Source organism: Streptomyces curacoi (genome assembly GCF_001513975.1).
GTDB lineage: Bacteria > Actinomycetota > Actinomycetes > Streptomycetales > Streptomycetaceae > Streptomyces > Streptomyces curacoi.
Window position 1 is genome coordinate 244799 of sequence record NZ_KQ947991.1, and the last position, 56863, is coordinate 301661.

Sequence of the window (56863 nt, forward strand, 5' to 3'; positions counted from 1 at the left end):
ACCGGGGTGTGCGTGGCGTCCAGCTCGTCGGTGCGGTACACGCGGCCGGGGCAGATCACGTAGACCGGCAGCTCGCGGTCGAACAGAGAGCGGATCTGCACGGGCGAGGTGTGGGTGCGCAGCACGACGCCGGAGTCGCCGGAGCCGTCCGGGCCCTCGACGAAGAAGGTGTCCGCCTCGCCGCGGGCCGGGTGGTCCGGGCCGATGTTGAGGGCGTCGAAGTTGAACCACTCGGCCTCGACCTGCGGGCCCTCGGCGACCTCGTAGCCCATGGCCACGAAGATGTCCTCGATGCGCTCGGACAGGGTGGTAAGCGGGTGGCGGGCGCCGGACGGTACGCGGTCGTAGGGCAGCGTGACGTCCACGGCCTCCTCGACCAGCACCCGCTGGTCGCGCTCCGCCTCCAGCTCGGCCTGGCGGGCGGCGAGGGCCTTGTTCACCGCGCCGCGGGCCTGGCCGACGCGCTTGCCGGCCTCGGCCTTGGCGTGCGGGGGCAGGGCGCCGATCTCGCGGTTGGCGAGGGCCAGCGGGGAGGTGCCGCCGGTGTGGGCGACCTTGGCCTCCTGGAGCGCGTCGAGGGAGTCCGCGGCGGCGAAGGCGGCGAGCGCCTCGTCCCGCATGCGCTCGATCTCTTCTGGTTTCAGTGCCTCGACCTCGACAGGGTCGTACGACTTATTCGGTGCCGACATCTCTTCCCGTGCTTCCGGTTGGCTGGCGGATGGTCCCCGTACCGACTCGTGGACAGTGCGTCAGCGTTTTTGGGACACAGCGTCCTGGTTTTTGGGACACAAAGGTGCCAAAGGCCGAGTCTAACGGGGTTGAGGTAAGCGAATGCGCCCGCGGGGCTCGGTCCGGTTCTCAGGTGAGATACGCCGGTGCCGCCACGGGCAACGTAAATCGGAACTGCGCGCCGCCGCCGGGGGCGCGGCCGACCTCGATGGCGCCGCCGTGCGCCTCGACGATGCCCTTGACGATGTAGAGCCCGAGGCCCGTGCCGCCGCGCTTGCTGCCCCGCCAGAAGCGGGTGAAGACGCGGTCCATGGACTCCTCCGGGATGCCGGGCCCCTCGTCGCTCACGGTGACCGACGTGCCGGTGTCCTCGCCCTCGCGGGGGGACGCCGTGGCCGTGATGTCAATGGTGACCGTTCCGTCGCCGTGCCGCACGGCATTTTCGATGAGGTTGCTGAGCACCTGGTCGATCTTGTCGGGGTCGGCCCACAGGTCGGGCAGCGGCTGCTCGACGCGCAGCAGGAACCGGTCGGCGAGCTGCCCGGCGGCGACGTACGCCTGGATGTGCCGCCCCACGGCCGCGCCGATGTCGACCGGCTGGCGCCGCACCTCCAGTCGCCCGCTGTCGATCCGCGAGATGTCGAGCAGCTCGGCGATGAGCCGGGTGACGCGGTCGGCGTCGGCGTCGACGGTTTCCAGCATGAGCCGCTTCTGGTCGTCGGTGAAGCGTTCCCACTTGGCGAGGAGGGTGGCGGTGAAGCCCTTGACGGAGGTGAGCGGCGAGCGCAGCTCGTGCGCGACGGTGGCGATCAGCTCGGCGTGAGAGCGCTCGGTGCGGCGGCGGGCCTCGGTGTCGCGCAGCGAGACGACGACACGGCATACGGGCCCGGTGGGCTCGCCGCGGACGTAGCGCACCGAGACGAGCACCTCCCGCCCGCCGGGGAGGAGGAGATTGCGCTCGGGCTGCCGACGGCGAATGGCGAGGCCGCCGTACGGGTCGGTCAGCTGCCACCAGCGCCGCCCCTCCAGGTCCTCTAATGGCAGGGCCTTCTCCAGGCGCTGTCCGAGGGCGTCCTCGGCCCGGACGGCGGTGATGCGCTCGGCGGCGGCGTTGAAGCAGATCACGTGCCCGTGCTCGTCGGCGACGACGAGGCCGTCGGGCAGGTCGTCGGGATCGATGCCGAGCTCGGCGAGATCACCGGGACAGGGCGCGGACGGTGGCCGCACATCCCGTGCTCCCGATGCGCTGCTCGTGCCGACACTCATCCCCGTACCCCACCTCTCACGACGGCTTTGGGGCCCCCGAGCTGGTCACACTACTAGCTCTCGGTGACGGTGCGGCACCCACCGGAGGCGCGCTGTGCACGGGCCGACGCATAGAGACATACGGCGGCGGCGGTGGCGAGGTTCAGGCTCTCGGCCTTCCCGTGGATCGGTACGCGCACGACGGCGTCGGCCAGCGCGCGGGTCTCCTCCGGAAGCCCCCAGGCCTCGTTCCCGAACACCCAGGCGGTCGGCCCGCCCATGGTCCCCTTGTCGAGTTCGTCGTCGAGGTCGTCCGTCCCGGCCCCGTCGGCGGCGAGGATCCGTACACCGGCGTCCTTGAGCCTCGCGACGGCCCGCTCGACGGGCACGCCGACGGCGACGGGGAGGTGGAACAGGGAGCCCACGGAGGCCCGTACGGCCTTGGGGTTGTAGAGGTCCACGGACGCGTCGGTCAGGACGACGGCCTCGGCCCCGGCGGCATCGGCGCACCGCAGCACGGTCCCGGCGTTCCCGGGGTCGCGCACATGCGCCAGGACGGCGACGAGCTTCGGCCGGGCGGCGAGGATCTCCTCAAACGGGGTGTCGATGAACCGGCAGACGCCGACGAGCCCCTGCGGGGTGACGGTGGTGGAGATGTCGGCGATGACCTGCTCCGCGGCGAGGTGCAGCCGGGCACCGGCCGCCCGGGCCTCGCCGATGATGTCGGCGTACCGCTCCGCCGCCTCGACGGTCGTGAACAGCTCGACGAGCGTGGACCCGTACGCCGCCGCCTCCCGCACGGCCTGCGGCCCCTCCGCGAGGAACAGCCGCTCCTTGCCCCGGAAGTTCCGCTTGGCGAGCCGCCGGGCGGCGGAGACGCGGGGGGAACGGGGGGAGATCAGCTCGGGGCTGGTGGGGGCCATGGAGGTTCACCTTGGGGTTCTGAAGTTCACGGACACAGCAGGACCCGCAGGCCTCCTCGGCCTGCGGGTCCCTTCAGTCACGTCGGCCTGGAGCCGCGGAGCGTCACGCAGCCTTCGGCGCGTTGACGTCGCTCGGCAGCGCCTTCTGCGCCACCTCGACCAGCGCCGCGAAGGCGCCCGCGTCGTTGACGGCCAGCTCGGCCAGGATCTTGCGGTCCACCTCGACGTTGGCGGCCTTCAGACCCTGGATGAAGCGGTTGTACGTGATGCCGTTGGCGCGGGCAGCGGCGTTGATGCGCTGGATCCACAGCTGGCGGAAGTCACCCTTGCGCTTCTTGCGGTCGTTGTAGTTGTAGACCAGCGAGTGGGTGACCTGCTCCTTGGCCTTGCGGTACAGACGCGAACGCTGACCGCGGTAGCCGGAGGCCTGCTCGAGGATCGCCCGGCGCTTCTTGTGGGCGTTGACTGCCCGCTTGACGCGTGCCACTTTTTAACTCCTTGTAGCGGGGCCGTGGTTGCACTCACACGGCCCGGAAACGATTGGGTCCCGGTCCAGACGTACGGCGCTCAAGCAAGCGCCGCGTACATCACTTGCCGAGAAGCTTCTTGATCTTCTTGGCGTCGCCCGGGGCCATCTCGGCGTTGCCGGTGAGGCGACGCGTCAGACGGGACGACTTGTGCTCGAGCAGGTGGCGCTTGCCGGCGCGCTCACGGAGCACCTTGCCGGAGCCGGTGACCTTGAAGCGCTTGCTGGCACCGCTGTGCGACTTGTTCTTCGGCATAGCGCCGTTCTCTCCTCGTCGGTGGCGCTCCGGTGCCCGGTCACAAAAACCGGGCACGTGGGAGCGTCGCTCTTGTTTCGGTTACGTCCTGGGGACTTGCGTCCCCCGGGATCACGCCTCGGCGGAAGCCTCGGCAGGCGCCTCGGCGTTCACAGCGTCCGCGTCCGCGGCGTTCTGCGACTTGCCGGGGTTGGCCTTCGCTTCTGCCTTGCGGGCTTCCTGCGCCTGGCGGGCCTCGGCCATCGCCTCGGTCTTCTTCTTGTGCGGACCGAGAACCATGATCATGTTTCGGCCGTCCTGCTTCGGGTTCGACTCGACGAAACCGAGGTCCTGGACGTCCTCCGCGAGGCGCTGCAGCAGTCGGTAGCCCAGTTCGGGACGGGACTGCTCGCGACCACGGAACATGATCGTGATCTTGACCTTGTCGCCCTGCTTGAGGAACCGGACGACGTGACCCTTCTTGGTGTCATAGTCGTGCGGGTCGATCTTCGGCCGGAGCTTCATCTCCTTGATGACCGTGTGCGCCTGGTTCTTGCGCGCCTCACGGGCCTTCATGGCCGACTCGTACTTGAACTTCCCGTAGTCCATGAGCTTGCACACGGGCGGACGGGCGTTCGCCGCGACCTCGACCAGGTCCAGGTCGTACTCCTGCGCAAGCTCCAGGGCCTTGGCCAGCGGGACAATGCCCACCTGCTCGCCACTGGGACCGACAAGTCGCACCTCGGGAACGCGAATCCGGTCGTTGATGCGGGGCTCGGCGCTGATGGATCCTCCTCGGTTAGCACCACGCGGCGGTCTGGCGGACAGCCGCGTACGTCTGTTTCGTAAGACCTAACCGCGCCGAAGCAGAAAAAATGCCCCGGACGATCACCAGCGGGGCTCCAAAACACTACCGGAGCACCGCCGCGATGATCGCGGGGCGCGATTTCGGGCGACTCCATCGTCCGTACGGAACGATGGTGGCCGCCTGACCGGGTGACCCGCCATCCCGGAGGACGGTCAGGTGGGAGATCGGAGCCTCCACTTGTGGGCTGGATACATGGGTGTCCAGCCGGTCGTTACACAAGGTTAGCAGCAAGCCGGGGGTGGCGCTAACCGGCGTGGTCCGGGGCCTATCGTGTGAGGCATGACTGACACCTCCGCCTCGGACGGCCCCGAGAACCCCGACTTCGACGAGATGACCCGCGACATCGCCGAGGTCCCCGCCGTCGAGGTGATCGTGACGGTCGCCGTCAACCTGATGAGCGCCGCCGCCGTGAAACTCGGTCTGACCGAGGAGGGCGACAAGTACAAGGACCTGGACGAGGCCCGCAAGCTGGTGCACGCCCTCGCCGGTCTGCTGGACGCGAGCGCGACCGAGATCAGCTCGTTCCACGCGGCGCCGCTGCGCGACGGCCTGAAGTCGCTGCAGCTGGCCTTCCGCGAGGCGTCGATCGTCCCGGACGAGCCGGGTCAGGGGCCGGGCGAGAAGTACACCGGCCCCGTCTACGGCTAGGTCACCCGCGTACGTACAGGGGCTCGCCCGGTGGCGTCGCCTCGGTCGGCAGCAGTGCCAGGTCGAGGCCGCGCACCAGGCGGGCCCTCAGCGTTTCGTCGGCGGCGAGGCGCTCCGCCACCGCGCGCGCGGCCCGGGCCGGGGGCACGGCCGGGTCCAGTACGAGGGCCAGGGTGCCGTCGGCCTGCCCGGGCCCGAGGTGGGCGCGCAGGACGGCGGGCTCGACGGCGACGGCGCCGCGTACGGCCGCCACGACGGCCGGGTCGGCGAGCGGGTCGGTCGTCGTACGGCCCTCGGCGAGGGCGAGGAGCGCGCGGCCCGTCAGCTCGTACGGGACCGGACCGGCCAGGTCCAGCACGATCGTGTCCGCCTTCTCGTGCGCCGCGGCCTGCAGGGCCTGGTGCAGGGGTACGGCGACGGGGCGGGCCGCCGGGTCCCAGCGGGCGAGTGCGTCGGTGGACGTGAAGGCGGGCAGGGCGGTGCGGGCGCCGGCCTTCAGGGTGGGTACGGCCATGTCGCTGGTCTTCTCGCGGCGCAGCCCGTTCTCGTCCTCCTCGACCTCGCCGAGCACGGCCACGACGGGGACGAGCAGCCGGGCGTCCTTGAGCGCCGCCAGGACGGGGCCCTCGGCGGTGCGGTCCTCCGCCCAGGCGGCGAGCGCCGCGCTCAGCCGGGGATCGGCGGAGCCGTCGTCCTCGGAGAAGGGAGAGTCGGGAATGTTCTTGTTCGCCACGGTCACCGACCCTATCGGGGGGCTGCTGCCGCGCCGGTACGGCCCCGGAAACCCGCCTGTGACGCGCTTCACCGGACGTGTCGGCGCTGTGGCGGTGTTCGCCGGGGAGGGGGCTTCCGGCTCCCCGGGCATGTCCACGTCCACGTCGTCGGCCGCTCAGAAGTCGTAGCGTTCGCGGCGTCCGCGCAGCACCACGACCGCCGAGATCAGCAGGATGCCGCCCGCGCCGCCCGCGAGCACGGCGGTCCAACTGGTCGTGTCGTCATCCGACTTGGCGGCATCAGGTCCCGAGCCGAAGTACTGCTCGTCGTACGCCGCCGGCTGTAGGCCCTTCGGCTTGATGGTCTCGGCCTTCTTGATGGCGGCCGCCGGGTCGATGAAGCCGTAGCCGCGGGAGTCGTCGCGGCCGTCGGCGGGGGCGTCGCGGGCCGTGTCCTCCAGGAGCTTCTTGATCTGGGCCGGGGTCAGGCCGGGGTGGGCGGCCTTGATCAGGGCCACGGCTCCGGAGACGAAGGCGGCGGCGGCGCTGGTGCCCCAGCCCTCGTAGTACTTGTGGTCGGGGTCGGCGATGACGACATCGACGCCGGGGGCGCTGACCGTGGCGTACCAGCGGCGGGTGGAGAAGGAGGCGCGGGTGCCGTAGCGGTCGACGGCGGTCGCGGCGATGACGCCCGGGTAGGCGGCCGGGTAGGAGATGCGGTCGCCCTTCTCGCCGCCGTTGCCGGCCGAGGCGACGACCACGGCGCCCTTCTTCAGGGCGTACTGGACGGCCTCGTCCTCGCCCGCTTCGGGGTGGGCTGACTTGGAGTCGTCGCCGAGGGAGAGGTTGATGACGTCGGCGCCGTGGTCGGCGGCCCAGCGGATGCCTTCGGCGAGGGCGTTGCCGCGGGTGCTGCGGGCCTTGGCGCGGGCGCGGTCGCCGTCCTCCAGGATGACGCGGACGGGGAGGATCTTGGCCTCCGGGGCGATGCCCATGACGCCGTCGCCATTGCCGGCGCCGTGTCCGTGCCCGGCGATGATGCCGGCCATCGCGGTGCCGTGCCGGGCCCAGGCGCGGTCGCCGGGCTCGGCGCCGAAGCCGACCATGTCCTGGCCCTCCAGGACGTTGCCGACCAGGTCGGGGTGGTCGGCCTCGACGCCGGTGTCGAGGACGGCGACGGTGACGCCCTTGCCCTTGGTGGTCTGCCAGGCCTCCTGGGTGCGCATGGCGTCCAGGGCCCACTGGCGGGCGCGTATCGCGTCGGCGTGCGCGGTGGTGGGCGGGACGAGGGCGATGGAGGCGGCGAGGAGGCCGCCGAGCAGCCCGGTGCGCCGGGTCACGAGGGGCCGCCTCCTGTTCTCGTCCCTGTTTCCGACGGTGCTCATGACGGCTGCTCCGAGGCCGAGCTGACGTTCTTGCGGAGGGCTCGTTCGATGCGGTCGGCGAGGCCCTGTGCCTCATGGCCGAGGCCGGCCTGGGCGACGGCTGAGGTGGCGCCGGACCGCATGGCCTCCTCGGCGGGCTCGGGTTCGTCGACGGTGCGGGCGTCGGCCCAGCCGGAGACGGCGAAGACGACGACGGGTGCGTCGGTGAGGACCGAGATGGTCCAGGAGGCGCGTTGTTCCTGGCCGAATCCGGCGGCGACCGTGCCCTTGGCGGCGTAGGGGCGGGGCATCAGGTCGGTGCGGCGGTCGAGGCCCTCCTTGGTGAACCGGGTGCCGAGCGAGCCCATGGCGGCGGTGTCGGCCTTGGTGAACAGCAGGCCCACGGTGGTGACGTAGCTCTGGGTGGCGTCGGTGTAGGTGGCGCGCAGGAGGCGCTCGCAGCCGACGGGGGCGAGGACCTTGCGCAGCAGCGGGTCGAAGGCGTTCGTACAGCCGCTGTCCGGGGCGACGGCGATCCGCGTCCAGGTGCGGTCGGCGCCGCCGGGTCCCGCGCCCTGCCCGGCGACGGTGGGCGGGAAGAGCCGGTCGACGGGAACGCTGTGCCACAGGCCGCCCGCCTCGGCGAAGCTGTCCCGGGCATCGCCGTCGCCCGGTTCGCCGACCAGCCAACTCCCGGTCGCGGCCCCGCCGATGAGTCCGAGCCCGAGCACCACACAGGCGGCGGCCGCGGCGGTACGGGACCGGATCCTGGCGCCGAGGGGCCGGGGCCGCACGTTCTCGCCGTACCCCTCGGGCTCCCCGAACGACACGATGGGCCGCCCGGCGCCCGGGGCCCCGCCGGGGGTCATCGGGGCGCTCCAGGAGAGGGAAGGGTCCGGGGACGACGGAGCGGCGCCCGGGTGCCCGGCGGACTGCGCCGGCATCGCAACGCCGCCCACACGGCCGGCGGGGGCGGCACCCGGGCGGGTGGCCGGTCTCGCGGGGATGGGGGCGGAACGCCGGGCGTGACCGGGGTCCGGCTGGGGAGGCGCGTCGGCGGAACCCCGCGGGGAGGACGGGCGGTTGGCGGATTCGGGCGACGGGTCCCCGGGGATGGGGCGGAGCCGGAAGGTCGTCTCCGCCGCGGTCTCGGCGGGGGCGCCCGTACGGCGCTGCCGCGAGGGCCGCTCCGCCGGGCGGGGCGGTGTACCGCCGGGCGTGGCCTGGCCGGCGCCCTGGGGATACGACGCCGCGTCCCCCTCCGGACGCCCGGCCGGCGGCGGCGCGTCCGGGAAGCGCGCCGAGGCACGGGGCGGTGGCGGGGACATGGGCTCGCTGGTCCCGGAGTCCGGGACGCGCGGGTTCGGGAAGCGCTGCGGGGTGGCGGGGGCGGCGGACGTGGCGCGGGCGGGGTCGGTGTCGCCGGTGCGCCGGGGCGACGGCGCCGCGGCCGAGCCGTCACCACCCCTCGCGGACCCCGGTGTCGCGGCGGCCTGGCCGCGTGCGGGCAGGTCAGCGGCCGAGGCCGGCCGCACGCCGACACCGCCGCCCACCGGCCCCTCTGGCCCCGAACCCGCTCCACCGCGGAAACCACCGGGCGCCGAGCCCGGTCCACCGCCGACACCGCCAGGCACCGAGCCCTCCGTTCGCGCAATCCCGCCGGTCACGCGTGAGGTCGCGGCGCCCGGGCCATCCGTCTGCTCACCCCGCGTGTCACCGGCCGTCGGCGGCTGCGCGGGTCTCGGCGGTGTCGTGGGGCGGGGCGGGACGGCAGGCGGTGGGGGTGTCGTCGGGCGCGGGGGAACGGGGGCGCGGCGCGCTTCCGTGCTCATGCACCCCCCGTTTCCTTGTGCCCGGGCCCGCCCTCGACGCGGGCCGTGGTTCAGTGGTCCGTCTGCCCGGCCCGGCGCGGACTCGTCCGACCAGGCACGCATACCCGCACGCGCGGAGCGTCATCCCGGCGCGGCCGACCGGTCGGGAGCGTCCCCACATACGTTCGCGTCACTCTACGGCTTGATCCCGGGCGAACGGGAACCAGTCCGCGACCCCGTGCACATCTGCCCGGAACATCCCCCTACCCTGCGGTAATCCTGCATGGCAGGCTTCGTTCATGACTGCGCGCGCCGCCGACCGGGCCCGTTACGACCGGGCCACCGCCCATCTCGACGCCCCCCTCGCGATCGTGGACCTGGACGCCTTCGACGCCAACGCGGACGACCTCGTCCGCCGCGCCGGCGGGAAGCCGATCCGCGTCGCCAGCAAGTCCGTACGCTGCCGGGCCCTGCTGGAACGGGTGCTCGCCAAGGACGGGTTCGCGGGTGTCATGTCCTTCACGCTCGCCGAGTCCCTGTGGCTGGCACGGTCCGGGTTCGACGACGTCCTGCTCGCCTATCCGTCCGCCGACCGGGCCGCGTTCGCCGAGCTCACCGGTGATCCCAAGCTCGCCTCCGCCGTCACCGTGATGATCGACGACCCGGCACAGCTCCGGCTCATCGACGACGCCCGGGAGGGCGGGCGGGAAGTGGTGCGGGTCTGCCTGGAGTTGGACACCTCGCTGAAGCTGCTCGGGGGGCGGGTGCGCGTCGGCGCCCGGCGTTCGCCGCTGCACTCCCCCGCCCAGGTCGCCGACATGGCCAGGGCCGTCGCCCGGCGGCCGGGGTTCGAGGTCGTCGGCATCATGGCGTACGAGGGGCACATCGCCGGGGTCGGGGACGCCGTGGCGGGGCGGCCGTTGCGGTCGCGTGCCGTGCGGCTGATGCAGGCAGCCGCCCGCCGGGAGCTCGCGGAGCGGCGGGCCGAGGTGGTGCGGGCGGTGCGGGCCGTGGCGCCGGGGCTGGAGTTCGTCAACGGCGGTGGGACCGGCAGTGTGCAGTTCACCGCCGCCGAGGACTGTGTCACCGAGATCGGGGCCGGGTCGGGGCTGTACGTCCCGCGGCTGTTCGACAACTACACGTCCTTCAGCGGGCGTCCGGCCGCGCTGTTCGCCCAGCCCGTGGTGCGCCGGCCGGGGGTCGGGGTGGTGACCGTGCTCGGTGGCGGGTATCCGGCCTCCGGTGCGGCGGGGCACGACCGGCTGCCGGTGCCGTATCTGCCCGAGGGGCTGCGCTACGACCCCCAGGAGGGGCCCGGCGAGGTGCAGACGCCGCTGCTCGGCTCCCCCGCCGACGATCTGCTGATCGGCGACAAGGTGTGGTTCCGGCACGCCAAGGCCGGTGAGCTGTGCGAGCGGTTCGACTCGCTGCACCTCGTCGAGGGCGACTCGGTGACGGCGACCGTGCCGACGTATCGGGGCGAGGGCCACACGTTCTTGTAGCGCGTTCCTGCGGCTCAGCCCTGCAGCTCGGTCCTGCGGCTCGGTCAGCGCACGACCTTGATGCCGAAGTGGCCGCCGAACTGATGGCCCAGGCCGAAGCCGATGGCAGAGTGCATATGGGCGTACATCTCCATGCCGCGGGCGCACACGAGCGGGCCGAGGTCGAGGACGTCGGTCCAGCCGTAGGAGTTCAGCAGTTCGGTGGTCTGCTGCTTGGCGTCCGCGTGGTCACCGGCGACGAACATGGTGTGGTCGCCGCCGCCGATGATCTTGGGGTCGACGACGGTGGTCTGCTCCTGGGTGACGAAGGACTTGACGACCTTCGCTTCCGGCAGGGCGCGCTGGATCTGCTCGGCGAGGCTGTCGGTGTCGCACGGGTCCAGCTTCGGCATGATCCCCCACGGCGTGGGCCACGGGTGCTCCGGCTGGTGCCGGTAGATGTACGGCACCGCGTAGTCGATGAGCGTCTTGCCGGCCAGCTGTGCGGCGAGCGGGGCCAGGGCCGCGACGGCGTTGTGGCCGTCGATGCCGTTGATGACGGGCTCGCCGCGGGCGGCGGCGTCACCGAAGGTGTGCAGTTCGATGCCGGGGTGCTCGGAGAGGAACTGCTTGAAAGGCGGGGTGCCCATCATGTCCGGCTCGGTACGAGCCAGCGTGGCCTGCGGGTCGCGGGTGCCGACGTGGATCTCGTGACCGAGGTCGGCGAGCTTGGCGATGTGGGCGCGGACACCGCCACCGGTACCGAGAACAGCGATCTTCATGGGGAAACCTCCCGTTTTGCTCCGTGTGGACGGCACCCACGGTAGGGGGGTTTCAGGACAGGTTCTGTCCTTTGACACAGGCATCATGGAATTCATGACGAGCGACATGACCGCCCGCATGCTGCGACTGCTGTCCCTGCTGCAGACGCGGCGGGAATGGTCCGGCGCCGACCTCGCCGAACGGCTCTCGGTGACCGTCCGTACCGTCCGCCGCGACATCGACCGGCTGCGCGATCTGGGCTACCCCGTCGACAGCGCCCGCGGACACGCCGGCGGCTACCGCCTCGTCCCGGGTGCCGACCTGCCGCCGCTGCTCCTCGACGACGACGAGGCCGTCGCCATCGCCGTCGCCCTGCGCACCGCCGCCGGCGGTCCGACCGGTATCGAGGAAACCGCCCTGCGCGCCCTGGCCAAGCTCGAACAGGTCCTCCCCCGCCGTCTGCGCGGCCGGATCACCGCCCTGCAGAGCGCAGCCTCCGGCATCACCTGGGAGACCCGCGGCCCGCGCGTCGACCCCGCGCTCCTGTCGACGCTCGCGATCGCCTGCCGCGACCACGAGATCCTCACCTTCGACTACGCCTCCCGCCACGGCACCACCGGCCGGCGCCGTGCGGAACCCTGTCACCTGGTCGACTCCGGTGGCCTGTGGTACCTCCTCGCCCACGACACCGACAAGGACGACTGGCGCCTGTTCCGCCTCGACCGCGTCAGCGATGCCCTGCCCACCGGCCGGCGCGTTCCCTCCCGCCCGGTGCCCGGCGGTGACCCCGCCGCCTTCGTCGCCGCCCGTCTCTCCGCGGCCCCCACCCGGTACCGCGCCGTCGCCACCGTCCGCGCCCCCGCCGACCGCGTCCGCGCGCTCGTCCCGGGCCTGGCCACCCGTCTGAAGCCCATCGACGACAGCACCTGCCGTCTCGACGCCTCCGACGACCACCTGCCCCGTATCACCCGGACCCTCGCCGGCCTCGACGCCGGCTACACCCTCGACGCCGACCCCGACGTCCTCGACGACCTTCGCCGCGCCGCGCACCGCATCCTGCGCGCCACCGGATAACCCCGGCACCGGCGGCCCCCGAATGGTCGGGACCGCCGGTGCCGGGGACTACAGGGCCGGGGACTACAGGGCCGGGGACTACAGGGCCGGGGACTACAGGGCTGGTGACTACAGCGGAGTGACGTACGCCCCCGAGATGCCGCCGTCGACCAGGAAGTCGGTGGCGTTCACGAAGGAGGAGTCGTCGCTGGCCAGGAAGGCGACGGCGGCGGCGATCTCCTCGGCCTCGGCGAACCGGCCGACCGGGATGTGGACGAGCCGGCGGGCGGCGCGCTCCGGGTCCTTGGCGAACAGCTCCTGGAGGAGCGGGGTGTTGACCGGGCCGGGGCACAGGGCGTTGACCCGGATGCCGTCGCGGGCGAACTGCACGCCCAGTTCGCGGGACATGGCCAGGACGCCGCCCTTGGAGGCCGTGTAGGAGATCTGCGAGGTCGCCGCGCCCATCCGGGCCACGAAGGACGCCGTGTTGATGATGGAGCCCTTGCCCTGCTGCCGCATGTACGGGATGGCGGCCTTGCAGCACAGGTAGACGGAGGTGAGGTTGACCTCCTGGACGCGCTTCCAGGCCTCCAGGCCGGTCTCCAGGATGGAGTCGTCGTCGGGCGGCGAGATACCGGCGTTGTTGAAGGCGATGTCGACGCTGCCGTAGGTGTCGTAGGCGGTCCTGAACAGCGCCTCGACCTGCTCGGGGTCGGTGACGTCGACCTTCACGAAGATCCCGCCGACCTCCTCGGCGGCCGCCTTGCCGCGCTGCTCGTCGACGTCGCCGCAGACGACGTGGGCACCCTCGGAGGCGAGCCGGCGGGCGGTGGCGAGGCCGATGCCGCTGCCTGCTCCGGTGACGACGGCCGTACGGCCGACCAGGCGACGGCAGATGTTTTCCGCGGTGGAAGAGGTCACTGTGCGGGGCCTTCCGTGCTGATGAAGACGTTCTTGGTTTCGGTGAAGGCGGCCAGGGCGTCCGGGCCCAGCTCGCGGCCGATGCCGGACTGCTTGAAGCCGCCGAAGGGGGTCCAGTAGCGGACGCTGGAGTGGGAGTTGACGGACAGGTTGCCCGCCCGGACCGCCTGGGAGACGCGCAGGGCGCGGCCGACGTCACGGGTCCAGATGGAGCCGGAGAGGCCGTAGTCGGTGGCGTTGGCGAGGGCCACGGCCGCCGCCTCGTCCTCGAAGGGGAGGACGACGGCCACGGGTCCGAAGACCTCCTCCACGGCCACGCGCGCGTGCGGGTCGACGCCGGTGAGGACGGTGGGCGGGAACCAGAAGCCGGGGCCCTCGGGGGCCTTGCCGCGGATGCCGTCGGCGCCCGGGTCGACGTAGGAACGCACTCGCTCCAGCTGGGCCTTGGAGATCAGCGGGCCCATCTGGGTCTGCTCGTCGGCCGGGTCGCCGACCGTCACCGCCTCGATCGCGGGGCTCAGCAGCTCCAGGAAACGGTCGTAGACGGAGCGCTGGACGAGGATGCGGGTGCGGGCGCAGCAGTCCTGGCCGGAGTTGTCGAGGAAGGACATCGGCGCGGCGGCCGCGGCGGCTTCGAGGTCGGCGTCGGCGAAGACGATGTTGGGGCTCTTGCCGCCGAGTTCGAGGGTGACGCGCTTGAGAAGGGCGGAACCCTTTGCCAACACCTGTTTGCCCACGACTGTTGACCCGGTGAAGACGATCTTCGCTACGCCCGGGTGCTCGACGAGGGCGTTGCCCGTGACGGGGCCGTGGCCGGGCAGGACCTGGAACAGGCCCTCGGGAAGCCCGGCCTCCAGGGCGAGTTCGGCCAGCCGGAGGGCGGTGAGGGGGGTGGTCTCGGCGGGCTTGAGGACAACCGCGTTGCCCGCCGCGAGCGCCGGGGCCGTCCCCCACGCCGCGATCGGCATCGGGAAGTTCCAGGGGGCGATCACCCCCACGACGCCGAGCGGTTCGAGGATGGTGACGTCCAGGCCGCCGGGAACCGGGATCTGCCGTCCGGTCAGCCGCTCCACTCCGCCGGCCGCGTAGTCGAGCAGATCGCGGACGTTGCCCGCCTCCCAGCGGGCGTTGCCGATGGTGTGACCGGCCTCGCGGACCTCCAGCCGGGCGAGTTCTTCGAGGTGTTCGTCCACCTTGACCGCGAAGCGGCGCAGCAGCCGGGCGCGTTCGCCTGGCGCGAGGGCGGCCCACCGGGTCTGGGCCCCCGTCGCGCGCACGACCGCCGCGTCCACGTCGGCCGCGGTGGCGGCGGGAACGGTGGCGACGACCTCTTCGGTGGCCGGATTGAGTACCTGGAGCTGGTCGGACAAGAAGGGCCTCACATGCGTTCGAAGGAGCGGCGGAGCTCCCAGTCGGTCACCGCGGCGTCGAAGGCGTCCAGCTCGACGCGCGCCATGTTGCGGTAGTGGGCGACGACCTCGTCGCCGAAGGCGGCCTTGGCGATGGGGCTGTTCTCCCAGAGTTCGGCGGCCTCGCGCAGGGTCGTGGGCACGTGCTCGAAGTCGGCGGCGTAGGCGTTGCCGGGGCAGGGCTCGGGCAGCTCCAGCTTCTGCTCGATGCCGTACAGACCGGCCGCGACCAGTCCGGCCACGGCCAGGTGCGGGTTGACGTCACCGCCGGGCAGCCGGTTCTCGAAGCGCAGGGAGCGGCCGTGGCCGACGACGCGCAGGGCGCAGGTGCGGTTGTCGTAGCCCCAGGCGACTGCGGTCGGGGCGAAGGAGCCCGGCTGGAACCGCTTGTAGGAGTTGATGTTGGGGGCGTAGAGGAGGGAGAAGTCCCGCAGCGCGGCGAGCTGGCCGGCGAGGAAGTGCCGCATGACGTCCGACATGCCGCCCGGCCCCTCTCCGGGCATCACGTTGTTGCCGTCGGCGTCCGCGAGGGAGAGGTGGATGTGGCAGGAGTTGCCCTCGCGCTCGTTGTACTTGGCCATGAAGGTGATCGAGACGCCCTCCTGGGCGGCGATCTCCTTGGCACCGGTCTTGTAGATGGCGTGCTGGTCGCAGGTGACGAGAGCGTCGTCGTACTTGAAGGCGATCTCGTGCTGGCCGGGGTTGCACTCGCCCTTGGCGGACTCGACGGTGAGGCCCGCGCCCGCCATCTCGTTGCGGATACGGCGCAGCAGGGGCTCGATCCGGCCGGTGCCGAGCACCGAGTAGTCGATGTTGTACTGGTTGGCCGGGGTCAGGCCCCGGTAGTTGGCGTCCCAGGCCTGCTCGTAGGTGTCCTTGAAGACGATGAACTCCAGCTCGGTGCCGACCTTGGCGGTGTACCCGAGCTCGGCGAGGCGCTCCAGCTGGCGGCGCAGGATCTGGCGGGGTGCGGCGACCACGGGCGAGCCGTCGTTCCAGGCGAGGTCGGCGACGAGCATGGCCGTACCGGCGTTCCAGGGGACGCGGCGGAGGGTGGCCAGGTCGGGGTGCATGGCGAAGTCGCCGTAGCCGCGGTCCCAGGAGGACATGGCGTAGCCGTCGACGGTGTTCATCTCGGTGTCGACGGCGAGGAGGTAGTTGCAGCCCTCGGTGCCGTGGTGCAGGACCTCGTCGAGGAAGAACCGGGCGGCGAACCGCTTGCCCTGGAGCCGCCCTTGCATATCGGGAAAGGCCAGGACGACAGTGTCGATCTCACCGCCCGCGACGAGGGCGTGCAGCTCCTCGACGCTCAGCGGGGGTGTGCGGTCTGCCACGGGAGAGCCTCCTTCGGCACCTTCGGTCAGCCGGAAGCCATAAGGTATTGCCAAGGACCATTAATTGGGAAGGGGGTTCCGCCACATGCCGCAGGCGGACACGGAGCACGGGGCGCCCGGGGCCGACGACCGGCTGACGTCGGTGCTGCGGCCGGTGCGGGCCGGCAACGGCTTCGAGGAGGCCCTGGAGCAGATCCTCCAGGTCGTACGGCTGGGCCTGGTGCCGGGCGGCGAGCGGCTCCCGGCCGAGCGGGAGCTGGCCGACCGGCTCGGGATCAGCCGGGTGACCCTGCGCGAGGTCCTGAAGGTGCTCCAGGACCAGGGCCTGGTCGAGTCACGGCGCGGACGCTACGGCGGCACCTTCGTGCTGCCCCGCCCCCACACCCCCGGCGAGGAGGAGCTGCGCCGCCGCCTGAAGGACGTCGACGTCGAGGACACGCTGCGCTTCCGCGAGGTGCTGGAGGTGGGCGCGGCCGGGCTGTGCGCGGCGCACGGGCTCGACGAGGAGCAGGCGGACCGGCTCCGCGGGGCCCTGGCGCGCACGCACGACGCCCCGCTCGCCGAGTACCGCCGCCTGGACACCCTGCTGCACCTGACGCTCGCCGAGCTGTCCGGCTCCCCCACACTCACCGCCCAGTACGCGGCCGTACGCGCGATCGTCAACGACCTGCTCGACTGCATCCCGCTCCTCGTACGCAACCTGGAGCACTCCCAGCGGCAGCACACCGCGCTGGTGGAGGCCGTGATCGAGGGCAACGCCGAGTGCGCGCGGGAGATCATGCGCGAGCACTGCGGGGGCACGGCGGCACTGCTGCGCGGCTTCCTCGGCTGAGCCTTGGCCCGCTCCCGGCGGGCCGAGGATTTACCGGCGATTAACGCACGGGTATTGCCATCCCCCGACCGACACCGCAAAGGTATGGATCCATTCCTTTGAGCCGGAGCTCGGTCGACCCCACCGTGCCCGGAACTGCCCGGTGTCCGTCACCCCGTGGGGAGTCCAACCCATGTCCCAGGAATCCACAAGCCAAAGCGCCGCCGAGGCGGACGACTATCTTCAGCGCAGGACACTGCGCCGCGGCAGCGCCGGCTGGGTGCTGCTGACCGGTCTCGGCGTCGCCTACGTCGTCTCCGGCGACTACTCCGGCTGGAACTTCGGCCTGGCCGAAGGCGGCTTCGGGGGCCTGGCGATCGCCATGGTGCTCATGGGCGCGATGTACGCCTGCATGGTCTTCGCCCTCGCCGAGCTGTCCTCGATCCTGCCCACGGCGGGCGGCGGCTACGGCTTCGCCCGCCGGGCCCTCGGCCCGTGGGGCGGCTTCCTCACCGGTACGGCGATCCTCATCGAGTACGTCCTCGCGCCCGCCGCCATCGTCATCTTCATCGGCGACTACGTCGAGTCGCTGGGCCTGTTCGGCCTGGAGTCCGGCTGGCCGATGTACCTGGTCTGCTTCGCGATCTTCCTCGGCATCCACCTCTGGGGCGTCGGCGAGGCACTGCGCTTCAGCTTCGTCGTCACCGGCATCGCGGTCGTCGCCCTGATCGTGTTCGCGCTGGCGGCACTGCCCGACTTCTCCTTCTCCTCGCTGGACGACATCCCGGTCGACTCCTCGGCCGCCGGGTCGAGCTCCTGGCTCCCCTTCGGGCTGCTCGGCATCTGGGCGGCGTTCCCCTTCGGCATGTGGTTCTTCCTGGGCGTCGAGGGCGTGCCGCTGGCCGCCGAGGAGACCAAGGAGCCGGCCCGTACGCTCCCGAAGGCGATCCGCTGGTCGATGGGCATCCTGGTGGTGCTGGCGGTGGTGACGTTCTTCGCCGCGGCCGGCGCGCGCGGCTCCGCGGCCATCCAGGAGGCCGGCAACCCGCTGGTGGAGGCGCTCCAGCCGGACGGCGAGGCGACGACGCTGAGCCGGATCGTGAACTATGCGGGCCTGGCCGGCCTGGTCGCGTCGTTCTTCTCGCTGATCTACGCCGGCTCGCGCCAGCTGTTCGCCCTGTCCCGGGCGGGCTATCTGCCCCGCTTCCTCTCCCTCACCAGCCGCCGCAAGGCGCCGTATCTGGGCCTGCTGGTGCCCGGCACGATCGGCTTCCTGCTGGCGGCGGTCTCGGGGGACGGCGCCCGGATGCTGAACATCGCGGTCTTCGGCGCGACCATCTCCTACGCGCTGATGTCCCTGTCGCACATCGTGCTGCGCCGCCGCGAGCCGGAGCTCGCGCGGCCGTACCGTACGCCGGGCGGGGTGCTGACCTCCTCGGTCGCCCTCGTGCTGGCCTGTGCGGCGCTGGTGGCGACGTTCCTGGTGGACGTGACGGCGGCGCTGATCGCGCTCGCGGTGTACGCCGTGGCCGTCGCCTACTTCGGTCTGTACAGCCGTAAGCGTCTGGTGGCGAAGGCTCCGGAGGAGGAGTTCGCGGCGCTGGCGGCGGCCGAGGCAGAGTTGGCACGGGACTGAACTCTTCGCTGCGAAGGAGCATGGAGCATCGTGGTCAGGCCGTTGATCGGTGTCAGCACCTATCTGGAGTCGGGTGCGCGCTGGGGCGTGTGGGAGCTGGACGCGGCGCTGCTGCCGGCCGGTTATCCGCGGCTGGTGCAGCGGGCGGGCGGCCTCGCCGCGATGCTCCCGCCGGACGACCCGGCGCACGCGGCCGCGGCCGTCGCCCGGCTGGACGGGCTGGTGATCGCGGGCGGTCCGGACGTGGAGCCCGTACGGTACGGCGCGCAGCGCGAGCCGCGGACGGGGCCGCCGGCCCGGGAACGGGACGCGTGGGAGCTGGCCCTGATCGACGCGGCGTTGGCCGCTGGGGTGCCGCTGCTGGGGATCTGCCGGGGGATGCAGTTGCTGAACGTCGCGCTCGGCGGCACGCTCGTGCAGCACATCGACGGGCATGCGGAGGTGGTGGGCGTTTTCGGCGGCCACACGGTCAAGCCGGTGCCGGGGAGCCTGTACGCCGATGTCGTGCCGGAGGAGACGTCGGTGCCGACGTATCACCACCAGGCCGTGGACCGTCTGGGTACGGGTCTGGTGGCGTCGGCGTATGCGGCGGACGGGACGGTCGAGGCCGTTGAACTGCCGTCCGCGGACTGGGTGTTGGGGGTGCAGTGGCATCCGGAGATGGGGGACGATCTGCGGGTGATGCGGGGGTTGGTGCGGGCCGCGGGTGGCTGACGGGAGGATCCTCGCCCGCGCCGCCCCTACCTGCCCCTCCCGTCCCGGCGGAGGGAAAACTACGCCCGCGTCAGCGACAGCAGGTCGCGGGCCGGGCCCACCGGGCGATGGCCCGTCGGCCACACCGCCCGCAGATCCCGCGCCAGGGACACACCCGCCACCGGCACACTCACCAGCCGCCGCATCGACAGCTCCTCACCCACGGCGAGCTCGCTCAGCACCGCCGGCCCCGCCCCGCTCACCACGGCCGCCTTCACCGCCGTCGTCGAGGACAGCTCGATCAACGGGCGCGCCAAGCCCCCCAGCGCGGCATCGAGGACCTGCCGGGTGCCCGAGCCCTTCTCCCGCAGGATCAGCGGGGTCGCCGCGAGCTCGGACGCCTCCAGCGGGCTTCGGCGGCGGGACCACACGTGGCCCGGCGCGGTCACCACGATCAGGTTGTCGTGGGCGATGACCACCGAGTCCAGCCCCGTCGGAACCGTCAGCCCCTCCACGAACCCCAGGTCCGCCTCGTCCGCCAGCAGCCGCTCCGCCACCACCGTGGAGTTCCCGGCGAGCAACGACACCGCCGTGTCCGGGCGCTGGGCGCGCAGCGCGAGGAGCCAGCCCGGCAGCAGGTACTCCGCGATCGTCATGCTCGCCGCCACCCGCAGCCGCGAGTCACGGCGGTCCCGCAACGCCTGCGCACCCGCGTCGAAGGCCTCCGCGGCCTCCACGACCCGCCGGGCCCAGTCCGTCACCAGCGCCCCGGCGTCCGTGAGCCGGGAACCCCTCGGTGACCGGTCCACCAACGCCACTCCCAGCTGGCGTTCCATCGACCGGATCCGGCTGCTAGCCGCCGGCTGAGTGATCCCCAGTTCCCGCGCCGCCCCGCCCAGACTGCCGAGCCGCGCCACCGCCAGCAACAGCTCCAGAGCCCCGAGGTCGGGGACTCGATGTGATAGGGATCCCGCGCGAAACTGCCCCTCCGCCGCCTGTGTCATAAGCCCAGTTTATGTGGCCATAGAGGCAAAGTCCCTGGTGGCAGGTGCGGGGGCAGGCGACGCTGGGTTGCATGGTCACCGCCGTCCGTCATCTCGGGCCCAACTGGTACGCCTCCGTCATGGGCACCGCCGCCGTCGCCACCGCTGGAGCCGCGCTGCCGCTGCACCTCCCCGGCCTGCGCACCGTCTGCACGGCCGTCTGGGCCCTTTCCCTCGCCCAGCTCGTCACCCTGCTCGGCGCCCGCGCCCTGCACTGGGCCCGCCACGGCGACCAGGCCCGCGCCCACCTCCTCGACCCGGCCACCGCGCCGTTCTACGGCTGCCTGGCCATGGCCCTGTCGGCCGTCGGCGGTGGTGCCCTGACCGTCGGCCGGGACTGGATCGGCACGGGGGCGGCGGTCGCGCTCGACGCCGTGCTGTTCACCGCCGGTACGGTCGTCGGGCTGGCGGCCGCCGTCGCCGTGCCGTACCTCATGGCCGTACGCCATCGCATCGAGCCGTCGCAGGCCACACCCGTGTGGCTGTTGCCGCTCGTCGCACCCATGGTGTCCGCCGCGCTCGGGCCGCTCCTGGTGCCGCATCTGCCGCCCGGGCAGGCCCGCGAGACGCTGCTGCTCGCCTGCTTCACGATGTTCGGGCTGAGTCTGCTCGCCACCCTGCTGATGCTGCCGCTGGTGTTCGCCCGGCTGATCACCGGCGGTCCCCTGCCGCTCGCCCTCACCCCGGCCCTGTTCCTGGTGCTGGGTCCGCTCGGGCAGTCCACCACCGCCGTCGGCCTGTTCGCGGACGTCGCGCCGGGCGTGGTTCCGGACCCGTACAGCGCGGGCTTCGGCGTGCTCGCCGTGCTCTACGGGGTGCCGGTCATGGGCTTCGCGCTCCTGTGGTTCGGCCTCGCCACCGCCCATGTGCTGCGCGCCCGGCGGCACGGCATGGGCTTCACGATGAGCTGGTGGGCGTTCACCTTCCCGGTCGGCACCTGTGTCACCGGCGCCGGGGCGCTGGCCCGGCACACCGGGCTCGTCGTGTACGACGGGCTGGCGATCGGGCTGTACGCCGTCCTCGTCGCCGCGTGGGCCGTCGTCGCCGCGTGCACCGTGCGGGGTGTGCTCAGCGGAGCGCTGCTCGCAGGGCCTCGGACAGCACCCGCGGTGCCTCGGCGAGTGACGGGCCGTACCACGTCAGGTGTCGTCCGCTGACCAGCGCGCACGGCAGTCCGGGGAACGCCTCCGGGCCGTCGTCGGCCGTGAAGCGGTACGGCTCGTCGGGGAGGACGACGACGTCCGGGGCCGCCGCCCGCAGTGCGTCCAGCGGGATGCGCGGGTAGCGGTCCTCGTGCGTCGCGTACAGGTGGTCCACGCCGAGGCGGGCCAGTACGTCGCCCGCGAAGGTGTCGCGGCCCAGCACCATCCAGGGGCGCCGCCAGACGGGGACCACGGCCGTCGTACGGCGTTCCGGGGCCGGCAGCGAGGACCAGGTCCGCTCCGCCTCGTCCAGCCACCGCGGGCGTCCCCGCGCCCCGCAGGCCTCCAGCACGCGCGCCAGCTCCCGGAAGGCCTGCGGCACGTCCCGTACCTCGGTCAGCAGGACCTCGGTCCCGGCCGCGCGCAGGGCTGCGAGGTCGGGCTCGCGGTTCTCCTCCTCGTTGGCGATCACCAGGTCGGGGGCGAGGGCGACGATCTTCTCGACCGCGGGGTTCTTGGTGCCGCCGACACGGACGACGTCCAGGCCCGCGGGATGGCTGCACCAGTCCGTGGCGCCGACCAGGGCACCGGGGGCCGTGACGGCCACGGCCTCCGTCAGGGACGGCACCAGGGAGACGACACGCATCAGCGCCCCGGCCGGTCCCGGACCGCCTCGATGTGCTCGGCCACCGCGACGACGATCACGCGGGTGTCCGGCACGGTCGCCCGCCAGCGGTGGCGGACCCCGCCGGTGAGGTACAGGGTGTCGCCGCGGCCGAGGCGGTAGGCGCGGCCCTCCGCCTCGATCTCCACGGCGCCGTCGGCGACGTACATCAACTGGTCGTTGCGGTACTGGAATTCACGGCCCGCGTCATGGTCGCCGGTGAACTCCGAGGCGTGCATCTGATGGTGACCGCGCACCAGGGAACGCGCCCGTGGCTCCGGCGCCAGCTCTATGGTGTCGGCGCGTACGACGTCGACGCTGCACGCCGGGTCGGCGGCGGCGAGGAGTTCCACGGCGGTCGTACGCAAGGCGTCGGCGACCTTTTCGAGGGAGCTTCTGCTGGGGCGTGCCCGGTCGTTCTCGACCTGGCTCAGGAAGGGCACCGACAGGCCGCTGCGCTCGGCCACGACGGCGAGGGTGAGCTCCAGCGCACGGCGCCGCCGCCGCACGGCCGCGCCCACTCGAAGGGGCTGTTCTTTGTGGTCGCCCATCGCTCCGGCTCCCTCCTTCGCTCGTCGGTCCGCTGTTCTCACGCCCGCCGCCCGGCGCGCACCTTCTTTTGGCTTCTCTGCACCCTACGCATGTTCGGCAAACCGTTTCATGCGCCCGTCACATCGACGACACGTCAGGGGGAGCACGACCTCACACTTCGCGCCAGGGACACGGCCTGCCGGGAACCGCCGAGCGGCCCCGGGCCGCACCGCCTCCCGATCAGTACGAGCCGCGCGCCTCTCGGTTCAATGCGCCGGCGCTCCCCGGTGTTCCCTCCCTCCGCCAGGGCGGGGCGCCTGGTCAGGCGGGTGATCGGGGGTTTGGTGCCGGGTCGTGGAAGGGGAGCTCGTGACCTCGGGTCGGCGAGGCCGGGCTCGGGTGGTGGCGTAGCGCTCTGTGGTTGGCCTGATCCTTTTCGTAGCCGAGGCCCGCCTTCGTCTCCGGCTGTCAGCCGCGCGTCGTCGCGGGTGTCCCGGACCGGAGACATACGGAAATGGCAGCCGGAACACACCGGCTGCCATTCCGCACGGGCGCCCTGTCGAACGGCGCCCTTTTGAACGGGCGTCATTTCGAACGGGCGTGATCTCCGGCTCTCAGGACACCGGAGCCATCTTGTCCTCGATACCGGGATGGGCGTCCAGCCAGGTGCGCGCCGACTCCTTCTCGTTCCCGGCGCCGCCCTTCTGGATCGCCACCTCCAGCGAGGCCAGCTGCTCCTCGGTGAGCTTGAAGTCCTTCAGCCAGCCGGCCAGCTCAGGGAATTCGTCACTGAATCCCTTCCTGGCCACCGTGTGAATCTGTTCGCCCTTGCCCCAGGCACCCTCGGGGTCCTTGAGTTTCTTCAGGTCGTACTTCCCGTACGCCCAGTGCGGCGACCACAGCGTGACCACGACCGGTTCCTTCTTCTTGATGGCCCGGTCCAGTTCGGCGAGCATCGACGAGGTGCTCGACGACACCACCTTGTACTCGCCCTGCAGCCCGTACGCCTTCAGCACCCGGCTGTTCAGCGTCCCCATCATCCCGGCGCTGGCCTCGATACCGATGATCTTCCCGCCGAACTTCGCCGACTGCCCCTTGAGGTCCGCCAGGGAGTCGACCCCCTTCACATACGACGGAACCGTCAGCTCCAGGGAGGTCGGGCCGTACCAGGAACCGAGGTCCTCCAGCCGGGAGCCGTACTTGTCCCAGTACGCCTTGTGCGTCGTCGGCAGCCACGCGTCCAGCTGGACGTCCATCTGTCCGCCGGCGAGGGAGCTGTAGAGCGGGCCGGGGTCGAGCTGCCTGACCTTGGGCCGGTAGCCGCGGTCTTCGAGGACGTTCTGCCAGAGATAGGTGGCGGCGATGGCCTCGTCCCAGGGGAAGTAGCCCAGATCGACGGTCTTGCCCGCGTCCCTGCCCTGACGGCCGTTCGCGGTCGCCTCGGCGTCGCCCGAGCCGGCCCAGTTCAGGCCGCCCGCGACCAGGGCGAGCACGACGACGCCGACGACGGCCACGGCGCCCGCGGGGCGGTAGTGGACGAGCGCGGAGCGCCGCGCGGCGGCGGCCTTGGCGAGCGCGCGCCGGCCGAGCGGGGACACCCGCTCGTTGAGGGCGCCCGTCATACGGTCGAGGTACATCGCCAGGATCACCACGGCGACGCCGCTCTCGGCCGCCAGCCCCACCTTGAGCTGGGTGATCGCGGAGTAGACCTGTTCGCCGAGGCCACCCGCCCCCGCCATGCCGCCGATGACGACCATGGACAGAGCCAGCATGATCACCTGGTTGACGCCGGCCATGATCGTCGGCAGGGCCAGGGGCAGCTGCACACGGGTGAGCCGGTCGCGCGGGGAGGTGCCGAACGCCGTGGCCGCCTCGACCAGTTCGGGGTCGACCTGACGGATGCCGAGCTCCGTCATGCGCACACCCGGCGGCATGGCGAAGATGATCGTCGCGAGCAGGCCCGGGGTGGAGCCGACGCCGAAGAACATGACGCCGGGGATGAGGTAGATGAAGGCCGGCATGGTCTGCATGACATCGAGCACCGGCCTCAGCAGGGAGCTGACCCGTTTGCTCCCCGCGGCCCAGATGCCGAGCGGCACGGCGATCACCACGGTGATGACCGCGGCCACGAGCACGAGCGACAGCGTGTCCATCGCGTCCTGCCACAGCCCGAGCGCGTCGATGAGCGCGAGCCCGACGAAGGCAAGGACGCCGGGCAGGAGACCGCGCAGCCAGGCGGCGATCACGGCGAGGATGGCGGCCATCAGCAGCGGCTCGGCGCCGCCGAGCACGGCCACGGCACCGTCGTACATGCCGTCGAGCACCACATTGACGAGATCGAAGAGCCAGCCCAGGTGCGACTGCAGCCAGTCGACCGCGCTCTCCACCCAGTCGCCGAAGTGGATCCTAGGCACGGGCGATCACCTTCTCCCCGCGGTCGCAGGCCGGGGCTTCGCCCCGCTCGTCGCCGAGCAGGCCGACGAGACGCTGCCGCGGTACGACACCTACGAGCTCGCGACCGGCGTCGAGGACGGCGACCGGGTGGCTGAGCCGCGCGCTGATCGCGCACAGCTCGGTGAACGGCGTCTCGGGCGTGGCCGTCTCGCAGCCGCAGTCCGCCTCGTCGCCGCGTATGTCGGTGTCCATGACGGCGCCCGCAGTCAGTACGCGGGAGCGGTCGACGTCCTGGATGAAGGAGGCGACATAGTCGCCCGCCGGACGCAGCAGGATGTCCTCCGCCGTGCCGGTCTGGACGATACGGCCGTCGCGCATGACGGCGATCCGGTCGCCGAGGCGCATGGCCTCGTTGAGGTCGTGGGTGATGAAGACGATGGTCTTCTTCAGGGTGCGCTGGAGTTCGAGCAGCTGGTCCTGCATGTCACGGCGGATCAGCGGGTCGAGCGCGCTGAAGGACTCGTCCATGAGCAGCAGGTCGGCGTCGGTGGCGAGGGCGCGGGCGAGGCCCACGCGCTGCTGCATGCCGCCGGACAGCTCGTCGGGCCAGGACTTCTCCCAGCCCGCCAGGCCGCACAGCTCCAGGGCCTCGGCGGCGCGCTTCTCGCGCTCGACGCGGGGCACGCCCTGGACACTGAGGCCGTAGGCGGCGTTCTCCAGGACGCTGCGGTGCGGGAAGAGCGCGAAGTGCTGGAAGACCATGCTGATCTTCTTGGCGCGGACCTCGCGCAGCTCGCGGTCACTGATCGCGGTCAGGTCCTGGCCGTCGAAGCGGACATGACCCGCGGTCGGCTCCAGGAGCCCGTTGAGCATCCGCAGCAGGGTGGACTTGCCGGATCCGGACAGGCCCATGACGACGAAGATCTGGCCCGGTTCCACGGTGAAGGAGGCGTCGATCACGGCGGCGGTGGTGCCGTCGGCGCGCAGCTCCTCCCGGTCGGCTCCCTGGCGGAGCCGCTCGACGGCCTCGTCCGGTCGTCTGCCGAACACCTTGTAGAGATGTTCGGCCTCAAGCCTGGCTGACACGGGTACCTCTGTTCTCGACGGCAGATGAAAGAAGCGACAGGCGCAACAGTTGCGCCAGTGGCGTCACTCCGGAGGCGCGCCTGCCCTGGTTCCCGGAACACAAACGCACAAGTGGTCCAGCCCACAGCTCAGCCGCGTCCGCCGGGGCGTCGCGGGGCTGAGGGCCGCTGTCAGTGCCGTGCGGCATGATGCGTGACGTGACCGGACGACTGATGCTCCTCGACACCGCCTCCCTGTACTTCCGCGCCTATTTCGGCGTCCCGGACTCCGTGAAGGCCCCGGACGGCACGCCGGTGAACGCCGTGCGCGGGCTTCTCGACTTCATCGACCGCCTGGTCAAGGACCACCGCCCGGACGCGCTGGTGGCCTGCATGGACGCCGACTGGCGGCCGCAGTGGCGGGTCGAGCTGATCCCCTCCTACAAGGCGCACCGCGTCGCCGAGGAGCACGAGGTCGGACCGGACGAGGAGGAGGTGCCCGACACGCTCTCGCCGCAGGTGCCGGTCATCGAGGACGTCCTCGACGCGCTGGGGATCGCCCGTGTGGGGGTCGAGGGGTACGAGGCGGACGACGTGATCGGCACCTTCACCGCGCGGGCGAAGGGCCCGGTCGACATCGTCACCGGCGACCGGGACCTGTACCAACTGGTGGACGACGAGCGTCAGGTGCGGGTGCTGTATCCACTCAAGGGAGTCGGCACCCTCCAGCTCACCGACGAGGCCTGGCTGCGCGAGAAGTACGGCGTGGACGGCCGCGGGTACGCCGATCTGGCACTGCTGCGCGGCGACCCGAGCGACGGCCTGCCGGGCGTGCCCGGGATCGGCGAGAAGACGGCCGCGAAGCTGCTGGCCGAGTTCGGCGACCTCGCCGGGATCATGGCGGCGGTCGACGACCCGAAGGCGAAGCTCACGCCCGCGCAGCGCAAGCGGCTGGACGAGGCGCGGCCGTATGTCGCCGTGGCGCCGACGGTGGTGCGGGTCGCGGACGACGTGCCGCTGCCGGACGTCGACACGGCACTGCCGCGTACGCCCCGGGATTCGGCACGCCTGGACGAGCTGGCGGTGCGATGGGGGCTGGGCGGGTCGCTGCAGCGGCTGCTTGTGACACTGGGGGCGTGACGAGGCCGGGGCGCGGCGATGTCGGGGCGCGAAGGGCGTGGAGTCGAGTGAATGGCGTTCTTCGCGCGGGGAATTCGTTTCTTGTGTGTGCGACATGCGCCGTTTCATGAACGAGCCATAGCGGCATTCGCCGGGCGGAGGTGCTAACTTAGGTAAACCTAAGCTTGGAACGAGGGAGGCCAGTGATGGCACTACGCCCTGCCCGCAAGCCGCGGAAGCCCCACTCCGCGCAGGTCGTCCGCACCGAGCGGCTGACCCCGCACATGCAGCGTGTGGTGCTGGGTGGTGAGGGGCTCGCCGACTTCGCGGCGGACACCTGCACGGACCACTACGTCAAGATCCTGTTCTCTCCCGAGGGCGTGAGCTACCCCGAGCCCTTCGACATGGAGCGCATCCGTGCGGAGTTTCCGCGCGAGCACTGGCCGGTGACCCGGACCTACACGGTGCGGGCCTGGGACCCCGAGCACCGTGAACTGACGCTGGACTTCGTGCTCCACGGCGACGAGGGCCTGGCCGGCCCGTGGGCGATGCGCGCCCAGCCCGGCGAGACCGTGCGCTTCATGGGCCCGGGCGGCGCCTACGCCCCCGACCCGGACGCCGACTGGCATCTGCTGGTCGGTGACGAGAGCGCGCTGCCCGCGATCGCCCGTTCCCTGGAGTCGCTGCCCGACGGCGCCACGGCCCACGCCTTCGTGGAGATCGCCGGCCCCGAGGAGGAGCAGAAGATCGACTCCGATGTGGACGTCGTCTGGCTGCACCGCGGCTCCCGTCCCCTCGGCGAGGCGCTGGTCGAGGCCGTGCGCGCGCTGGAGTTCCCCGAGGGCCGGGTGCACGCGTTCGTGCACGGCGAGGCCCATTTCGTGAAGGAGCTGCGCCACCTGCTGCGGGTCGAGCGCGGTGTGCCCCGCGAGGACCTGTCGATCTCCGGCTACTGGCGGCTCGGTCACAACGAGGACGGCTGGCAGGCCTCCAAGCGGGACTGGAACGCGCGGATCGAGGCGGAGCAGGAGGGGGCGGCGCCGGCCGCATAGCCTGCCGGCGCACTCCCACGTCACCCCGGGCCACCTGCGCAACCGCCCGGATTCCGCGGCGCCGTACGCTTGCTCCTGATGAGACGCCGTACCCCGCCCCCGCCCTCTCCCCTGCCACAGCGCGAGGGAGTCGACGCGGTGCGTGTGCGGCTGCCCTTCGACGGGGCGTGGCGCACGGTGCGGGAGCATCTGGTGGAACGGCTCGCGGGGGCGGGGCCCGGTGTCGTCGCGGGCATGTTCGACGCGGGGCTGGTCGTCGGGGCGGACGGGCGGGCGGTGGCGCCGGACGCGGCGTATGTGCCGGGGATGTTCGTGTGGTTCCACCGGGAGCTGCCCGCCGAGGTGCGGGTGCCGTTCGCGGTGGACGTCGTGTATCGCGACGAGCACATCGTCGTCGCCGACAAGCCGCACTTCCTGGCCACCACCCCGCGCGGCGGCCATGTCGCGGAGACCGCGCTGGCGCGGCTGCGCCGGGAGCTGGACATTCCTACGCTGAGCGCCGCGCACCGGCTGGACCGGCTCACCGCCGGGCTGGTGCTGTTCACGGTGCGGCCCGACGAGCGCGGTGCGTATCAGTCGCTGTTCCGCGACCGGCGGGTGGGCAAGGAATACGAGGCCGTGGCGCCGTACGATCCCGCACTCGCCCTGCCCCGGACCGTGCGCAGCCGGATCGTGAAGGAGCGCGGGGTGCTCACCGCGCGGGAGGTCGAGGGCGCTCCGAACGCCGTGACGCACGTCGAGATCGCCGAGCACCGCGACGGGCTCGCCCGGTACCGGCTGGTACCCGCCACCGGGCAGACCCATCAGCTGCGCGTCCATATGAACGCCCTCGGTGTGCCGATCCTCGGCGATCCGCTCTACCCGGAGGTGACCGACCCCGCACCGGCCGGCGACTTCCGGCGTCCCCTCCAACTGCTGGCGCGGACGCTGGAGTTCACCGATCCGGTCACCGGGACGGCACACCGGTTCCTGAGCACCAGGACCCTCCAGGCCTGGTCCTCGTACACCGAGTGGGCGACCGGCCGGCCCTCCGCCGCGGCGGCGACCGGCACACCGTGACCCTGTGACCCGCGGGCGCGACACGGGCCACGAGTGCACCCCGGACAAACGCCCGGCCGCCGCCTTCCGCTCAGTAGCCCCGCCCCCTTCGGGCGGACCGGTTCCGGGGTCGGCTCGGGCTGCTGCCGCACCGATCCAGTCACCGGGACGGCACACCGGTTCCTGAGCGCCAGGACCCTCCAGGCCTGGCCCTCGTACGCCCAGTGGGCGGTCGGCCGACCCTCCGCCGCGGCGGCGACCGACACACCGTGAACCCGTGACCCGCGGGCGCGACACGGGCCACGAATGCACGCCGGACAAGCACCCGGCCGCCGCCTGCCGCTCAGTAGCCCCGCCACCACCGCAGCAAGCGCCGCCAAGCCCCCTTCGGTCGGACCGGTTCCGGGGTCGGCTCGGGCTGCTGTGGCGCGGTCGGCTGGGGGGCCGGGGCGGGCGTCGGCTGGGGGGTGCCCACCTGCCAGGTGGCCCGCTGGGGCGGGACCGGGGCGAGGCCCGGCTTCTGCATCACGTCCTGCGGCGGCTTCGGCGCGAAGCGGACCGGCAGTTCCACCAGGTGGCGGGAGGCGATCGACGCCCGCCACTCCAACTCGTCCTCGTCGCAGTCGAGTTCGACGTCGGGCAACCGCATCAGGAGCGCGTCGACGCCGACTTCGGCGATCGCACGGCCGATGTCCGCGCCGGGGCACTCGTGCGGGCCGCCGCCGAAGGCAAGATGGGATCGGTTGCCCATCATGTTGGCCGACAGGTCGGGACGTACGCGCGGGTCGACATTGCCGGGGGCGGGGGCGAAGAGCAGCCCGTCGCCCTTGCGGATGCGCTGTCCGCCGAGCTCCGTGTCCTGCTTGGCGAAGTAGGCGAAGACGGTGCTGAACGGCGGCTCGTCCCACAGGGACTGCTCGACCGCCTGGGGGACGGTCATCTGGCCGCCGCTGAGCTGGGCGCGGAAGCGCGGGTCGGTGAGGACCACTCGGATCACGTTGGCGAGGAGGTTGGCGGTGGCCTCGTAGGCGGCGAAGAGCACGACCCGCAGGTGCTCCCTGACCTCGTCGTCGGTCAGCCGGGCCGGGTGCATGATGAGGTGGCTGGTGAAGTCCTCCTCGGGCTGGGCGCGGCGGCGGCTGGTGAGCCGGCTCAGCGCGTCCATGACGTAGGCGTGGCTGGCGATCGCGGTCTCGGTGCCCTTGAGCGCGTCGCGGGCGGACTCGACGAGGCGGTCGTTGTACTCGTCCGGCATGCCGAGGATCTCGCACATCACGGCCATCGGCAGGTGCTCGGCGAACTGGCCGACCAGGTCGGCGCTGCCCTCCTCGCAGAACCGGTTGACGAGGCGCTGCGTGGAGCGGTTGATGTGGCGGCGCATACCGCGGTGGTCGATGGTGGACATGGCGCCGGTGACCGCGCCGCGCAGCCGCAGGTGTTCGTCGCCCTCCGCATGGGAGCAGATCGGCTGCCAGGCGATGTGCGGCATCAGCGGATGGTCGGGCTTGACCATGCCCTCCAGCAGCGGGGTCCAGATGCGGCTGTCCCGGCAGAACTGCGAGGGCGTGCGCACCATGTGCAGGTTCTCGGTGTGGCCGAGGACCACCCACATCGGCACGTCGTCGTGGAGCAGTACGGGCGCCACCGGGCCGTGCTGCTCGCGCAGTTGCTCGTACAGCTCGCTCAGGTCCTCCGCCTCGTCGAGCCGGTGCAGTCCGCCGGGGCCGAGGCCATGGGCGGGGCAGCCCGGCGGTGGGGTGAGAAAGGGGTCGTGCATACCGGTCGTGGAAGGGAATTCAGGCGTCACAGGGGTCGCTCCGAAGTGGATCCGGTTCTGGGGAGTCTGGGACTAATGGGTTGCCAGGACAGGCAAGGGGGCGCCGGAGGCGGGTGCGGCCGCTCCGGCGGACGGGCCTACCTGAGCGCGCCCGACACGGCGAGCGAGTGCAGGAAGCTCATCAGGGTCATCAGGACGTCACGGCTGGAGGCCCGGCGGCGTACGTCGCACTCGACGATCGGGATCTCCTCGTCCAGGTCGAGCGCCGCACGGAGGTCGGAGAAGGGGTAACGGGGCGCGTCGGGGAAGGAGTTGACGGCCACGATGAACGGCACGCCACGCTCCTCCAGCCGCCCTATCACGTCGAAGCTGACTTCGAGCCGACGCGTGTCGACCAGCACCACCGCGCCCAGCGCACCCTCGAACAGCCCGTTCCACAGGAACCAGAAACGCTCCTGGCCGGGGGTGCCGAAGAGGTACAGCACAAGCTGGTCCGTGATGCTGATGCGGCCGAAGTCCATCGCCACGGTGGTGGCCGTCTTGGAGTCCGAACCGAAGTTGTCGTCGACACCGATGCCGGCCTGCGTCATGGTCTCCTCGGTGGTCAGCGGCCTGATTTCGCTGACCGAGCCGACCATGGTCGTCTTGCCGACCCCGAAGCCGCCGACGATCACGATCTTGACCGCGGCCTCGGCCGTGTGCGGCAGCTGATCCTCGGTCCGTGGACCGGGGATGGTGTCAGAGCCTTTGAAGTCCATGCATCACCGCTTCGAGAAGGGACCGGTCGGCGACGGACTGGCGCACGATCGGCGCGCGCGCCGTCACCAGTTCGGCCGTCAGCATGTCGGTGAGCAGGACCGTCATCGCGCTGAACGGCAGATTGAGATAGGCCGAGAGCTCGGCCACGGACAGGGGGGTCGTGCAGAGCCGGAGCAGCGCCGCCTGCTCTGGCGCGGCGGAGGGCGGTGGGGCGGCGCTCGCCACGATTAAGGTGACCAGGTCGAGCTCGGCGCGCTCACCGCCGTCCTTTCCGGCCACCACGAAGAGCCGTTCGGGCTTCCCGTTCCCCTGCTGAGGTGGTGCCGGGAGCGGTAGGGGCGGTGGGGGCGGTTGTTCCGTGGGATATCGCCGCTGGCGCCTCGGAGGAGTCATACGGTCTGCCCGTTGCGCCTCGGCGGACTGGTGAGATGGGCGCCGATGCGGCTGACGAGGTCGGACATGCGGTTGCTCATCAGGCCGGGTTCGGCGAACGTGTCGGAGAGCACGGCGAGATAGGCGTTGGCGCCGGCGGCCATGAGATAGAAGTAGCCGCCGTTGATCTCGATGAGGACCATCTTCATCGTGCCGTCGCTGTTGGGGATCTCCGAGGCGACGGCGGCCGCCAGGCTCTGCAGGCCGGCGCAGGCCGCGGCGACGCGGTCGGCGGTGTCGGGGTCGCCGCCATAGCGGGCGATGCGCAGTCCGTCGGCGGAGAGCACCACGATCATCTCGATGCCGGGTACGCCGTCGTGGAGCTCCTTGAGCATCCAGTCGAAGTTGGCGCGCTGCTGGATCACTTGAGGTCCCCCTCGTCGTCGGCCTCGCGGCGGGCCGGTTGGGTTCGCGGTTTGAGTGTGAACGGGTCGGGCTTGTCCTTGAGTCCGTTCCAGAACGCCTCGACCCACGCACCGGGAGCGGGCTCGTCCTTCTGCGGCTCGGGCTCGGGTTCGGGCTTGGCCGTCGACCAGATGGTCGGCCTGCCCTCCCGTTCGGCCTGCTCGATGGCGGCCTGCTCGGCGATCCGCTTGCTGAGCGGCGTCTTGACCCGGCTGCGGCGCTGGGGCAGCCCGTTGGCCGTCCATTCGGTGACCACGGGGACGTCGTCCTCCATGGAGACCGTGGTGGGGATCTTCGGGCTGGTGGGGCGCCGCTTCTTGGGCGTGCGCTTGGGGCCTTCGAGGGCGCCGGGTCCGAGCTTGGGCGCCGCGGCGGCACCGATTCCGTGGGCGTATCCGGGCGCGGGCTCGCTGGTGAGCATCTCGCGCGGGATGATGAGGACCGCGCGGACACCGCCGTACGCGGAGGTGCGCAGGGAGACCTGCATGTCGAACGCCGTGCACAGGCGGCCCACGACGGCCAGGCCCAGGCGCGGGGACTCACCGAGTTCCTGGAGGTCGGCGCCCACCTTGGCGCGCTCCAGCATGCCCTCGACCCGGGCCCGGGCCTCCTCGCTGAGGCTGACGCCCGCGTCCTCGATCTCGATGGCGATGCCGGTCTGCACCTCGGTGGCGGTGACGTGCACCTCGGTCTGCGGCGGCGAGTAGCGGGTGGCGTTGTCGAGGAGCTCGGCCGCGGCGTGGATGACCGGCTCGACGGAGATGCCCCGGACATTGACCTGGGCGATGGAGTCCAGCTTGATGCGGCGGTACTCCAGGATCCGGGACATGGCGCCGCGCAGCACGCTGTACAGCGGGACGGGGTTGGGCCACTGCCGGCCGGGGCGGCCGCCGCCGAGCACGGAGATGGAGTCGGCGAGGCGGCCGATCAGCATGGTGCCGTGGTCGATGCGCAGCAGGTCGTCGAAGACCTCGGGGTTGCGGCCGTGGTCCTCCTCCATCTCCCTGAGCTCCGCGGCCTGCTGATGGACGATCGACTGGACGCGGCGGGCGATGTTGACGAAGGAGCGCTGGGCGGAGTCGCGCAGGGCTTCCTCGTGGTCGACGATGTCGAGCATCGACTTCACCAACGCGACCTGCGCCGGGGGAAGTCGGCCGTAGGACGGGTCGATCTCCGCGAGATCGCGAATCACCTCATAGGGTGAATTGCCACAGCGCAGCCGGTAGATGGCGGCGGGCGTGATCTCCGTGGCGAGGCGGGCCATCTCCTCGTCGTGCGCGGCGATACGCCGTTCCAGATACGCGGTGTGACGGGCGTGCTCGGCCCGCAGGTCCCGCAGGGCGCGACCGCGGCGCACCGCTTCGGCCGCGGACGCCAGCACCAGCAGCATGGCCACGGCACCGCATACGCCGACGGCCGTCCGGGCCGGTTCCGCCACTACGGCGACGGCGGCTCCGGTCGCCGCGGCCATCACTATGGCCGGCAGCAACAGCACGCGCGCATACGGGAGTTCACGCCGACTGGGCGGGGATTGAACGCTCACCATGTGGGCCCTCTGAAACGAATCGGGTGGGTGTAGGGGGAGCTTGCAGCTGGGTACGTCATGGGTATGTCGGAATCTTCTGCACGTTTGGGAACAAGCGCACGATTACACCTCAACTCGGTGCGCTGCGGGCGAGCTTAGTCCGACCGGATCATCGCCGAGTCATATTCAGCAAGCACCTGAAATGGGGTGCGCGATGGGAGTACGCTCGGCTCCATTTATACGCTCAGATTGCTTTCGTACACGCTGCGTTATAGCGGACGGATGTGCGAAAGATACTCACCGTGACGGTGGAGGATCGGATTCCGGCGAGCGGACGGCAGCCGTCGCCGGGCGGCGGCGTGGGCCGGCGGTGCGGTCGCTACCGCCGTATGCGGCGCGGAAGGCGAAGCGACTGGGCGGCCAAAAAACAAAGGCAAGGAGTCACCCACTCCTTGCCACTCTCAACGTATAGCGCACCGGGGGGCTTGCGGCAAGGCCCCCGTCGTCCCGCAAAATCTCCGGCCTAGGCCAGAACCTGCCGGAACGGGAGCCGCCAAGTGCGTGTGTTGTTGTCGACGTATGGGTCGCGCGGGGACGTCGAGCCCCTGGTGGGACTCGCGCTGCGGCTGCGGGAACTCGGCGCGGAGGTCCGGGTGTGTGCCCCGCCGGACGAGGAGTTCGCGGAACGGCTCGCCGGTGTCGGGGTACCGCTGGTGCCGGTCGGCCCGTCGGCGCGCGCGCTGACGAAGGCGGCGCCACCGCCGTCGTCCCTGCCCCAGCGCGCCGCCCAGCTGGTCGCCGCCCAGCTGGACGTGGTCACCGCGGCGGCCGAGGGATGTGACGTACTGGTGGCGACCGGCTTGATATCGGCCGCGGCCGGCGCCCTGTCGGTGGCCGAGAAACTGGGCATCCGCTCCGTGTCCGTGACCTTCCAGCAGCTCACCCTGCCGTCGCCGCGGCGCCCGCCGCTGGCGTACCCGGGCCGGCCGCTCCCACCGGAGGTGACCGACAACCGGGCGCTGTGGGACCTGGACGCCCAGAACGTCAACGCGCTGTTCGGTGAGGCGCTCAACACCAGCCGGGCCTCGATCGGCCTGCCCCCGCTGGACGACGTTCGCGGCTACGTCATCGGCGACCGGCCGTGGCTGGCGACGGACCCGGCCCTGGACCCGTGGCAGCGCACGCCGGAGTTCGACGTCGTGCAGACCGGCGCGTGGCTCGCCCCGGACGAACGCCCGCTTCCGGCCGAGCTGGTGGCGTTCCTGGACGCCGGCGCACCGCCGGTGTACGTCGGCTTCGGCAGCATGCCCATGCACACGGCGAGCGACGTCGCCCAGGTGGCCATCGAGGCGGTCCGCGCGCACGGCCGCCGCGCACTCGTCCGGCGGGGCTGGGCCGACCTGGCCCCGATCGACGACCAGGACGACTGCTTCGCCGTCGGCGAGGTCAACCACCAGGCACTTTTCCGCCGGGTCGCCGCCGTCGTACACCACGGCGGTGCGGGCACCACGACGGCGGCCGCCCGGGCCGGCCTGCCCCAGGTGGTCGTACCGCAGTTCGCGGACCAGCCGTACTGGGCCGGCCGCGTGGCCGAGCTGGGCATCGGCGCGGCGCATCACGGCCCGGTCCCGACCTTCGAGTCCCTGTCGGCCGCGCTCAGCACGGCCCTGGCTCCGCGGACCGCGGCCCGAGCCACCGCCGTGGCCGGCACGATCCGCGCCGACGGAGCGACGGTGGCCGCGAGGCTCCTGCTCGACGAGGCCGCCTGAGCAAGGCCGCCCCTGTCCGTCCGCGTGCACCACGCGGCCCCGTTCGGCACGCCGGCCCGGACCTTTCCGCGCGCCATGGCCGCCGACGCCCCCACATCGGAGCTGATCACATGAACCCCCTGACCACCAGCGCCTTCGACCTTCCCGACCACCTCTCCCCCAAGACCGACCCCCATCTGATCTCCGGCGACGAGAAGCACTTCGCGGCCCTCGCGGAGTGCCTCGAACAGTCGATCGCCGAGGTGTCCGACCGGCTGGAGGCCGAACGCAGGGCGCCCGGCGGCATGGGCCGGCAGGCGATGGACCGGGACGCGGAGATCCACCGGCTGACGGCTCGCCTGCGCGCGCTGCGCCGCTTCGGGCTGGACCTGTGCCTCGGGCGCATGGTCGGCGCGGACGGCTCCGAGCCCGTGTACATCGGGCGACTCGGGCTGACGGACAGCTCGGGCCGCCGACTGCTGGTCGACTGGCGCTCCCCCGCGGCCGAGCCGTTCTTCGGAGCCACCCACGCCAACCCCATGGGCCTGGCGAGCCGCCGCCGGTACCGCTGGACCGGCGGCCGGATCAGCGACTACTGGGACGAGGTGTTCAACCCGGAGGGGTTCGCCGGACATGCCGCGCTCGACGACCAGTCCGCCTTCATCGCCGGCCTGGGCGGCACCCGGTCGCCACGGATGCGAGACGTGCTCGGCACCATCCAGGCCGACCAGGACGCCATCATCCGGGCGGGATCCCGCGGCGCTCTCGTCGTCGACGGCGGTCCGGGTACCGGAAAGACCGTGGTCGCCCTGCACCGCTCCGCCTATCTCCTCTACTCCGACCCCCGCCTCGGTCAGCAGCGCGGCGGCGTGCTGTTCGTCGGCCCGCACCGGCCGTATCTGGCGTACGTCTCCGATGTCCTGCCCAGCCTCGGCGAGGAGGGAGTGCGGAGCTGCACCCTGCGGGACCTCGTCGCCGAGGGCGCCACGGCAGCGGTCGAAGCCGATCCGGAGGTGGCCCGGCTGAAGTCGTCCGCGGACCTGGTGAGGGCGATCGAGAGGGCCGTCGCGTTCTACGAGGAGCCGCCCGCCAAGGGGATGACGGTCAGCACCCACTGGTCCGACATCTGGCTGAGCGCCGACGACTGGGCCGTGGCGTTCGCAGCGGCGGAACCCGGCACCCCGCACAACGAGGCGCGCGACCAGGTGTGGGAGGAGCTGCTGACGATCCTGGTGGACAAGCACGACGGCGACGACGTGTCGCCCGGACTGCTCCGCACGTCGCTGTCGCAGGACCGGGACCTGCGCACGGCCTTCCACCGCGCCTGGCCGCTGCTGGAGGCGGCCGACCTGGTCGGAGACCTGTGGTCGGTCCCCGCCTACCTGCGGATCTGCGCGCCCTGGCTCAGCCGCGACGACGTGCACAAGCTGCAGCGCGCGGACGCCCAGGCCTGGACGGTGTCCGACCTGCCGCTCCTGGACGCGGCCCGGCAGCGGCTCGGCGACCCGGAGGCGGCCCGGGCGAAGCGCAGGCAGGAGGCCGTCCTGGCCGCCCAGCGCGAGCGCATGGCCCAGGTCGTCGACAACCTGATCGAGGCCGCGGCCGACTCCGGCGCCGACGGCGACGACGGCGAAGGCCTGGTGAGGATGCTGCGTGGTCAGGACGCCCGGGTCAGCCTGGTCGACGAGTCCGAACTGCCCACCGCCGAACCGGACCTGCTCCTCGGCCCCTTCGCGCACATAGTGGTGGACGAGGCTCAGGAACTGACCGACGCGGAGTGGCAGATGCTGCTGCTCCGCTGCCCCTCCCGGAGCTTCACCATCGTCGGGGACCGGGCCCAGGCCAGGCACGGCTTCACCGAGTCCTGGCAGGAACGGCTCGAACGGATCGGGCTCGACCGGATCACCCTGGCCTCCCTGACGGTCAACTACCGGACGCCGGAGGAGATCATGGCGGAGGCCGAGCCGGTCATCCGGGCCGCGCTCCCGGACGCCAATGTGCCGACGTCCATCCGCAGCGGCGGCATCCCCGTCACCCACGGCTCCGTGTCGGACCGCGATCCGATCCTGGACAGGTGGCTCGCCACACATGCCGAGGGGACGGCCTGTGTCATCGGCGACCCCGGCTTCCAGCCCACGGACCGAGTCCGGTCACTGACCCCGGAGCTGTCGAAGGGGCTGGAGTTCGACCTGGTGGTGCTCATCGCGCCGGAGGAGTTCGGCGAGGGGATCGAGGGAGCGGTGGACCGCTATGTGGCAATGACGCGCGCGACTCAGCAACTGGCCATCCTCACGCGCCCGTCTTGAGAGACGACGAGTACCACGCCGGGAAGGGCCGCGGGGAACCGCGCGATCAACCGCAGCGACCCCGCACCCGACCCTGAACAGTCACCCGACCGACGAGTAGGCGACAACCCCCCGCAGCAACGCGTCCACTGCCTTCCGCGCATTCTTCGCCACCGTGGAGCCCTCCACCGGAGAAGCCGCCGAGATCTGCCCCAGCACGTCGATCACCTGCTTGCACCACCGCACGAAGTCACCCGCCGGCATCTCCGCTTCACGCAGTACCTCGTCGAGCCCCTTACCGCTGGCCCACATGTACGCGGCCCAGGCGAACCCGAGATCCGGCTCACGCTGCCCGACTCCCTCGGTCTGCGTGATCCGGAAGTCCTCCTCAAGGGCATCCAGCCGCCCCCAGATCCGCACCATCTCACCGAGCGCGGCCTTGGCCTTGCCCGACGGCAGCTTCGGCGCCATCGCATCGTCCCCGACCCGCGCCTCGTACACCAACGCCGAGACGCACGCGGCCAGTTCGGCCGGGCCGAGGCCCTCCCACACGCGCTCGCGCAGGCACTCGCTGGCCAGCAGGTCGAGTTCGCCGTACAGCCGGGCGAGCCGCTTGCCGTGTTCGGTCACCTCGTCGCCGCGCAGATAGTCCAGCTCGGTCAGCAGCGCCACGATCCGGTCAAACGTACGGGCGATGGTGTTGGTACGGCCCTCGATACGGCGCTCCAGCTGCGAGGTGTCCCGCAGCAGCCGGTGGTAGCGCTCGGCCCACCGGGCGTGGTCCTCACGGTCGCTGCACCCGTGGCAGGGGTGCGCGCGGAGCGCCTTGCGCAGCCGGTCGATCTCCCGGTCGTCCGCCGCCTGCGAGCGCCGCTTGCGGTGCCGCTCCGGCGGAATGTGCCCGGCCTTGGTCCGCAGCGCGGAGGCGAGGTCCCGGCGGGACTGCGGGGAGCGCGGGTTGAAGGACTTCGGGATCCGCATCCGCTCCAACGCCTCGACGGGCACCGGGAAGTCGATGGACGCCAGCCGCTTGACCTGCCGCTCGGCGGTCAGGACCAGCGGGCGCGGGCCGTCGTGGTGCTCGAAGCCGCGGTGGCCGTTGGACCGTCCGGCCGGCAGCCCCGGGTCGAGGACCAGCGCGAGACCGGCGTACTTGCCCGTCGGCACATGGATGACGTCGCCCGGCTTGAGCTTCTCCAGCGCGACCGCGGCCTCCACGCGCCGCTGTGCCGCCCCCTGCCGGGCCAACTCGTTCTCGCGGTCCTTGAGTTCGCGGCGCAGCCGCGCGTACTCCTCGAAGTCCCCGAGGTGGCAGGTCATGGACTCCTTGTAACCGGCCAGCCCCTCCTCGTTGCGCTGCACCTGCCGGGAGATCCCGACGACCGACTTGTCGGCCTGGAACTGCGCGAAGGACGTCTCCAGCAGCTCGCGCGAGCGGTGCCGGCCGAACTGCTCGACCAGGTTGACCGCCATGTTGTACGACGGCTTGAAGCTGGACCGCAGCGGATACGTACGCGTGCCCGCGAGACCGGCCAGGTGCTCGGGGCTCATCCCGCGCTGCCACAGCACCACCGCATGGCCCTCGACGTCGATGCCGCGCCGTCCGGCCCGACCGGTCAGCTGGGTGTACTCACCGGGCGTGATGTCGGCGTGCTGCTCGCCGTTCCACTTGACGAGCTTCTCCAACACCACCGAGCGGGCGGGCATGTTGATGCCGAGGGCGAGGGTCTCGGTGGCGAACACGGCCTTCACCAGGCCGCGGACGAACAGCTCCTCGACGACCTCCTTGAAGGTCGGCAGCATGCCCGCGTGGTGGGCGGCTATACCGCGCTCCAGGCCTTCGAGCCACTCGTAGTAGCCGAGGACGTGCAGATCCTCGGTCGGGATGGAGGCGGTCCGCTCCTCGACGAGGGCGCGCACCTTGTCCCGCGCCTCCTCGTCGTTCAGCCGCAGTCCCGCGTACAGGCACTGCTGTACGGCGGCCTCGCAGGCGGCGCGGCTGAAGATGAAGGTGATCGCGGGCAGCAGGCCCTCGGCGTCGAGCCGTTCGATGACCTCGGGCCGCCCCGGCGTCCACACCCGGGACCGCTGTCTGCGCTCGCGCTCCCGGTCGGCCTCGCGCATGGCGCGCCCGCGCCTGCGGTCCTGGTACGACGGCCGGGTCGCCTCCATGCGGGCCAGCCGCGTGAGGTCGGGGTTGACGGCCTTCTTGTGGCCCTCGCCCTCCTCGAACAGGTCGTACATCCGCCGCCCGGCGAGCACGTGCTGGAACAGCGGTACGGGCCGGTGTTCGGAGACGATCACCTCGGTGTCGCCGCGGACGGTGTCGAGCCAGTCGCCGAACTCCTCGGCGTTCGACACCGTCGCCGACAGTGAGACCAGGGTGACCGATTCGGGAAGGTGAATGATCACCTCTTCCCATACGGCCCCGCGGAAGCGGTCGGAGAGGTAGTGCACCTCGTCCATGACCACATAGCCGAGGCCGAGGAGGGTCTGCGACCCGGCGTACAGCATGTTCCGCAGTACCTCGGTGGTCATCACGACCACGGCGGCGTCGGGATTGATGCTGTTGTCGCCGGTGAGCAGACCGACCATGCCGTCCCCGTAACGGCGGCACAGGTCGGCGTACTTCTGGTTGGACAGCGCCTTGATGGGTGTCGTGTAGAAGCACTTCCTGCCCTGCATCAGGGCGAGGTGGACGGCGAACTCGCCCACGATCGTCTTGCCGGAGCCGGTGGGCGCGGCCACCAGGACGCCCTTCCCCGCCTCGAGCGCCTGGCAGGCCTCGATCTGGAAGGGGTCGAGGCCGAAGTCGTACATCTCGCGGAAGGAGGCGAGCGCGGTGGCCTGCTCGGCAGCGCGCCTGCGTGCTGCCGCGTACCGCTCGGCCGGTGAGAGGTCCTCTGTCATCGTGCTTTCGAGCGTACCGGGCCCCACTGACAACAGGACGATCATTATCCGGATCGGCACCCCGCAAACCCGGGGTCACCGCAGCTCACGGCGCTCGCGGCGGCGAGACGCAAGCGGCCGGGCGCGCCCCGTGGGCGCCCCCGGCCGCACTGTTCCTGCGAAGGTTCCCGGTCAGGTCACGTCGTCATAGCCGTTGACCCGCTCCGTGCTCGCCTGCTCCGGCAGCGCCTTGGCGGCGGAGACGGTCTCGACCTCGCCGATGTCGTCGGGGGTGAGATCCAGGTCGGAGGCCTCGTCGTCGGCGGGGCCTTCCGCCTCGCGCCGGGCGCGACGCCTGTCGTTGAGGAGTGCGATGCCCGTCGCACCGAAGTACAGGATCCAGATGGGGCCCGCGAGCGCCAGCATGGAGATCGGGTCGGTGCTGGGCGTGGCGATCGCCGCGAAGAGCGTGATGCCCATGATCATGCCGCGCCACCAGCCGGCCATCTTCTTGCCGGAGAGCACGCCGCTGAAGTTGAGCATGACCAGCAGCAGTGGCAGCTCGAAGGAGAGGCCGAAGACGACGATCATCCGCATGATCAGCTGCAGGAGATCGTCGAGGGGGAGCTGGTTGTCGCTGCCGATGATCGCGAACTCGAGCATGACCGAGGCCATCTTGGGCAGCGACCAGTAGGCGAAGTAGGCCCCTGTGACGAACAGCGGGAAGCCGGCGCCGACGAACGCGTAGGCGTACTTCCGCTCGTGCCGGTGCAGACCCGGGGCGACGAACGCCCAGAGCTGGTACAGCCAGATCGGGGAGGCCAGCACCACACCGGAGGACAGGGAGACCGTGAGGGCGAGCGTGAACGGGCTCAGCAGACCGTTCTGCACGATGCGTGCGCACTTGGCTTCAGTGGTGTTCTTCGCCAGCTCCGCGAAGCTGTGGTCGCATCCCACCGCCTGGAGGATGGGATTGGTGAAGAACTCGATGATGTCTTTGTAGAAGAAGGCCGCGACGATCGTCGTGACGACGATCGCCAGCAGGCTCTTGACGAGCCGGTTGCGGAGTTCACGCAGGTGCTCCGCGAGGGGCATCCGCCCCTCGGGATCCTTCTCCTGCTTGCGGGCAGACTTCAGCAACCCACGTTCCCATCTCGTGCATCGGGCCGGAGGTCACCGGCCCTGCGTCAGCGCTTGGTCGTGTCCGTCGGCTCGTTGACCGGGCGCGAGCTGGTCACGTCGCCGGGGGCGGCCTGGATGATGCGCTGAGCCGGGGGCTGCTCGTCGTTGGTGTTGTTCGGCGGGTCGGCCGGGGCGGCGGACTTGCCGTCCTCCTTCATCGCCTTCGCCTCGCTCTTGAGGATGCGGGCGGACTTGCCGAGCGAGCGCGCCATGTCCGGAAGCTTCTTCGCGCCGAACAGCAGGATGATGACGACGAGGATGAGAATGATCTCGGGGGCTCCGAGCCTTCCGAACATAAGTCTTTACCTTCTCACCGAGGCGGCTGGGGTGGGGTGCTGTCCGACCGGTCGGACATGTGTCCGAACAATCGTGTTGACAGCGATCGTAACGCTCAGGGGTAAACGTCAGGCAATCCCCGTGCGTACTCCCTGTCCGCGGACCGGGCCTCGTTCTCCGGGCCGCGACCAGCAGCGTACCTGTCCCGACCGCCAAGTTGACAGGGCGAAGTGGCCCAAAACGCACGGGGACAGGACTCACACCTGATACTTGGCCGCCCTACAACGAGTCCACAGCCCGGGCCGCGCTCACCGTCGCCCGCTCCAGATCCTCGGCCGCCCTGCTGATGCGCCGCGCCGACTCCGTGACCTGCCTGCCCAGGCGCTGGGCCTCCAGGAAGACCCGCACGGCGAGCACACCGAGAACGACGAGACCCACAAAACCCACGGCTACCGCGAACATCGGCCAGAACATGACGCCGAGCCTAGACCGTCCTAGAGCGTGGAATGCAGCCGCAGGGTACGAACACCGCCCCCGGTCAGCAGCTCGACGATCCGCTCGCCCGCCGGCTTGCGGACGGAGACGCCGCACTCGGGGCAGGTGAAGGAGTAGAAGGTCGTACGGCTGGTCGCGCCGATGGCGAGGCGCAGGGCGCCGGCGGCGAGTTCGAAACGGCCCCGGCAGTCCGGGCAGCCCGCCTTGAACACCACCGGAGTCACGCTTCTCATCCCGGCGAACGCGGACGCCACCGTCATCTCCCGCACACCGGACGTCGCCGACTCGCTCAAAGCCTCTGCTCCCGCCTGTCGCACTGCCTGTCGAAGGCCTGTCGCACTGCCTGTCCTACTGCCCGTCTTACTGCCCGTCCTGAAGCCCGTGCGCTCCGTGGGCGCCCTGCGTCTCGACGCCGTCGTACGCCGCCAGCGCCTCGCGGGCCGCCTGCCGGGCGCTGTCCGCCAGCTCGGGCGGCGAGACGATACGGCCGTCGCGCCCGAGCCGCAGCGCGAGGCGCCGCAGCGACGCCGGCTCGGGGGTACGCAGGGTGATACGCAGCCCACCGTCCGCGAGCTCATCCGCGCTGTCGTGCGGGTAGTACTCGGCGACCCAGCGGCCGCCCGGGCCGACCTCGACGACGACCTCCGGGTCCTCCGCGGCGGGCTGCACGAGTCCCTCGGACAGGTCCCGCAGCTCTATCTCGGGCGGCGCCGACGGCTCGTCCAGGATCTTGATCTCGGCGACCCGGTCGAGCCGGAAGGTGCGGCGCGCCTCGGAGCGCCGGCACCAGGCCTCGACGTAGGTGTGGCCGACGCTGACCAGGCGGATGGGGTCGATCTCGCGCTCGGTGACCTCGTCGCGGGCCGGCGAGTAGTAGCGGATCCACAGCCGGCGCCGCTCGGAGATCGCCCGGTCGACGTCCGCGAAGACACCGCCCTCGGACTCGAAGGTCACCGACAGCCGCGAACTGGCGCCGGCCGTCTCCCCGGCCGCCGCCTCCACCTTGGCGGTCGCCCGCAGCAGCGCCTGCCGGTCGCTCTCGCGCAGCCCGGGCAGCGTGGCCACGGCCCGGGCGGCCACCAGGAGCGCGGTCGCCTCGTCGGCGGCGAGCCGCAGCGGCTCCGCGACATCGTCGGGGTTGTGCCACCAGATGCGCTCGCCGTCGGTGTCGATGTCGAGCAGATCGCCGCCGCGGAAGCTGGTGCCGCACATGGGCAGCACATCGAGGTCCGAGACCAGCTCGTCCTCGGAGATGCCGAAGGCGCGCGCCACGTCCTCGACCCGGGCACCGGGCCGCTCCCTGAGATACGTCACCAGGGAGAGCATCCGTCTGGTCTGGTCGATGGCGTTGACGGGCCTGACCGGTTTGCCTGCCACTGTGTCGCTCCGCTCCCCCTCAGCCCTTGGCCACGGCACGCAGCCGGTCCACCACATCGGCCCGCAGCTCGGCGGGCTCCAGCACCACCACGTCGGGCCCGAACTCCACCAGCCAGGCATCCAGGCCGTGGCCGTACGGAATCTCCAACTCGTCCCAGCCGTCGCCGAGTTCCCGCACCGAGGTCGCCTTCGCCCGAAGGGGGTACCCGGCGCCCGTACGCAGGCGGATCAGCGCGCTGCGGTCAGCGGTCTCCCCCGCCCAGCTCGCGACGGTCTCCCGGACGGTGACCACATCGGGGACCTCGGCGGTGAAGCGGCCGCTGCGCGAGCGCACCTTGCCGGTGATGCGGGACAGCCTGAAGACTCGCTCGGCACCCCGGTCGCGGTCCCAGCCCGCCAGGTACCAGTGCCCGCGCCAGCACTCCAGCGCCCACGGCTCGACATGCCGGGGTTCGGGGCGGGCGGCGGTGGCCTTGCGGTAGTCGAAGACGACGGGGCGGCGGTCGCGGCAGGCCAGCATCAGCGGCTCGAACGCGGCCTCGTGCACGGGGATACGGGGCTCCAGGGCGCCGTGTGCCTCGTACGGGTCGACGTCCTCGGGCAGTCCCGCCGCCCGCAGCTTCTGCAGGGCGCCGCTGGCCGCGCCCGCGAGCCGGGCCTGCTGCCACACCTTGGCGGCCAGGCCCAGGGCGGCGGCCTCCTCGGCGTCCAGCGTGATGGGCGGGAGGCGGTTGCTGTCCCGGCGCGCGAGATAGCCGACCTCGCCGTCGAGGTTCTCGACGGTCTCGATGACCAGGCCGAGCTCGCGCAGGTCGTCCTTGTCGCGCTCGAACATCCGGTTGAAGGAATCGTCCGAGCCGGCTTCCAGGTAGGCCTCGATGGACTCACGAAGCTCGCGCTTGCTCAGTGGCCGCCGCGTCCCGAGCAGACACAGCGCCAGGTTCATGAGCCGCTCGGCCTTGGCAATGGCCATCGACGCCCTTCGCCTTCCCTATGGTGCTTACGGACGATGACCGTACCGCCCCGCAGTGGCGTGGCAAAAGCCGAGGGCCCATGCCCGGACAGGCATGGGCCCCAGGTAGTCGGGTCCGGTCGTACGCCGATCAGTCGCTCACCGTTCGGAGCCGACCTTCAGGACACGTCGGTCAGACACCGAGCAGGTCGACCACGAAGATCAGCGTCTCGCCGGGCTTGATCGCCGGGGTCGGGCTCTGGTTGCCGTAGGCGAGGTGGGCCGGGATGGTCAGCTGGCGGCGGCCGCCGACCTTCATGCCCTGCACGCCCTGGTCCCAGCCCTTGATGACACGGCCGGCGCCCAGCGGGAAGCGGAACGGCGTACCGCGGTTCCAGCTGGCGTCGAACTCCTCACCCGTGCTGAAGGCCACGCCCACGTAGTGGACGGTGACGGTCTGGCCCGCCTGCGCAACCGGGCCGTCGCCCTCCCAGATGTCCTTGATCTCCAGGTCCGCCGGGGGCTCGCCGCCCGGGAAGTCGATCTCGGGCTTGTCGATGCTCACTGCAGTGACTCCTATTGGTACGTGTGTCATGCGCGATGACTGATGGGCAACCTGCCCAGTCTTACATCACGGCCAGAATGTCGACGGCGAAGACCAGCGTGGAGTTCTTCGGGACACCCTGCTGCTCCTGGTCGCCGAAGGCCTGGTCGGGCGGCAGGACGAGCAGCACCCGGCTGCCGGCCTTCTTGCCCACGAGACCGTTCTTCAGACCCTTGATCGACAACTGGTCCAGCGGAAACGTCGCCGTCTTGCCCGCGTCATACGTGCTGTCGAACTTCTTGCCGCCCTCCCACAGCAGGGCGACATAGTTCACGACCACGCTGTCCGTGTCCTTCACGACGGCGCCGTCGCTCTCCAGCACGTAGTTGGAGACGAGCTTCTTCGGCGGGTCGCTGTCCTTCGGCATCGTCACCTTCGGTGCCTTGCCGTCGGTGTTCGTGCCGACCTTCGGCAGGTCGATGGCGTCCTGCGCGACCTCCGTGCCCTTCGCCGACGCGGGGATGGTCGTACCCTTCACGATGTCCACGACGAACACCAGCGTGGCATTGGCCTTGATGTCACCCTGACCCTGCGCCCCGTACCCCAGGTCCGGGGGGATCACCAGCTCCACGCGGCTGCCGACCTTCTGGCCCTCCAGGCCCTTCTCCCAGCCCTGGATGACGCCGCCCGCGCCCAGGGTGAGCGAGAACGGCTGGCCGCGGTCGAAGCTGTTGTCGAACGGCTCGGACTCGTCGTATTCCTGCCCGAGGTAGTTCACCTCGGCGGCATCGCCCTTCTTGAGCTTCGCGCCGTTCCCCTCCTTGATGACCTCGACCTTCAGCTCCTTCGGCGGGTCACCCTCCCCCTTGGCCAGAGTCGGCTTCTGCCCGAACTCGGCACCCTTGGTGATCGCGGGCACCCCGTTCTTGGCGGAGCTGGAGTCGGAGCCCTTGTCGTCGCTGCCGCAGCCCGCCGCGGAGAGCAGCAGCAGCGGCACGACGAGAAGGCCGGCAATTCGGCGCACGTGTTCCTCAGATCTCAAGACGGCACTGTGGTCGCCCGCCACTCTAGGGCGTGCGACGGGCCCCGTACGAGAACGTACGGGGCCCGTGGCCCGTTTTCCTCAATGCCGGGATCACATTCCCGCGATCAGCTTCTCCACGCGGTCGTCCACCGAACGGAACGGGTCCTTGCACAACACCGTGCGCTGAGCCTGGTCGTTGAGCTTGAGGTGGACCCAGTCGACGGTGAAGTCCCGGCGCTGTTCCTGGGCCCTGCGGATGAAGTCGCCGCGCAGCCGGGCCCGAGTGGTCTGCGGCGGAACCGACTTGCCCTCGAAGATCTTCAAGTCGTTGCAGATACGCGCGGCCTGACCCTTTTTCTCCAGCAGGTAGTACAGGCCGCGACGGCGGTGGATGTCGTGATAGGCGAGGTCTATCTGCGCCACCCGCGGATGCGACATGGTCATGTTGTGCTTGGCCCGGTACCGCTCGATGAGCTTGTACTTCATCACCCAGTCGATCTCGGTGCCGATGCGGTCGAGATCCTCGGACTCGATCGCCTCCAGCGTGCGGCCCCACAGCTCCAGGACCTGCTCGACCGTGCCGGTGCGGATCCCGCGACGCTCGCAGAAGTCCACGGCCTTCTCGTAGTACTCGCGCTGCACCTCCAGCGCCGAGGCCTCCCGGCCGCTGGCCAGGCGCACCTTGCGGCGGCCGGTGATGTCGTGGCTGACCTCGCGGATCGCCCGGATCGGGTTCTCCAGGGTCAGGTCGCGCATCACGGTGCCCGCCTCGATCATGCGCAGCACCAGGTCGGTGGCGCCGACCTTGAGCAGCATGGTCGTCTCGGACATGTTGGAGTCGCCCACGATCACATGCAGGCGGCGGTAGCGCTCGGCGTCCGCGTGCGGCTCGTCGCGCGTGTTGATGATCGGCCGGGAACGCGTCGTCGCCGAGGAGACGCCCTCCCAGATGTGCTCCGCCCGCTGACTGACGCAGTACACCGCACCGCGCGGGGTCTGCAGGACCTTGCCCGCACCGCACAGCAACTGGCGCGTGACAAGGAACGGGATGAGGATGTCGGCCAGCCGGGAGAACTCCCCGTGCCGCGCCACGAGATAGTTCTCGTGGCAGCCATACGAGTTGCCCGCCGAGTCGGTGTTGTTCTTGAAGAGGTAGACGTCGCCCGCGATTCCCTCCTCGTGCAGGCGTCGTTCCGCGTCTACCAGGAGTCCTTCCAGAATGCGCTCGCCGGCCTTGTCGTGGGTGACCAGTTCGGTCACGTTGTCACATTCGGGTGTCGCGTATTCCGGATGTGACCCCACGTCGAGATAGAGGCGGGCGCCGTTTCGCAGAAAGACATTGCTGCTGCGGCCCCATGACACGACACGGCGGAAGAGGTACCGCGCCACCTCGTCAGGCGACAGGCGGCGCTGTCCCCTGAACGTGCACGTGACGCCGTACTCGTTCTCCAGCCCGAAAATGCGGCGGTCCATGACTGAACATTACGCCCGATCCCCCGAGCTGAAACGGGGTTCGACGGCACGGTTTGGATCATTTTCCGATGAAGCCGCAACCACCGCCCCCCTCACGGGAGCTGCGAGGACCCGTCCCGTGGCGAGCAGGACCAGCAACGACACGGCCCCCGCGGCACTCGGTACGGCGAACCCCCACACCGCGCCGCCCTCCTCGACGACCGGCCCCGCCAGGCCCGTTCCGACCGACGCGCCCACCGTGAACGTCGTCACGAGCCACGAGAACGCCTCGGTGACCGTCCCCCGCGGGGCGTGCCGGTCCACCAGTACGAACGCACAGGCGATGCACGGCGCGAGAAACACCCCGGAGAGCACGCTCAGCAGCGTCATGGTGACCGCACCCGGCATCAGCATCAGCGGCAGATAACACACCGCCAGAAGGGCCACCAGCCCGCACAGTCGCCGCGCCGGCTCACCACCCCACTGCCGCGCCCCGTACACCGTGCCGCCGACCAGCGCGCCCAGCCCCAGGCCCGCCATCAGCCAGCCGTACACCGCGTCGCCGCCGTTGTCGTCCGCGTACGACATGGCCGCGACCGCGATCGACCCCATCGCCACGCCGATGAACAGGAAGGCGGCGAGAAGCGCCAGCAGCCCCGCCGACCGCAGCGCTCCCAGCCAGTGCGCCTCGCGCGGTGCCGAACGCCACGCGCGCGAGGGCGGCGACACGACCACCGAGAGCGCGCCCAGTACCCCGACGACGTTCAGGACCAGCAGCGCCGCCTGCGCACTCCACAGCGAGGTGCACAGGGTCAGCAGCAACGGTCCGAGGGTGAACATGACCTCCTGCGCCACGGCGTCCATGGCGTACGCCGTGTGCACCTGGCCGTCCTTGTGCAGGACGGACGACCACAGCGCCCGCAGCCCGCCCTCCAGGGGCGGTGTGAACAAGCCGGAGGCCGCCACGGCCGCATAGGCGAGCGGCAGCGGGCCGATGCCCGTGAAGGCGAACACGGCCATCGCGAGGGCCGACGCGACCGCGGCGGGCAGCTGCACCCTGGGCTGGCCGAACAGGTCCACCAGCCGCCCCAGCACCGGCTGGCCCACGGCGTTGGCGACCCCGTAGACGGCCGCCAGCGCCCCGGCCAGGCTGTAGGAACCGCCCTCCGCGCGCACGAACAGCACGATCGCCAGGGAGGCGACGGCGTTCGGCAGCCTGCCTATGAGGGTGCCGACGAGCAGCCGGGCGGCATGCCTCGCCCTGAGGATCTCCACGTATGCGCCGGTCATCAGCCGCGCCGCCCTCCGCCGAAGTTTTACGTATAACGTCTCCCGTCATACGTACCATGTGCGCTGTTCACGAGTCCAGACGAGCAGGAGTGCGCCCCCGGCCGAAGCGCCTGGCGGCGAACGCCCAGAAGAAGGAAGCAGGCGGACGGTGGCACACGGCAGCACCCGCCCCACCAGCCGGGACGTCGCCCAGGCCGCGGGAGTCTCCCAGGCCGCGGTCTCCCTAGTGCTCGGCGACAAGTGGCGCGGACGCGTCTCGCAGGCCACGGCCGAACGCGTCCGCGAAGCCGCCCGCGAACTCGGCTACCGGCCCAACCTCGCCGCCCGCAACCTCCGCCTCGGCCGCACCCGCACCGTCCTGCTCGTCGTCCCCGCCCTGACCACCGAGTTCTTCGCCGGCGTCTACACCGGAGCCGCCCGTATCGCCGCCCAGAACGGCTTCGGCGTCGTCCTGTACCCCTCCCCCGAAGGCATCGGCCCCGCCCGCGACCCCTTCGCCTCCGCCCAGGCCGCCCTGGACGGCATCATCGCCTCCTCGATGGCCGCCGACGCCCTCACCGCCCTCCGTGGCGACCAGCTCCCCCTGGTCATGCTGGACAGCGACCCCGAGGGCAGCCTGGGCGCGGCCACGGTGAACCTCGACATCGCCGACGGTGTCCGCCAGGTCGCCGGCCACCTGCTGGGCCTCGGCCACCGCCGCCTGCTGCACCTGGCGGCGGACGTGGCGTCCTGGACCTTCGAAGTACGCGCGCGGGAACTGGCCGCCCGCGTCGGCGCGGTGCCCGGCACCTCACTGCTGACCGTCCGCGCGCCCATCTCCATCGAAGGCGCCCGCACCGCCGCCGAGACCGCGCTCTCCGCCAAGGGCCCCCGCCCCACGGCGATCATCTGCGACGACGACAAACTCGCCGCCGGCGCCTACAAGGCCGTACGCCGCCTCGGCCTGCGCATCCCCGACGACATCTCCGTCACCGGCCTGGACGACCTGGCCCTGGCCACCGCCATCGACCCCGAACTGACGACCGTACGGCTGGACGCCGAGCTGTTCGGGGAACGCGGCATGCAGGCCCTCCTGGCGGTCCTGGACGGCCGCCGGCCCGACGGCGGGGACATTCCGGTCGAGCTCGTCGTCCGAGGCTCCACAGCGCCGCCCAGCGTGCCCTGAGACGCCCTGTGCCCCGGCCGAGGAGTCGGCCGGGGCACAGGGCGGGCGGGTGAGGCGGGATCACTCCTCGGAACTACCGGAGTCCTCCGGGTTCTCGGCGCTCTCGGCCTCGCTGGCCGCCCCGTCGGCCTCCAGCAGCCGGACGAGCTGCCGGCCGACGATGCGCTTGAACTTGCGCGCCTGCGGACGCGTACGGTCCAGCACCGCGACCTCCAGGCGCTCGGCGGGGATCTCCCGCTGCGTGCCGTTCGTGTCACGCGACAGAGCCTGCACGGCCAGCTTGAGCGCCTCGGCCAGGCTCATGCCGTCCCGGTGACGCTGATCCAGGAAGCTGCTGATCTGCTCGGCATTGCCGCCGACCGCGACCGAACCGTGCTCGTCCACGATGGAACCGTCATGCGGCAGCCGGTAGATCTGGTCGCCCTCCGGCGTCTCCCCCACCTCGGCGACGACCAGCTCCACCTCGTACGGCTTCTCGGCCGCGGAAGAGAAGATCGTGCCCAGCGTCTGGGCGTAGACATTGGCGAGACCGCGAGCGGTCACGTCGTCACGGTCATAGGTGTAACCACGGAGATCGGCATACCGCACCCCGCCGATCCGCAGATTCTCGTACTCGTTGTACTTGCCGGCCGCCGCGAAGCCGATCCGGTCGTAGATCTCGCTGAACTTGTGCAGCGCGCGGGACGGATTCTCGCCGATGAAGACGATGCCATCGGCGTACTGCAGCACGACCAGGCTGCGGCCGCGCGCGATGCCCTTGCGGGCGAACTCCGCGCGGTCGGTCATCGCCTGCTGAGGTGAGACATAGAACGGCGTCGACACCGGTTATCCGTCCCTTTCAGTCGAAGTCACAGGATCACCTTGATAAGACCGAGCCCGCCGCCTACAGCAGCGCGGCCCGCGGGCCGTCGGGCTGCTCCAGACGCCGCTCCAGGATGGAACGGGCGATCTCGGAGGACTCGTCGTCGCCGAGCCGGCGGAAACCGTCCTCGGTGATCACCGTGACGATGGGGTAGATCCGGCGGGCGACATCGGGACCACCGGTCGCCGAGTCGTCGTCGGCCGCGTCATACAGGGCCTGCACCACGAGCGTCGTGGCCTCGGCCTCGGTGAGGTCGGCACGGAAGAGCTTCTTCATGGCACCGCGCGCGAAGATCGACCCCGAGCCGGTGGCGGCGTAGCCCTGCTCCTCCGAACGACCACCCGTCACGTCGTAGGAGAAGATCCGCCCCTTCGCCCGGTCGACGTCGTATCCGGCGAAGAGCGGCACCACGGCCAGCCCCTGCATCGCCATTCCCAGGTTCGACCTGATCATGGTCGACAACCGGTTCGCCTTGCCCTCCAGCGACAGCTGAGCACCCTCGACCTTCTCGAAGTGCTCCAGCTCCAGCTGGAAGAGCCTGACCATCTCGACGGCCAGACCGGCGGTACCGGCGATACCGACGGCCGAGTACTCGTCGGCGGGGAACACCTTCTCGATGTCGCGCTGGGCGATCACGTTACCCATGGTCGCCCGCCGGTCACCGGCCAGCACCACGCCCCCCGGGAACGTCGCGGCCACGATGGTCGTGCCGTGCGGCGCCTCGATCACGCCCTGGGTGGGCGGGAGTTGGCGGTTGCCGGGCAGCAGCTCCGGCTGGTGCTCGGCGAGAAAGTCCATGAAGGAGGAGGACCCAGGCGTCAGGAAGGCAGCTGGTAGACGCCCGGTGCTACGAGTGTTGGCTTCCACGCGTTTCCTTCCAGGTAGTCGGCAGCTCGGTTCATCGCTTCGGGATCGTCCCTCAACAGGCCGAGGCCGGAATTGCAGTTGAAGCACAGTACGCCACGGACCCTACCCGTGTTGCGGCAGTGATCCACATGAACGGCCGGACCCTTGAGAGGATCATGCAGAGCCCGCGACGAGCGGCGACCATCGGATACCGCTCGGCTTCGGTGATGCCGAATACGCGCGCCCGAGCGCGAAGGCTGCGCGCGGTGCGGCTTGGGTCCACCGCACCGCGCGCAGCACTTCAGCTCCGGCTCTCCGACCACCACTCCACCCCGTACGCCTTCGATCCGAAGGAAAAGGTGGGTTACTGACCACCCTTTTGAACGAAGGACCGCACGAAGTCCTCGGCGTTCTCCTCAAGGACGTCGTCGATCTCGTCCAGGACGGAGTCCACGTCGTCGCTCAGCTTCTCGTGCCGCTCCTTGAGGTCCTCCGAAGCCTGCGCCTCAGCCGCCTGCTCCTCGACCTCCTCCGTGGAGCGCGTGGCCTTCTGCTGTCCGCCGCCGGTGTCCTTGGTTGCCATATCCCTCACCCCGCTCAGTTCGCCCGACATGGTCGACAGGTCGGCTTTCCTGCCGATCGGTGATGATCAGACCCTACAAGCCGGGTCTGACATCGGCCCCGCAGTTTCTCCAACGTACGGGGGCCACCTCGATGATTCCCGGACGCCGGGTTTTCCACCCTGCCCAGCCGGAGTCCGGCCGACACCGCCCGAGTACCCTCAGTTGCCTGACAGGACCCTGACCAGGTCTTCCGCGGTGCGGCAGCGGTCCAGGAGCTCCTTGACGTGATTTCGCGTTCCGCGAAGTGGTTCGAGGGTTGGAACGCGCTGGAGGGAGTCCCGGCCGGGCAGGTCGAAGATGACCGAGTCCCAGGACGCGGCGGCGACGTCGTCGGCGTACTGCTCCAGGCAGCGTCCGCGGAAGTACGCGCGCGTGTCCTCCGGCGGCTTGGCCTTGGCCCGCTCGACGTCCGCCTCGGTCAGGAGCCGCTTCATGCGGCCCCGGGCCGCCAGGCGGTTGTACAGGCCCTTCTCGGGCCGTACGTCGGCGTACTGGAGGTCGAGGAGGTGGAGCTTCGCGGCGTCCCAGTCGAGGCTATCGCGGCGCCGGTAGCCCTCCATGAGCTCGCGCTTGGCGACCCAGTCCAGTTCGCCGGCCAGGCTCATCGGATCGTGTTCCAGGCGGTTCAGGGTGTCTTCCCAGCGGGACAGGACGTCCTTGGTCTGCTCGTCCGCGTCCGCGCCGAAGCGCTCCTCGACGTACTTGCGGGAGAGCTCGTAGTACTCCATCTGGAGCTGCACGGCGGTGAGTGTGCGGCCGCTGCGTAGCGTGATCAGGCGCTGGAGGGACGGGTCGTGCGAGACCTGGTGCAGGGTGCGCACGGGCTGGTCGATCGCGAGATCCACGGCGATGAAGCCGTCCTCGATCATCGACAGGACCAGGGCGGTGGTGCCCAGCTTCAGGTACGTCGAGATCTCGGAGAGGTTCGCGTCACCGATGATCACATGCAGGCGGCGGTACTTCTCGGCGTCGGCGTGCGGCTCGTCCCGGGTGTTGATGATCGGGCGTTTGAGGGTGGTCTCCAGCCCGACCTCGACCTCGAAGTAGTCCGCGCGCTGGCTGATCTGGAAGCCGTGTTCGTGGCCGTCCTGGCCGATGCCGACGCGGCCGGCCCCGGCGAAGACCTGGCGGGAGACGAAGAAGGGCGTGAGGTGGCGCACGATGTCGGAGAAGGGGGTCTCCCGCTTCATCAGGTAGTTCTCGTGCGTGCCGTAGGAGGCGCCCTTGTTGTCGGTGTTGTTCTTGTAGAGGTGGATCGGCTGGGCGCCGGGCAGCTGGGCCGCCCGCTCCGCGGCCTCCGCCATGATCCGCTCGCCGGCCTTGTCCCAGAGGACGGCGTCCCGCGGATTGGTGACCTCGGGCGCGCTGTACTCGGGGTGCGCGTGGTCGACGTAGAGGCGCGCGCCGTTGGTGAGGATGACGTTGGCCAGGCCGATGTCCTCGTCGGTGAGCTGGCTGGCGTCGGCGGCCTCGCGGGCGAGGTCGAAGCCTCGCGCGTCGCGCAGCGGGTTCTCCTCCTCGAAGTCCCAGCGGGCCCGGCGGGCCCGGTGCATCGCCGCCGCGTAGGCGTTGACGATCTGGGATGAGGTGAGCATGGCATTGGCGTTTGGGTGGCCGGGGACGGAGATCCCGTACTCCGTCTCGATGCCCATTACTCGCCGTACGGTCATGCGGCCCTCCTTGCCCGGCGGCACCCTCGGTCGTGGGTGCCGCACAAGTACCGCTGGCGCTCGGTTGCGTGTGCGGTGCCCGTCCCCGCACTGCGCGACTCGGCGGTACGGAAGAGCCTAGAACGCCTTTGCGCTGGTGGGGAGATCATTTGCGTCATTGCCCTCGCCTGAAAAACAGTGGGCTGCGGGTACCCGGTGAGGGCACCCGCAGCCGCCCTGTCTTTTAGAGGTACTGACCGGTGTTGGCCACCGTGTCGATGGAGCGCCCGGTGTCCGCGCCCTGCTTTCCGGTGATGAGGGTGCGGATGTAGACGATCCGTTCGCCCTTCTTTCCGGAGATGCGGGCCCAGTCGTCCGGGTTGGTGGTGTTGGGCAGGTCCTCGTTCTCCTTGAACTCGTCCACGCAGGCCTGGAGGAGGTGGGAGACGCGGAGGCCCTTCTGGTTGTGCTCCAGGAAGTCCTTGATCGCCATCTTCTTGGCGCGGCCCACGATGTTCTCGATCATGGCGCCGGAGTTGAAGTCCTTGAAGTAGAGGACTTCCTTGTCGCCGTTGGCGTAGGTGACCTCCAGGAAGCGGTTCTCCTCGGATTCGGCGTACATCTGCTCGACGGCGGTCTGGATCATGCTCTGGACCGTCATCGACCTGTCGCCGCCGTGCTCTCCGAGGTCCTCGGAGTGCAGCGGGAGGCGTTCTGTGAGGTACTTGCCGAAGATGTCCTTGGCGGCTTCGGCGTCCGGGCGCTCGATCTTGATCTTCACGTCGAGGCGGCCGGGGCGCAGGATGGCGGGGTCGATCATGTCCTCGCGGTTGGAGGCGCCGATGACGACCACGTTCTGCAGGCCTTCCACGCCGTCGATCTCGGCGAGCAGCTGGGGGACGATGGTGTTCTCCACGTCCGAGCTGACACCGGAGCCGCGGGTGCGGAAGAGGGATTCCATCTCGTCGAAGAAGACGATGACGGGTGTGCCCTCGCTGGCCTTCTCACGTGCGCGCTGGAAGACGAGGCGGATCTGCCGCTCGGTTTCACCGACGTACTTGTTGAGGAGCTCGGGGCCCTTGATGTTGAGGAAGAAGCTCTTGCCGGCGGCCTGGCCGGTGACTTCGGCCACCTTCTTGGCCAGCGAGTTGGCGACGGCCTTGGCGATGAGTGTCTTGCCGCATCCGGGGGGCCCGTACAGGAGGACGCCCTTGGGCGGCCGCAGTTCGTGCTCCTTGAACAGGTCGGGGTAGAGGTACGGGAGCTCGACGGCGTCGCGGATCATCTCGATCTGGTTGCCCAGGCCGCCGATCTGTTCGTAGCCGATGTCCGGTACTTCTTCGAGGACGAGTTCCTCGACCTCGCTCTTGGGGACGACCTCGTAGACGTAGCCGGAGCGGGGTTCGAGCAGCAGGGCGTCGCCGGGACGGATGGTGACGTCCAGCAGCGGCTCGGCGAGCCGTACCACCCGTTCCTCGTCGGTGTGCCCGAGCACCAGGGCGCGTTCGCCGTCCTCAAGGATCTCCTTGAGGGTGACGATGTCCCCGACGCGCTCGAACTCCATGGCCTCGACCACGTTGAGCGCCTCGTTGAGCATTACTTCCTGGCCGCGCCTGAGGTCGTCGAGTTCGACGCTCGGGCTGACGTTCACGCGGAGCTTGCGGCCGCCGGTGAAGATGTCGGCGGTGCCGTCCTCGTTCGCCATCAGGAAGACACCGAAGCCGGCCGGTGGCTGTGCGAGCCGGTCGACCTCTTCCTTGAGGGCCACGATCTGGTCTCGGGCCTCACGGAGCGTGTTGGCGAGCCGCTCGTTCTGTGCGGACACGCCGGCCAGGTTGGTCTGCAGCTCGACGATCCGCTCTTCGAGAATCCTCGTGTGCCGCGGAGAGTCGGCGAGCTTGCGTCGCAGGACGGCGATCTCCTGCTCAAGGTAGGCGATCTGCCCGGCCGGGTCGTCGGACCCGCGTCCCGGGCGGATGCCGCGGTTCATGTCGTCGTCGTGGGCTGCCACGGTCCTCACCTCCTCCAAGGGGAGCTGGACGCTTCCAGACCCTACCTGGGTGGGTGTCGATTGAAACCCCTAGATCACAAAGACTG

The 56863-nt window shown here is 70.8% G+C and carries 54 protein-coding genes (1 of these 54 only partly in view); 13 read left to right on the forward strand and 41 right to left on the reverse strand.

The genetic code is table 11. The annotated features are described in order from the left end of the window. From pheS to infC, 6 genes are all read right to left on the reverse strand, one after another. Positions 1-689: the 5' portion of a phenylalanine--tRNA ligase subunit alpha gene (gene pheS, locus AQI70_RS27015; protein WP_062154539.1), read on the reverse strand. It extends 433 nt beyond the left edge of the window; the window shows 689 of its 1122 coding nt (coding positions 1-689); the start codon lies at positions 687-689; the stop codon falls past the left edge of the window. A 169-nt stretch (positions 690-858) separates the two neighbouring features. After that, positions 859-1995, reverse strand: coding sequence for a sensor histidine kinase (locus AQI70_RS27020; RefSeq protein WP_062154541.1), 1137 nt, complete (start codon positions 1993-1995; stop codon positions 859-861). A 53-nt stretch (positions 1996-2048) separates the two neighbouring features. Further along, positions 2049-2897, reverse strand: a complete 849-nt coding sequence (locus AQI70_RS27025; protein ID WP_062154543.1) for a TrmH family RNA methyltransferase — start codon at positions 2895-2897, stop codon at positions 2049-2051. 103 nt (positions 2898-3000) lie between these two features. Then, positions 3001-3384, reverse strand: coding sequence for a 50S ribosomal protein L20 (gene rplT / locus AQI70_RS27030; RefSeq protein ID WP_004002577.1), 384 nt, complete (start codon positions 3382-3384; stop codon positions 3001-3003). Between the two features lie 100 nt (positions 3385-3484). Beyond that, positions 3485-3679, reverse strand: coding sequence for a 50S ribosomal protein L35 (gene rpmI / locus AQI70_RS27035; protein ID WP_007829094.1), 195 nt, complete (start codon positions 3677-3679; stop codon positions 3485-3487). A gap of 111 nt (positions 3680-3790) precedes the next feature. After that, on the reverse strand, positions 3791-4444 hold the full coding sequence (infC, locus tag AQI70_RS27040) for a translation initiation factor IF-3 (RefSeq protein ID WP_086026072.1): 654 nt from the start codon (positions 4442-4444) through the stop codon (positions 3791-3793). 361 nt (positions 4445-4805) lie between these two features. Here infC and AQI70_RS27045 point away from each other — a divergent pair, with 361 nt between their 5' ends. Then, positions 4806-5174 (forward strand): DUF1844 domain-containing protein, encoded by a 369-nt coding sequence (locus AQI70_RS27045; protein WP_004002574.1) that lies wholly within the window; start codon positions 4806-4808, stop codon positions 5172-5174. A gap of 1 nt (position 5175) precedes the next feature. On the opposite strand, the gene AQI70_RS27050 is transcribed toward AQI70_RS27045, so the two are convergent. The 4 genes from AQI70_RS27050 to AQI70_RS40710 all read right to left on the reverse strand — a co-directional run bounded on the left by AQI70_RS27050 (position 5176) and on the right by AQI70_RS40710 (position 9087). After that, positions 5176-5907: an SseB family protein gene (locus tag AQI70_RS27050; RefSeq protein ID WP_062154949.1), complete on the reverse strand. Its 732-nt coding sequence runs from the start codon at positions 5905-5907 to the stop codon at positions 5176-5178. Between the two features lie 156 nt (positions 5908-6063). Then, positions 6064-7272 carry a type VII secretion-associated serine protease mycosin gene (mycP, locus tag AQI70_RS27055; RefSeq protein ID WP_062154544.1) on the reverse strand — a complete coding sequence of 403 codons (1209 nt, stop codon included), beginning with the start codon at positions 7270-7272 and terminating at the stop codon, positions 6064-6066. Beyond that, positions 7269-8804, reverse strand: coding sequence for a chromosomal replication initiator protein DnaA (locus AQI70_RS40705; RefSeq protein ID WP_279616765.1), 1536 nt, complete (start codon positions 8802-8804; stop codon positions 7269-7271). The genes mycP and AQI70_RS40705 overlap by 4 nt, the downstream gene beginning before the upstream one ends. A gap of 160 nt (positions 8805-8964) precedes the next feature. Beyond that, a complete protein-coding gene (locus AQI70_RS40710) occupies positions 8965-9087 on the reverse strand; it encodes a hypothetical protein (protein ID WP_004002570.1) in 123 nt (40 codons plus the stop codon). A gap of 274 nt (positions 9088-9361) precedes the next feature. Between AQI70_RS40710 and AQI70_RS27065 the strand changes: the two genes are divergently transcribed. Further along, positions 9362-10564, forward strand: coding sequence for an amino acid deaminase/aldolase (locus AQI70_RS27065; protein ID WP_062154546.1), 1203 nt, complete (start codon positions 9362-9364; stop codon positions 10562-10564). A 44-nt stretch (positions 10565-10608) separates the two neighbouring features. Here the strand turns inward: AQI70_RS27065 and AQI70_RS27070 are convergent, their stop codons facing one another. Continuing rightward, positions 10609-11325, reverse strand: a complete 717-nt coding sequence (locus tag AQI70_RS27070; protein ID WP_062154548.1) for an NADPH-dependent F420 reductase — start codon at positions 11323-11325, stop codon at positions 10609-10611. Between the two features lie 94 nt (positions 11326-11419). Here AQI70_RS27070 and AQI70_RS27075 point away from each other — a divergent pair, with 94 nt between their 5' ends. Continuing rightward, positions 11420-12379 (forward strand): helix-turn-helix transcriptional regulator, encoded by a 960-nt coding sequence (locus tag AQI70_RS27075; RefSeq protein ID WP_062154953.1) that lies wholly within the window; start codon positions 11420-11422, stop codon positions 12377-12379. 108 nt (positions 12380-12487) lie between these two features. Here AQI70_RS27075 and AQI70_RS27080 read toward each other — a convergent pair whose 3' ends face one another. The 3 genes from AQI70_RS27080 to AQI70_RS27090 are packed head-to-tail and all read right to left on the reverse strand — an operon-like array spanning position 12488 to position 16022. Further along, positions 12488-13279, reverse strand: coding sequence for a 3-oxoacyl-ACP reductase (locus AQI70_RS27080; RefSeq protein ID WP_062154550.1), 792 nt, complete (start codon positions 13277-13279; stop codon positions 12488-12490). Then, positions 13276-14649 carry an aldehyde dehydrogenase family protein gene (locus AQI70_RS27085; RefSeq protein WP_079051499.1) on the reverse strand — a complete coding sequence of 458 codons (1374 nt, stop codon included), beginning with the start codon at positions 14647-14649 and terminating at the stop codon, positions 13276-13278. The genes AQI70_RS27080 and AQI70_RS27085 overlap by 4 nt, the downstream gene beginning before the upstream one ends. An 8-nt stretch (positions 14650-14657) precedes the next feature. Beyond that, a complete protein-coding gene (locus AQI70_RS27090) occupies positions 14658-16022 on the reverse strand; it encodes a glutamine synthetase family protein (protein ID WP_062154554.1) in 1365 nt (454 codons plus the stop codon). An 85-nt stretch (positions 16023-16107) separates the two neighbouring features. Here AQI70_RS27090 and AQI70_RS27095 point away from each other — a divergent pair, with 85 nt between their 5' ends. From AQI70_RS27095 to AQI70_RS27105, 3 genes are all read left to right on the forward strand, one after another. Continuing rightward, positions 16108-16854, forward strand: coding sequence for a FadR/GntR family transcriptional regulator (locus AQI70_RS27095; protein WP_062154555.1), 747 nt, complete (start codon positions 16108-16110; stop codon positions 16852-16854). A gap of 172 nt (positions 16855-17026) precedes the next feature. Further along, on the forward strand, positions 17027-18469 hold the full coding sequence (gene eat / locus AQI70_RS27100) for an ethanolamine permease (protein ID WP_062154557.1): 1443 nt from the start codon (positions 17027-17029) through the stop codon (positions 18467-18469). Between the two features lie 27 nt (positions 18470-18496). Further along, positions 18497-19183, forward strand: a complete 687-nt coding sequence (locus tag AQI70_RS27105; protein WP_062154559.1) for a gamma-glutamyl-gamma-aminobutyrate hydrolase family protein — start codon at positions 18497-18499, stop codon at positions 19181-19183. Positions 19184-19242: 59 nt separating this feature from the next. Here the strand turns inward: AQI70_RS27105 and AQI70_RS27110 are convergent, their stop codons facing one another. Further along, positions 19243-20166, reverse strand: coding sequence for a LysR family transcriptional regulator (locus AQI70_RS27110; RefSeq protein WP_062154561.1), 924 nt, complete (start codon positions 20164-20166; stop codon positions 19243-19245). A 71-nt stretch (positions 20167-20237) separates the two neighbouring features. Here AQI70_RS27110 and AQI70_RS27115 point away from each other — a divergent pair, with 71 nt between their 5' ends. Beyond that, complete coding sequence (locus tag AQI70_RS27115; RefSeq protein ID WP_062154563.1) at positions 20238-21362, forward strand: TDT family transporter; 1125 nt, start codon at positions 20238-20240, stop codon at positions 21360-21362. On the opposite strand, the gene AQI70_RS27120 is transcribed toward AQI70_RS27115, so the two are convergent. From AQI70_RS27120 to AQI70_RS27135, 4 genes are all read right to left on the reverse strand, one after another. Then, positions 21274-21993, reverse strand: a complete 720-nt coding sequence (locus tag AQI70_RS27120; RefSeq protein ID WP_062154565.1) for a helical backbone metal receptor — start codon at positions 21991-21993, stop codon at positions 21274-21276. The genes AQI70_RS27115 and AQI70_RS27120 overlap by 89 nt on opposite strands. Next, a complete protein-coding gene (locus tag AQI70_RS27125; protein ID WP_062154567.1) occupies positions 21993-22562 on the reverse strand; it encodes a helix-turn-helix domain-containing protein in 570 nt (189 codons plus the stop codon). The genes AQI70_RS27120 and AQI70_RS27125 overlap by 1 nt, the downstream gene beginning before the upstream one ends. 594 nt (positions 22563-23156) lie before the next feature. Then, positions 23157-24956, reverse strand: a complete 1800-nt coding sequence (locus AQI70_RS27130) for an ABC transporter permease/substrate binding protein (protein ID WP_062154569.1) — start codon at positions 24954-24956, stop codon at positions 23157-23159. After that, positions 24949-26022: a quaternary amine ABC transporter ATP-binding protein gene (locus tag AQI70_RS27135; RefSeq protein ID WP_062154572.1), complete on the reverse strand. Its 1074-nt coding sequence runs from the start codon at positions 26020-26022 to the stop codon at positions 24949-24951. Before AQI70_RS27135 ends, AQI70_RS27130 begins: the two co-directional genes overlap by 8 nt. Positions 26023-26210: 188 nt before the next feature. Between AQI70_RS27135 and AQI70_RS27140 the strand changes: the two genes are divergently transcribed. From AQI70_RS27140 to AQI70_RS27150, 3 genes are all read left to right on the forward strand, one after another. Then, the gene (locus AQI70_RS27140; RefSeq protein ID WP_235193048.1) at positions 26211-27140 is read left to right on the forward strand and encodes a 5'-3' exonuclease; all 930 of its coding nucleotides are present in this window, start codon (positions 26211-26213) and stop codon (positions 27138-27140) included. Between the two features lie 185 nt (positions 27141-27325). Beyond that, positions 27326-28171: a siderophore-interacting protein gene (locus AQI70_RS27145; protein WP_062154574.1), complete on the forward strand. Its 846-nt coding sequence runs from the start codon at positions 27326-27328 to the stop codon at positions 28169-28171. A 78-nt stretch (positions 28172-28249) separates the two neighbouring features. Continuing rightward, positions 28250-29230 (forward strand): RluA family pseudouridine synthase, encoded by a 981-nt coding sequence (locus AQI70_RS27150; RefSeq protein WP_062154575.1) that lies wholly within the window; start codon positions 28250-28252, stop codon positions 29228-29230. A gap of 322 nt (positions 29231-29552) precedes the next feature. Here AQI70_RS27150 and AQI70_RS27155 read toward each other — a convergent pair whose 3' ends face one another. From AQI70_RS27155 to AQI70_RS27175, 5 genes are all read right to left on the reverse strand, one after another. Next, positions 29553-31016, reverse strand: coding sequence for a cytochrome P450 (locus AQI70_RS27155; protein ID WP_062154577.1), 1464 nt, complete (start codon positions 31014-31016; stop codon positions 29553-29555). A gap of 107 nt (positions 31017-31123) precedes the next feature. Next, the gene (locus AQI70_RS27160) at positions 31124-31744 is read right to left on the reverse strand and encodes a GTP-binding protein (protein WP_062154579.1); all 621 of its coding nucleotides are present in this window, start codon (positions 31742-31744) and stop codon (positions 31124-31126) included. Then, positions 31725-32138, reverse strand: a complete 414-nt coding sequence (locus AQI70_RS27165) for a DUF742 domain-containing protein (RefSeq protein WP_062154581.1) — start codon at positions 32136-32138, stop codon at positions 31725-31727. The genes AQI70_RS27160 and AQI70_RS27165 overlap by 20 nt, the downstream gene beginning before the upstream one ends. Beyond that, complete coding sequence (locus tag AQI70_RS27170) at positions 32135-32542, reverse strand: roadblock/LC7 domain-containing protein (protein WP_062154583.1); 408 nt, start codon at positions 32540-32542, stop codon at positions 32135-32137. The genes AQI70_RS27165 and AQI70_RS27170 overlap by 4 nt, the downstream gene beginning before the upstream one ends. Next, positions 32539-34128 carry a sensor histidine kinase gene (locus AQI70_RS27175; RefSeq protein WP_079051500.1) on the reverse strand — a complete coding sequence of 530 codons (1590 nt, stop codon included), beginning with the start codon at positions 34126-34128 and terminating at the stop codon, positions 32539-32541. The genes AQI70_RS27170 and AQI70_RS27175 overlap by 4 nt, the downstream gene beginning before the upstream one ends. 536 nt (positions 34129-34664) lie before the next feature. Here AQI70_RS27175 and AQI70_RS27180 point away from each other — a divergent pair. Beyond that, a complete protein-coding gene (locus AQI70_RS27180) occupies positions 34665-35876 on the forward strand; it encodes a glycosyltransferase (protein WP_079051501.1) in 1212 nt (403 codons plus the stop codon). A gap of 110 nt (positions 35877-35986) precedes the next feature. Further along, on the forward strand, positions 35987-38161 hold the full coding sequence (helR, locus tag AQI70_RS27185) for an RNA polymerase recycling motor ATPase HelR (protein ID WP_062154589.1): 2175 nt from the start codon (positions 35987-35989) through the stop codon (positions 38159-38161). An 81-nt stretch (positions 38162-38242) separates the two neighbouring features. On the opposite strand, the gene AQI70_RS27190 is transcribed toward helR, so the two are convergent. The 11 genes from AQI70_RS27190 to AQI70_RS27240 form a co-directional block, all read right to left on the reverse strand. Beyond that, complete coding sequence (locus tag AQI70_RS27190; protein WP_062154591.1) at positions 38243-41095, reverse strand: DEAD/DEAH box helicase; 2853 nt, start codon at positions 41093-41095, stop codon at positions 38243-38245. 126 nt (positions 41096-41221) lie between these two features. Further along, positions 41222-42169: a twin-arginine translocase subunit TatC gene (tatC, locus tag AQI70_RS27195; protein WP_062154593.1), complete on the reverse strand. Its 948-nt coding sequence runs from the start codon at positions 42167-42169 to the stop codon at positions 41222-41224. A gap of 47 nt (positions 42170-42216) precedes the next feature. Continuing rightward, positions 42217-42507 (reverse strand): Sec-independent protein translocase subunit TatA, encoded by a 291-nt coding sequence (gene tatA / locus AQI70_RS27200; RefSeq protein WP_062154595.1) that lies wholly within the window; start codon positions 42505-42507, stop codon positions 42217-42219. A gap of 259 nt (positions 42508-42766) precedes the next feature. Then, positions 42767-42961: a hypothetical protein gene (locus AQI70_RS27205; RefSeq protein ID WP_004002541.1), complete on the reverse strand. Its 195-nt coding sequence runs from the start codon at positions 42959-42961 to the stop codon at positions 42767-42769. A gap of 20 nt (positions 42962-42981) precedes the next feature. After that, positions 42982-43275 carry a hypothetical protein gene (locus AQI70_RS27210; protein WP_004002540.1) on the reverse strand — a complete coding sequence of 98 codons (294 nt, stop codon included), beginning with the start codon at positions 43273-43275 and terminating at the stop codon, positions 42982-42984. A gap of 67 nt (positions 43276-43342) precedes the next feature. After that, positions 43343-44359 (reverse strand): helix-turn-helix transcriptional regulator, encoded by a 1017-nt coding sequence (locus AQI70_RS27215; protein WP_062154597.1) that lies wholly within the window; start codon positions 44357-44359, stop codon positions 43343-43345. A gap of 19 nt (positions 44360-44378) precedes the next feature. Next, positions 44379-45332 carry a helix-turn-helix transcriptional regulator gene (locus AQI70_RS27220; protein ID WP_062154599.1) on the reverse strand — a complete coding sequence of 318 codons (954 nt, stop codon included), beginning with the start codon at positions 45330-45332 and terminating at the stop codon, positions 44379-44381. A gap of 172 nt (positions 45333-45504) precedes the next feature. Then, complete coding sequence (locus AQI70_RS27225; RefSeq protein ID WP_004002537.1) at positions 45505-45876, reverse strand: FKBP-type peptidyl-prolyl cis-trans isomerase; 372 nt, start codon at positions 45874-45876, stop codon at positions 45505-45507. Positions 45877-45937: 61 nt separating this feature from the next. Beyond that, positions 45938-46879 (reverse strand): FKBP-type peptidyl-prolyl cis-trans isomerase, encoded by a 942-nt coding sequence (locus AQI70_RS27230; RefSeq protein ID WP_062154601.1) that lies wholly within the window; start codon positions 46877-46879, stop codon positions 45938-45940. 111 nt (positions 46880-46990) lie between these two features. Further along, entirely contained in the window at positions 46991-48352 is a 1362-nt protein-coding gene (gene pafA / locus AQI70_RS27235; protein ID WP_031486669.1) for a Pup--protein ligase, read from the reverse strand. Between the two features lie 9 nt (positions 48353-48361). Beyond that, positions 48362-49621: an MFS transporter gene (locus tag AQI70_RS27240; RefSeq protein WP_062154603.1), complete on the reverse strand. Its 1260-nt coding sequence runs from the start codon at positions 49619-49621 to the stop codon at positions 48362-48364. A 148-nt stretch (positions 49622-49769) separates the two neighbouring features. Between AQI70_RS27240 and AQI70_RS27245 the strand changes: the two genes are divergently transcribed. After that, the gene (locus tag AQI70_RS27245) at positions 49770-50786 is read left to right on the forward strand and encodes a LacI family DNA-binding transcriptional regulator (RefSeq protein ID WP_062154605.1); all 1017 of its coding nucleotides are present in this window, start codon (positions 49770-49772) and stop codon (positions 50784-50786) included. A 60-nt stretch (positions 50787-50846) separates the two neighbouring features. Here AQI70_RS27245 and prcA read toward each other — a convergent pair whose 3' ends face one another. The 6 genes from prcA to arc all read right to left on the reverse strand — a co-directional run bounded on the left by prcA (position 50847) and on the right by arc (position 56777). Further along, the gene (gene prcA, locus AQI70_RS27250) at positions 50847-51608 is read right to left on the reverse strand and encodes a proteasome subunit alpha (RefSeq protein ID WP_062154607.1); all 762 of its coding nucleotides are present in this window, start codon (positions 51606-51608) and stop codon (positions 50847-50849) included. 61 nt (positions 51609-51669) lie between these two features. After that, positions 51670-52515 (reverse strand): proteasome subunit beta, encoded by an 846-nt coding sequence (gene prcB / locus AQI70_RS27255; protein ID WP_062154609.1) that lies wholly within the window; start codon positions 52513-52515, stop codon positions 51670-51672. Beyond that, on the reverse strand, positions 52467-52820 hold the full coding sequence (locus AQI70_RS37785; protein ID WP_341845967.1) for an endonuclease domain-containing protein: 354 nt from the start codon (positions 52818-52820) through the stop codon (positions 52467-52469). The genes prcB and AQI70_RS37785 overlap by 49 nt, the downstream gene beginning before the upstream one ends. Positions 52821-52858: 38 nt before the next feature. Further along, on the reverse strand, positions 52859-53077 hold the full coding sequence (locus AQI70_RS27260) for a ubiquitin-like protein Pup (protein ID WP_062154959.1): 219 nt from the start codon (positions 53075-53077) through the stop codon (positions 52859-52861). A gap of 198 nt (positions 53078-53275) precedes the next feature. Beyond that, a complete protein-coding gene (gene dop / locus AQI70_RS27265) occupies positions 53276-54787 on the reverse strand; it encodes a depupylase/deamidase Dop (protein WP_341845968.1) in 1512 nt (503 codons plus the stop codon). 223 nt (positions 54788-55010) lie between these two features. After that, on the reverse strand, positions 55011-56777 hold the full coding sequence (arc, locus tag AQI70_RS27270) for a proteasome ATPase (RefSeq protein WP_062154612.1): 1767 nt from the start codon (positions 56775-56777) through the stop codon (positions 55011-55013). Positions 56778-56863 lie beyond the last annotated feature (86 nt).

Coding starts and splice junctions, on each gene's coding strand:
- AQI70_RS27020 (WP_062154541.1), bottom strand. CDS start 1,995: ATGAGTGTCGGCACGAGCAGCGCATCGGGAGCACGGGATGTGCGGCCA.
- AQI70_RS27025 (WP_062154543.1), bottom strand. CDS start 2,897: ATGGCCCCCACCAGCCCCGAGCTGATCTCCCCCCGTTCCCCCCGCGTC.
- rpmI (WP_007829094.1), bottom strand. CDS start 3,679: ATGCCGAAGAACAAGTCGCACAGCGGTGCCAGCAAGCGCTTCAAGGTC.
- AQI70_RS27045 (WP_004002574.1), top strand. CDS start 4,806: ATGACTGACACCTCCGCCTCGGACGGCCCCGAGAACCCCGACTTCGAC.
- mycP (WP_062154544.1), bottom strand. CDS start 7,272: ATGAGCACCGTCGGAAACAGGGACGAGAACAGGAGGCGGCCCCTCGTG.
- AQI70_RS27065 (WP_062154546.1), top strand. CDS start 9,362: ATGACTGCGCGCGCCGCCGACCGGGCCCGTTACGACCGGGCCACCGCC.
- AQI70_RS27070 (WP_062154548.1), bottom strand. CDS start 11,325: ATGAAGATCGCTGTTCTCGGTACCGGTGGCGGTGTCCGCGCCCACATC.
- AQI70_RS27075 (WP_062154953.1), top strand. CDS start 11,420: ATGACGAGCGACATGACCGCCCGCATGCTGCGACTGCTGTCCCTGCTG.
- AQI70_RS27095 (WP_062154555.1), top strand. CDS start 16,108: ATGCCGCAGGCGGACACGGAGCACGGGGCGCCCGGGGCCGACGACCGG.
- eat (WP_062154557.1), top strand. CDS start 17,027: ATGTCCCAGGAATCCACAAGCCAAAGCGCCGCCGAGGCGGACGACTAT.
- AQI70_RS27110 (WP_062154561.1), bottom strand. CDS start 20,166: ATGACACAGGCGGCGGAGGGGCAGTTTCGCGCGGGATCCCTATCACAT.
- AQI70_RS27115 (WP_062154563.1), top strand. CDS start 20,238: ATGGTCACCGCCGTCCGTCATCTCGGGCCCAACTGGTACGCCTCCGTC.
- AQI70_RS27120 (WP_062154565.1), bottom strand. CDS start 21,993: ATGCGTGTCGTCTCCCTGGTGCCGTCCCTGACGGAGGCCGTGGCCGTC.
- AQI70_RS27125 (WP_062154567.1), bottom strand. CDS start 22,562: ATGGGCGACCACAAAGAACAGCCCCTTCGAGTGGGCGCGGCCGTGCGG.
- AQI70_RS27140 (WP_235193048.1), top strand. CDS start 26,211: ATGCGTGACGTGACCGGACGACTGATGCTCCTCGACACCGCCTCCCTG.
- AQI70_RS27145 (WP_062154574.1), top strand. CDS start 27,326: ATGGCACTACGCCCTGCCCGCAAGCCGCGGAAGCCCCACTCCGCGCAG.
- AQI70_RS27150 (WP_062154575.1), top strand. CDS start 28,250: ATGAGACGCCGTACCCCGCCCCCGCCCTCTCCCCTGCCACAGCGCGAG.
- AQI70_RS27160 (WP_062154579.1), bottom strand. CDS start 31,744: ATGGACTTCAAAGGCTCTGACACCATCCCCGGTCCACGGACCGAGGAT.
- AQI70_RS27165 (WP_062154581.1), bottom strand. CDS start 32,138: ATGACTCCTCCGAGGCGCCAGCGGCGATATCCCACGGAACAACCGCCC.
- AQI70_RS27175 (WP_079051500.1), bottom strand. CDS start 34,128: ATGGTGAGCGTTCAATCCCCGCCCAGTCGGCGTGAACTCCCGTATGCG.
- helR (WP_062154589.1), top strand. CDS start 35,987: ATGAACCCCCTGACCACCAGCGCCTTCGACCTTCCCGACCACCTCTCC.
- AQI70_RS27190 (WP_062154591.1), bottom strand. CDS start 41,095: ATGATCGTCCTGTTGTCAGTGGGGCCCGGTACGCTCGAAAGCACGATG.
- tatA (WP_062154595.1), bottom strand. CDS start 42,507: ATGTTCGGAAGGCTCGGAGCCCCCGAGATCATTCTCATCCTCGTCGTC.
- AQI70_RS27205 (WP_004002541.1), bottom strand. CDS start 42,961: ATGTTCTGGCCGATGTTCGCGGTAGCCGTGGGTTTTGTGGGTCTCGTC.
- AQI70_RS27220 (WP_062154599.1), bottom strand. CDS start 45,332: ATGGCCATTGCCAAGGCCGAGCGGCTCATGAACCTGGCGCTGTGTCTG.
- pafA (WP_031486669.1), bottom strand. CDS start 48,352: ATGGACCGCCGCATTTTCGGGCTGGAGAACGAGTACGGCGTCACGTGC.
- AQI70_RS27240 (WP_062154603.1), bottom strand. CDS start 49,621: ATGACCGGCGCATACGTGGAGATCCTCAGGGCGAGGCATGCCGCCCGG.
- AQI70_RS27260 (WP_062154959.1), bottom strand. CDS start 53,077: ATGGCAACCAAGGACACCGGCGGCGGACAGCAGAAGGCCACGCGCTCC.
- dop (WP_341845968.1), bottom strand. CDS start 54,787: ATGACCGTACGGCGAGTAATGGGCATCGAGACGGAGTACGGGATCTCC.